A 57,017-nucleotide genomic window follows, 5' to 3' on the forward strand; every position below is an offset into this window, starting at 1 on the left:
ATAAGCCATAGCTGCAGTCCTGATAGGGAATGATGGTGCTCCCCGGATTTCATCCGGGCTACCGGCTTTTCGTAGGAGCGAGCTCTGCTCGCGAACGAAGCTTCGTTGCGCGGCGATTCGCGAGCAGAGCTCGCTCCCACAGAGTGCACCTGCCCGCTCGCGGGCAGGTCGTTACATCAAGCCACCGCGCCTTCGAGGAAGTCCTTGGCGAAGCGCTGCAGCACGCCGCCGGCCTTGTACACGTTGACATCCGCCGCCGTATCCAGGCGGCAGGTCACCGGCACCCGGACCACCTCGCCGTTGCGGCGATTGACCACCAGGGTCAGGTCGCAGCGCGGCGAAATGTCGCCTTCCACGTCATAGGTCTCGGTGCCGTCCAGGCCCAGGGTCAGGCGGGTGGTGCCCGGCTTGAACTCCACCGGCAGCACGCCCATGCCCACCAGGTTGGTGCGGTGGATGCGCTCGAAGCCTTCGGCCACGATCACTTCCACCCCCGCCAGGCGCACGCCCTTGGCCGCCCAGTCCCGCGATGACCCTTGGCCATAGTCGGCACCGGCAATGATGATCAGGTTCTGCTTGCGGTTCATGTAGGTTTCGATGGCTTCCCACATGCGCATCACCTGGCCCTCGGGTTCCACGCGCGCCAGCGAACCCTTCTTCACCTGCCCGTCGACCACGGCCATTTCGTTGACCAGTTGCGGGTTGGCGAAGGTGGCGCGCTGGGCGGTCAGGTGATCGCCGCGGTGGGTGGCGTAGGAGTTGAAGTCCTCTTCCGGCAGGCCCATTTTCGCCAGGTACTCACCGGCAGCCGAGTCCGCCAGAATGGCGTTGGACGGCGACAGGTGATCGGTGGTGATGTTGTCCGGCAGGATCGCCAGCGGCCGCATGCCCTTGAGCGTACGCTCGCCGGCCAGCGCGCCTTCCCAGTAGGGCGGGCGGCGGATATAGGTGGACATCGGCCGCCAGTCGTACAGCGGACTCTCGGCCTCCTTCACCGTCCCGAGGTCGAACATCGGGATGTAGATCTGCTTGAACTGCTCGGGCTTGACGCTGGAGGCGACTATGGCGTCGATTTCCTCGTCGCTCGGCCAGAGGTCCTTGAGCGTCACGGGATTGCCAGCCGCATCATGGCCGAGCACATCCTGCTCGATATCGAAGCGCACGGTACCGGCGATGGCGTAGGCCACCACCAGCGGCGGCGAAGCGAGGAAGGCCTGCTTGGCGTACGGGTGGATGCGCCCGTCGAAGTTGCGGTTGCCCGAGAGCACGGCGGTGGCGTACAGGTCGCGCTCGATGATTTCCTTCTGGATCGCAGGATCCAGCGCGCCGGACATGCCGTTGCAGGTGGTGCAGGCGTAGGCGACGATGCCGAAGCCGAGCTTCTCCAGCTCCGGCAGCAGGCCGGCCTCTTCCAGATACAGCTTGGCGACCTTCGAGCCCGGTGCGAACGACGTCTTCACCCAGGGCTTGCGCACCAGGCCCAGCTCGTTGGCCTTTTTCGCCAGCAGACCGGCAGCGACCACGTTGCGCGGGTTGGAGGTGTTGGTGCAGCTGGTGATGGCAGCGATGATCACCGCACCGTCAGGCATCAGGCCCTCAGCCTCTTCGGCCCTGCCTGCCGCCAGCTTGGCCTCGTCGGCGATGCCGCGCTCGTGCAACGCCGAGGTCGGCAGCCGCCTGTGCGGGTTGGACGGCCCGGCCAGGTTACGCACCACGGTGGACAGATCGAAACTCAGCACCCGCTCGTACTCGGCGCCCTGCAGGGCGTTGGCCCACAGACCGGTGGTCCTGGCGTAGTTTTCCACCAGCGCCACCTGCTCCGGCTCGCGGCCGGTGAGCTTGAGGTAGTCGATGGTCTGGCCGTCGATATAGAACATCGCGGCGGTGGCGCCGTACTCCGGGCACATGTTGGAGATGGTGGCGCGGTCGCCGATGGACAGGCTGTCGGCACCCTCGCCGAAGAACTCGACCCAGGCACCAACCACGCGCTCCTTGCGCAGGAACTCGGTCAGCGCCAGGACGATATCGGTGGCGGTGATGCCCGGCTGACGCTTGCCGGTCAGCTCGACGCCGACGATATCGGGCAGACGCATCATCGACGGATGGCCGAGCATCACGGTCTCGGCCTCCAGGCCGCCGACACCTATGGCGATCACGCCCAGGGCATCGACGTGCGGGGTATGCGAGTCGGTGCCGACGCAGGTATCGGGGAAGGCGATGCCGCCGCGCGCCTGGATCACCGGGCTCATCTTCTCCAGGTTGATCTGGTGCATGATGCCGTTGCCGGCCGGGATCACGTCGACGTTTTTGAACGCGGTCTTGGTCCAGTCGATGAAGTGGAAGCGATCCTCGTTGCGGCGATCTTCGATGGCGCGGTTCTTCTCGAAGGCGTCCGGGTCGAAGCCGGGCGCCTCGACGGCCAGCGAGTGATCGACGATCAGCTGGGTCGGCACCACCGGGTTGACCTTGGACGGGTCACCGCCCTGCTCGGCGATGGCATCGCGCAGGCCGGCCAGGTCGACCAGCGCGGTCTGGCCGAGGATGTCGTGGCAGACCACGCGCGCCGGGTACCAGGGAAAGTCCAGGTCGCGCTTGCGATAGACCAGTTGTTCCAGCGAGGCAGTCAGATCCTGCGGATCGCAGCGGCGCACCAGCTGCTCGGCGAGCACGCGCGAGGTGTAGGGCAGCTTGTCCCAGGCGCCGGCCTGGATCGCCTCGACCGCCTCACGGGCATCGAAGTAATCCAGCGCGGTGCCGGGCAGGCGCTTGCGGTATTGGCTATTCACGGTGTCATTCATCTTATTTACGGTCCTTGAGCGGCACGAACTTCAGGTCTTCTGGGCCTGTGTAGTTGGCGCTCGGGCGGATGATCTTGCCGTCGATACGTTGCTCGATGACGTGGGCGGACCAGCCGGCGGTGCGGGCGATGACGAACAGCGGGGTGAACATGGCGGTGGGCACACCCATCATGTGGTAGCTCACGGCGCTGAACCAGTCGAGGTTGGGGAACATCTTCTTGATCTCCCACATCACGCTTTCCAGACGCTCGGCGATGTCATACATCTTGGTGTTGCCCTGCTCTAGGGACAGCTCGCGGGCCACTTCCTTGATCACCTTGTTGCGTGGATCGCTGACGGTGTAGACCGGGTGACCGAAGCCGATCACCACTTCCTTGCGCCCTACCCGCTCGCGGATGTCGGCCTCGGCTTCGTCCGGGCTGTCGTAGCGCTTCTGCACCTCGAAGGCCACCTCGTTGGCGCCGCCGTGCTTGGGCCCGCGCAGCGCGCCGATGGCGCCGGCGATGCAGCTGAACAGGTCGGAGCCGGTGCCGGCGATCACCCGCGAAGTGAAGGTGGAGGCGTTGAACTCGTGCTCGGCATACAGGTTGAGCGAGGTGTGCATGGCGCGCACCCAGGACTCGCGCGGCTTCTCGCCGTGCAGCAGGTGCAGGAAATGTCCGCCGATGGAGTCGTCGTCAGTTTCCACGTCGATGCGCTTGCCGTTGTGGCTGTAGTGATACCAGTACAACAGCGCCGACCCCAGAGAGGCCATCAGCTTGTCGGCAATGTCGCGGGCGCCGGGGTGGTTATGGTCGTCCTTCTCCGGGGCCAGACAGCCGAGTACGGACACGGCGGTGCGCATCACGTCCATCGGGTGCGCCGAGGGCGGCAGTTGTTCCAGCGCGGCCTTGACCCCGGCCGGCAGGCCGCGCAGGGCCTTGAGCTTGGCCCTGTAGCCGGCCAGTTCGGCGACGTTGGGCAGTTTGCCGTGCACCAGCAGGTGGGCGATTTCCTCGAACTCGCAGCGATTGGCAAAATCGAGCACGTCATAGCCGCGGTAGTGCAGGTCGTTACCGGTGCGGCCAACGGTGCACAGCGCGGTGTTGCCGGCGGCGGTGCCGCTCAGGGCGACGGATTTCTTCGGCTTGAAGCCTGGAGTGGTTTCAGTCGAGCTCATGGTCATCTCCTTATCTCTTGTTCTAGGTGCGTGGCCAGACAGCAATCCGGCAACCACGCCAACCAACCGCCGGATTGCATCCGGGCTACAGCCTTATTTCTTGCCGGCGGCAAACAGCGCGTCGAGCTTCTGCTCGAAGGCGTGGTAGCCGATACGGTCGTACAGCTCGGCGCGGGTCTGCATCAGCTCGATCACGTCCTTCTGGTGGCCGTTCTGGCGGATCGAGGTGTAGACACTTTCTGCCGCCTTGTTCGCCGCGCGGAACGCCGACAGCGGGTAAAGCTGGATGGCCACCCCGACCGAAGCCAGCTCCTCGCGGGTGAACAGCGGCGTGGCACCGAATTCGGTGATATTGGCCAGCACCGGCACCTTCAACGCCTCGACGAAGCGCTTGTAAGTGGGCAGATCGTAGGCCGCCTCGGCGAAGATGCCATCGGCACCGGCCTCGACGTAGGCCTGGCAACGCTCGATGGCGGCGTCCACACCCTCGGCCTGGATCGCATCGGTGCGGGCGATGAGGAAGAAGTCCGGGTCGGTCTTGGCGTCAGCAGCAGCGCGCACGCGATCGCACATTTCCTCGGTGGAAACGATTTCCTTGCCCGGACGGTGACCGCAACGCTTGGCACCGACCTGGTCTTCGATATGCGCAGCGGCGGCGCCAGCCTTGATCAGGTTCTTGACGGTGCGCTCGATGTTGAAGGCCGAAGGTCCGAAGCCGGTGTCGATGTCTACCAGCAGCGGCAGGTCGCAGACATCGGTAATGCGGCGTACGTCGGTGAGCACGTCATCGAGGGTATTGATACCCAGGTCCGGCAGCCCGAGCGAGCCGGCCGCGACACCACCACCGGACAGGTAGATGGCACGAAAGCCTGCGCGCTTGGCCAGCAGCGCATGGTTGGCGTTGATCGCGCCGATTACCTGCAGCGGTTGCTCTTCGGCGAGGGCCTGGCGGAAGCGCTGGCCGGCGGAAAGCTGAGTCATGTATCACCTCGGGGCTTGGATGAAGTGGCGAGCGCTTCCTTGTAGTGGCGCTCGATATTGCGCTTGGAGGCGCCGATGTGGCGGCGCATCAGCAGTTCGGCCAGTTCGCCGTCACGTTCGGCGATGGCATCGAGAATGCGGTGATGTTCGGCGAAGGCCTGGTGCGGCCGATTGGGCGTGGCGGAGAACTGCAGACGGTACATGCGCACCAGCTGGTAGAGCTCGTCACACAGCAGTTTGGCCAGGGTGCGGTTACCGCTGCCCTGGATGATCCGGTAGTGGAAGTCGAAGTCGCCTTCCTGCTGGTAGTAGCCGACGCCCGCCTTGAAGGCGGCGTCCTGCTCGTGCAACTCCAGCACCCGGCGCAGCTCGTCGATCTCCTGCTGGGTCATGCGTTCGGCGGCCAGACGACAGGCCATGCCTTCGAGGGATTCGCGGATCTCGTACAGCTCTACCAGTTCGGCATGGCTGAGCGATACAACGCGCGCGCCCACATGCGGCACGCGCACCAGCAGCTTCTGCCCTTCCAGGCGATGGATCGCCTCACGCAACGGGCCGCGGCTGATGCCGTAGGTACGCGCCAACTCAGGCTCGGAGATCTTGCTGCCGGGGGCGATATCACCTTTGACGATGGCAGCCTGGATCAGGCGGAAAACATGTTCGGAAAGTGTTTCCGAATCCACCTGAGGCGATGTGGGCGCTTCCGATTCAAGCAGCATGATTGTCGACACCAAGAGCTTTCAGTGGCAACAAAACTACGCCACAAAGCCAAAATCGTCAAAGCCGACCAAAGTATTGTCGACAATATTTTATGAATGTCGAGCCAGTCGAGCCTTGACCTTACTTGCAGAAAGCTACATAACCTGCTGTTAGCACGGAAAATCCCCATGTTAGAATCCGCGCACTTACGCCCGGCTAACGCCTTCTGCCATGCCTGCTAGACTTCCCGGCAGATAGTTATATGGCAGTCTGCCGCCAGACACTGTTGCTCACCCGCCCCTGGCAATACCTTCTCAAGGACACATGAGACTGAAACCCTTCTCCTTGTTGCTCTGCCTGCTGACCTTGTCCTGCCCGGCTCTGGCCATGGGCAAGTCGATCTATGGCCTGAACGAATACATTCACATAGAGGAACTGGACCTGCAGGTAGCCGCCAAGCTCGACACCGGCGCCAAGACGGCGTCCCTCAGCGCCCGCGACATCAAACGCTTCAAGCGTGACGGAGAAACCTGGGTGCGTTTCGTGCTGGCCATCGATGACGCTCACGAGCGAACCATCGAGCGTCCGCTGGCGCGCATCAGCAAGATCAAACGCCGGGCAGGCGACTTCGATCCCGAAGAAGACAAGACTTATACGGCACGCCCGGTAATCGACCTTGAACTGTGCATGGGGCAAACCCTGCGCACGATCGAAGTGAACTTGACCGACCGAAGCGCATTCCAATACCCGCTTTTGATCGGCTCCGAAGCGCTCAAGCACTTCGAAGCCATGGTCGATCCAAGCCTTAAATACGCGGCCGGCAAACCCGACTGCACCGACGACGCAACCCCTGGCGAGTAATTCCCATGCGCTCTCTGAACCTGCATCTGAAAGTCCTGATCACCCTGCTGGTGACTCTGGGCGTTCTGATTACGGCATACCAAATCTTCATCCTCGGCATCCCGGTGACCGAAGACGAGACCGACGATCTGTGGAACATCGACGCCAAGGTCGAATTTCAGGCGACCCCGCGCGAGCCGGTGAAACTGCAGATGTTCGTGCCGCCGCTGAACCAGGATTACGTGAGCCTCAACGAGAGCTTCATCTCCAACAACTATGGCGTCAGCGTCAACCGTGTCGACGGCAACCGCCGCGTCACCTGGTCGGCCCGTCGCGCCAGCGGCAAGCAGACCCTCTACTATCGCCTGGTCCTGACCAAGCGTTACAGCGGTGAGCAGCCACCCGCCAAAGGCCCGATCTTCCGTGACAGCCTGCCGGTAGAAGGCCCCGAGAAAATTGCCGCAGAAGCATTGCTCGCGCCGATCCGCCAGCACTCGGCGGATGTCGAGACCTTCATCAGCGAAACCATCAAGCGCGCCAACAACGTCAACGACGACAACGTCAAGCTGCTGCTGGGCGGCGACGCATCCACCGCCAACAAGGCCAAGGTAGTCGACCTGTTGCTGTCCATCGCCCACGTACCGATGGAGCGCGTGCACACCATTCGCCTGCAGGCCGAGGTCGCGCAGTCGCCCGAGCTGTGGCTGCGCAGCTTCAACGGCCAGAAATGGCTCTACTTCAACCCGGAGACCGGCGAGCAAGGGCTGCCGGCCGATCGTCTGGTGTGGTGGATAGGTGACGAAGAGCTGGTCAGCCTCGAGGGCGGGCGCCAGGCACAAGTCAGCTTCAGCCTGAACAACAGCGAGATGAACGCCATCCGCCTGGCCAAGCTGACCGACGAGAACACCGACGCCAGCTTCCTCGAATACTCGCTGTACGGCCTGCCGCTGCAGACCCAGCAGACCTTCATGATCATGGTCATGATCCCGATCGGCGTGCTGGTCATCCTCATCCTGCGCAACCTCGGCGGCCTGCAGACCCTGGGCACTTTCACCCCGGTACTGATCGCCCTGGCCTTCCGCGAAACCCAGCTGGGCTTCGGCATCTTCCTGTTCACCGTGATCACCACGCTCGGCCTCTCGCTACGCTCCTATCTGGAGCACCTGAAGCTGCAGATGCTGCCGCGCCTGTCGGTGGTGCTGACCTTCGTCGTGGTGCTGATCGCCGCCATCAGCCTGTTCAGCCACAAGCTGGGCCTGGAGCGCGGTCTGTCGGTAGCGCTGTTCCCGATGGTGATTTTGACCATGACCATCGAACGCCTGTCGATCACCTGGGAAGAACGCGGCGGCAGCCATGCCTTCAAGGTCGCCATCGGCACCCTGTTCGCCGCCACCATCGCGCACCTGCTGATGATGGTTCCGGAGCTGGTGTACTTCGTGTTCACCTTCCCGGCGGTCCTGCTGATCCTGGTGGGTTTCATGCTGGCGATGGGTCGTTACCGCGGCTACCGCCTGACCGAGCTGTTCCGCTTCAAAGCCTTCCTCAAGGACTAAGACCATGTTCGGCCTGATCAAGACGTGGAAGGCCCTTGAAGCCAAAGGCATCATGGGCATCAACCGACGCAACGCGGACTACGTGCTGAAGTACAACAAACGGCACCTGTACCCGATCGTCGACGACAAGATCATCACCAAGGAGCGGGCCATCGAGGCCGGCATCGATGTGCCGGAACTGTACGGCATCATCGAAACCGAGAAGGAGATCGACAAGCTCGACGAGATCATCGCCGGGCGCACTGACTTCGTCATCAAGCCGGCGCAGGGCGCCGGTGGCGACGGCATCATGGTCGTCGCCGACCGTTTCGAGGATCGCTTCAAGACGGTTTCCGGCAAGATCGTCAGCCATGAGGAGCTGGAGCAGCAGATTTCCAGCATCCTTTCCGGCCTGTACTCACTCGGTGGCCACCGTGACCGCGCGCTGATCGAGTACCGCGTGACACCGGATACCATCTTCAAGAGCATCAGTTACGAAGGCGTGCCGGATATCCGCATCATCGTGCTGATGGGTTACCCGGTGATGGCCATGCTACGTCTGCCGACGCGCCAGTCCAACGGCAAGGCCAACCTGCACCAGGGCGCCATCGGCGTGGGTGTGGATCTGGCCACCGGCGTAACCCTGCGCGGCACCTGGCTGAACAACAAGATCAGCAAGCACCCGGACACCACCAACGCGGTGGACGGTGTGCAACTGCCGAACTGGGACGGCTTCATGAAACTCGCCGCCGGCTGTTACGAGTTGTGCGGCCTGGGTTACATCGGTGTGGACATGGTGCTGGACCAGGACAAGGGCCCGCTGATTCTTGAGCTCAACGCCCGCCCCGGCCTGAATATCCAGATCGCCAACGACTGCGGTCTGACCCATCGCGCCCACGCCGTGGAAGCCCGCCTGGAAGAACTGAAAGCCAAGGGCATTCAGGAAGACGCCGAGGAGCGCGTGCGTTTCTCGCAGGAGCTGTTTGGCCATATCGTCAGCAAGGAAGTCTGACACTCGGCTACCGTTAGCGTCGCGCCAGGTCGCCCCGACCTGGCGCGCCCAAGACTGGCTCAACGCACGATCGCCAGCTCGAACGCCCCTTCGTCCGCATGCGCATGCCGCTGCATGCCCGCCGCATCCACTGCCAGATCCTGCAACGGCCGCTTGAACGGTTTGTTGTCCAGCGTCTGCAGGCTTCGATCCTCATCAGTAGTGATCAGCAGTACATAGCGCTCGCCACGTTCAGCGCGCACCTGCACCGTGCCCTCGATGAAGGCGTAGCGGTACCAGGTTTCCGGGTGCAGCTGATACACCGCGTCGCTGACCAGGCGCGTTGGCCGCTTGGCCTCATCGAGAAACAGCAGCGACGGATAGACCACCTGGCGGTTGGCGAAACTGCGCACACGCAATCCATAGCTTTGCCGCGACGCCGGCAGTTTCAATGCTGCGTAGTAACTGCGCCCCATGGGAAAGTCGAAGCTGGGCGAGAAACGATCCAGCTCTTCGTAGCGTGGCTCCTGTGCCGACAGCACGCTGAAGTCACTATCGCGCAACTGCCCGCAGCAGCGGAGCGACAACTCGCTATACAGGTTGTCGCCGCGCGCCTGGCTGCCCTCGAGCAGCGCCTGCATGGCTGCCGTTGGCTGGCCATCGAGCATCGGCAACGACGGCCTGCTGCCTTCGAATTCGATCTGCCGGCCCTCGCTGTAGCGCACCGATGAGGCCGTCTTGCTGGAAGCAGCTGCCCGCGGCTGGGCGGGTACCGGCGAATTGTGCGTCCTTCCCTGTTCGTCGACCCAGGTGTAATACGGGCTGTCGTAACTGGCGCGGGCAAATCCTCGCCCCTCCAGCACCGCCGAGTCGATGTACTCCCCTGCCCGCTCGCCGCTGGCCAGTACCTGATCGCGACCCGACGCACCGGCGACCTGAGCGCCGGCATAGAAACTGTTCTGCAGTTGGCCATTACCATCGACCCAGGTGAAATAGCGGCGCTTGCTCTCCCCCGTGCTTGGCGCACTGCCCGGCCAGGCACCACCATCACCGAGCCGGGCCTGATCGCTTTGTTCGGCGCGGCGCTTGGCCTGGCTCTGCTGCTCGGCGAAACGGCTATCGACGAAGGTGTTGTGCACCCGTCCCAGATCATCGACCCAGGTCAGGTAACGGCTGCTGGCAGTGGCCTGTGCCAGGGGCAACAAGGCCAGGATGATCATCAGACTGCGCATCGCCTCAGAACCTCGAGGTGTAGGTCATGGCGAAGATATAGGCCTTGACCGTGGTTTCGATATTGAGCCCGGCGTAGGGGTTGTAGACCAGGTTATCCAGCCCTTCGCAACTGACGTTGCAGCTGCTGCCGGCGGGAATGCTCTGCTTGGAAACGAAGTAGTTGAAGCCGACATCGATGGTGGTGTCCTTGTCCCAGCGATAACCCAGGCCGAGACCATAGAGATCGGCATCGCCCACTGGTGCGAGCACGTCGGCCTTGTCCTTGGGAATGGCCGAGGGGCGGTACTCGTAGCCGGCACGCAGGGCCAGGCGATCATTGACGTCGTATTGCACGCCCACACCCCAGCTCCAGGTATCACGATACCCACGGTCGAGAATGATGCTGCGATCGGTGGCGTTGCCGCCGCCGAAGGTCTTGGCGATACGCAGCAGGTCGAGTTCGCGATCGAACTCGATCTCGAAGTTGTTCCAGTCGCTGTAGCCGACCCAGCGCAGATCCAGATTGAACTGCCATTTATCGAAGGGACGAACCTTGATGCCGGTACTGAAAGCATCCGGATAGGTCAGTTTGAGCGAGGCGTTGCCGCTTTCCTCGTCTGCGCCATAGGGAAAGATCGGGCTGAGAATCTGACCGAACAGCGAGCCTTGCAGGCCGGACCAGAAGCCCGCCCAGTCCTCGGTATAGTCGACGCGGTACTTGCCCTTGAGATTCATGCGCGCCTCGCTCTGGTAGGTCGCACCCCAGGCGAACCAGTCGGTCGGTTCCCAGAGAATGCCCAGGTTGTAGGTCGGCGACAGGCTCTGCTGCAGATCCAGGTCGAGGTTGGCCAGCGAGTCGAACGGGCCGATCTTGCCGCTGCAGACATTGATGAACGGCCCCGTGATCTCTTCCAGCCCCGGCAGGCAAAGTGCCTCGTTGAGAATACGGGTCAAACCAGTGAGCATGCCGGGGTTACGAAAGTCCTGGTTGAGCGCCACCGCCTGATGGGAAAACCCGATGGACAAGCCTACCGACAGCTCGTCATTGACCTGATAGGCCAGCGACGGTGAGAAATAGGTGATGCGCTGCAGCGATACCTGGCGCCCCTGAAAACGCCCTGGGTCGTCGTCGGAATCGCGCGAATAGCCCAGCGCCATGGGCGCGTATACGTTGGTAGCGAAGGTGAATTTCGAGCCTGGCGGGTTGATCGACAGGCCCGCCAGCGGCGCTACCAGAACCGGCAATTCAGTCATGCCGCCGACACCCGGCAGGTACATGGTCGGCGTCAGGGTGCGGCTGCTGGAGTTCTTGAAGGGGTCGTCGTCGAACCCCATGAAGCCGTAGTCCTGCTTGGCGTCGAACTTGGCGCGGATGTCCATCACGCCGCTGAGCAGCTTGACCGTGGTCTGCCGCCCCTTGAGTTTGCTCAGCGCCGCCGGGTTGTAGTGCACGGCATCGATGCCGGTGAAATCGGCGGTGACGGCGTTGCCCATGGCCATGGCCTTGGGGTTGCCAATGGTCAGGTTGTTGGCCAGTTGCGCATGGACGGGCAGGACGCAGGCCGCGCCGAGCCCCACCAGCAGCAGAGCCTGCAGCTTGGCAAGATGAGTCATATCAGGTTCGCTCGCTGCTTACTCGGCCTTGAGGCCCTTGATATCGAGGGGCATGGAGATCCCGAGCAGGACATCGGGCGAATCTTCGGTCATGCCGAACCCGGCATTGACGTTGACGATGGTATTGGGTGCGGTGCGCAGGCCCAGGGAGAAGTTCATCACCGCACTGGTCTGCTCGTTACCCTCGAAGGTGGCATCGCTGAACTTGAATTTCGGCGCCAGGTTGTGGGCCATCTGGAATGAGGTGGCCAGGGACACGTCATAGGACAATGCATAGGCAAAGCCCATGCTCAGCGACAGGCTCGAGCCTGGGTCAACTTCTTCCAGCAAGCGCCCGCCGCGGACCTGATCGGCATCGCGGATGGGCAGGTTGTAGGTGTAACCAAGCGAGCCGAACAGCACCACGGGGTCGATCACGTAGGACAGGTTGGCGCCGACGCCCAGGCTGTAGTAACCGTTGCCCGAGGCCAGGCCATTGTCCAGGCTGACGTCATAGGGGCTGTCCCCGGTCGGCAAGCCCAGGGTGGCGAACAGCGTAGTAACCGGCCGACCGCGTGCCGACGACCACGGCTGCCAGCGCAAACTGGCGGAGATATCGCCAAGGCTGTAGGTACTGAGGTCGCGCTCGGTGTCGTACTTGGCCAGAAACGGCACACGCATGCTGAAGGTAAGGTTGTCCCACACCCCGTAATCGAAGGTGAAGGAATTGGTGAAGGTGTGTTGCGCCTCGCTCTGACCGATCACGCTGTACACGTTCTGCCCGGTACGCACGGTCTGGATCTGCGTGTCGCGCAGCAGTGAGTAGTCGAAGCCGTAGGTCAGGGTACGCTCGCCCTTCTTGAGCAAGGTGTAGCTCTTCTCGGCTGCCTGGAAAACCTCCTCAAGCGCCTTGGCACTGTCGGCGTCGTCCTCCTTCTTGCTCAGCGCATCGCGCGCATCGTCGACCGTAGCCTCTTCGGCCATCAACGGCTGCGCCGCCACCAGCGTCAGCATGGCCAGCCATGCATACCCCCAAACTCCCATGACGCTATCCCCAGATCGTTATTGTTATGCCGGGCAAATCACTTGCGGCGAATGTATTGGATGTCGCCCCCCGACCCCAGTTGGTCGGCCTGATTCGTGGTGAACTTGGCCATCTGCGGAAATTCGCGGAAAGCCAACATGCTGATGGTGCGGTCGTCGATGATGCGCAAGTCGCGATCGGTCAATGCCATGGCATTGGGCGGTTCGTTGCCACTGGGGAAGATCACGAACAGCACGTTCTGATCCCAGATTTCTTCGAAGCGCACACGGGTGAAGCTGATGTTGCCCAGTGCCGGGTCGGCGACGAATACGTGTTCGTTGTAGACGTCGCGCACCACCACGAAATGTTTGAAGCCGGCGTACTCGATGGGCACGATTGCCGGGTGTTCGAGCTGCGCCAGGTCATCGAAACCAGCGCGGAAGCCGCCGCTCTTGTAGCCCAGAGCTGTGACGAAGCGCTTCATGTCGAGCAGGGAAAAACCACGACGCTCGACGATCTTCTCGGCCTCGCCGAAACGCAGCAGCCCTTCCATCACCTGGCGCTCTTCCAGGTTGCGCCCGAGGTAATAGTCGAGCAGCGTGGTCAACGCCGCAGAGCCGCAGCTGTAGTCGTAGGCCTGGCGAATGACGTTGCGAAACTGCAACTGACTCATCGGCTCGAGCACCACCGACTCACGCAGCGGGCCGTTGGGCACCAGCGGCTGGGTGATGTTCACGGTGCCGGTGGGCTGAGGCTTGATGTCGACAGCTTCGGTAAACCCGTACAAACCGATCAGGCTGCCCACGAGAATTTCGATCATTGGTCAATCCGCAACTGCATACAACGAGGCAGGAGCCCGGCCGCGCGCGACAGAGCTCCTGTGGAACGGATCAGGCGGGGATCAGTGGCCCCAGACCTTGACGGTGGAGCCGGCCATGTCCAGACCGTTGATGGCCACGCCACCAATGCTGTTGTTGCCGATTTTCACCGAGTCGACTGAAACACCACCGTTGATGCCCGGCAGGCCGATTTCCAGTTTGTTGTCCTTGACGTCGATGGTCAGCGGATTGGTTTCATCGATATTGAAGCCCGACAGGCTGACGGTGTTCAGGCTCAGAGTGTTGCTGCCATCGCTGATGCCGCTCTCGGTGTCGGTGTAGACGATGGAACCGATGGTGGCATCGAAGTTACCGGCGATGCTGATACCAGCCTGACCGGTGACGCTGGCCAGATCGGAATCATCCAGGGCCTTCAGATCGGCCTGGGCCATGAACGGGACTGCCATGACGGCGGCGGCAAGAGCGAATTTCTTCAGGGTCATCATTGTTGTTATCTCCACAGTTCAAATGGGGGTTCCCCGGCTCTGCCGGTGACGTCCTGTCACGAGCAGCCTGATCGGCCCATGCCGATCACCAGACCTGCCGCGGCTTCCTTAGGTACGCCAGGTTTGGTTTCGCGAAACGCAGCGCGCTTCGCTATGGCTACAAGCTACTAACCCACCATTGAACTGCCAGCCCATCCAAGGGATGGAGCGAACTGCTGACTTGCCGTTCTACTTCTTTATGCCTCGCTCAACAGTCCCAGGCTCTTGCCCTTGAGTACCGCCTGGGTACGACTGCGCACACCCAGCTTGGAAAACAGATTGTGCAGATGCCATTTGATGGTGGCCTCGGACAGATGCACTGCCTGGGCGATATCACGGTTCGAAAGTCCGGCCGCCACGAGTCGCAAAATCTCCCGCTCCCGAGAGCTAACATCTTGATTTTCATCGAAACTTTCTGGATCGATGGACAGCCGTCGGCATTGTTCGCGCAGTGTTTCGGCAACACCTTGCCAGGCTGCGGCGCGTTTCGGCTCGGCGCTTTTCCAGGCATCCCACAGCGGCAGCAACCATAGCGCGTCGTCCTGGAACAGACGGCGGTAACCGCATTGCCAGGCCTCCTCCAACGTCGCATGCAACAGTGCGAAGGCTTTTTCGCTGTTACCTTTGCGCCAGTACGCCACAGAAAGTAACAGGCTCAGGCGCAGGCGCCGGTCACGCTGGTGCTCCGCGCCCTGCTTGGCCAGGCATGCCTCCAGGCTGGCCTGGGCTTTTTCCAGCCTGCGCTCGCTCAGCGCCAGACGCGCCTCACTCAATGCCAGCGCCGTATGGGCATCGCCATAACGCTCGACAGGCAGGGCTGCGAGATGGCGTTCCAGCTGCAGATAGATGCGTTGTGCCTCGTTGGGCCTGCGCAGCCACAGCAGGAACTGCACCTTGCAGCCCATAGCGATGGCGAACACCCGCTCGTAGCCGGGCCCCTGCAAACCCGCCAGCCACTCATCGAGTTCCTCCAGGCCCTGCTCTGCGGCACCAGCGAAGAAACGCGCGCGCGCCATGACCAGCCTGCCGCGGCTGATCAACTCCACCGGCGTGGCAACATCGCGCCAGGTGGTGGCCAGCGGCAGCTCGGCAAGGATGGCGCCATGTCGATCCTGCTCGTACAGTAAATCGGCATAGGCCAGGCCCAGCGGGCCGCCGACCCGGCTACGCCGTCCGAACACCTGCTCGACGCGTGCCCGCGCCGACTCGGCCAGTGCGCGGCCGCGCTCCAGCTCGCCGTATTCCTTGCAGATCAACGCCTCGATAAGGCTGGCCATCACGTGCAGGTATTCGCTCTCGCACTGGCGCAGGTTCTCCCGCGCCACGGCTATCGCCTTGGCCGCCTCGCCGAACTCGCCGAGCAGGGCGAACGCTGCGGCCTGAACGCAGGCCAGGCTGGCGCGGAACACCGGCTGGTTCTGTGGCACCAGGGCCAGCCAGTGACCGGCGACCTTGAGACAGGCCTCGAGCTTGTCCTGATAGAGCAGTACCAGCGCCTTGAGCACCTGGGCGGCCGCCAGCAGTTCGATCAGGCCGAAATGCATGCCCTTGCCGCGCCCCTGGGTCAGGCGGGTGCTGACTTCCTCGATCAAGGCTTCGGACTCGGCGAACTTCTGCTCGAAGGCCAGTTGCCAGGCATAGAAGATCTGGAACACCGGCTGCTCGGTGATCACCAGCGGCGGGATGTCCTTGAGAATGGCGAGAATGCCGTAGACCCGGTTGCCGGCGATCAGCCTGGCGCCCTGGCGCTCCAGCAGCTCGGCGGCGAACGCGTAATCGCGTGCACGCAAGGCATATTTGATCGACTTGTCCGCCAGATCGTGGCCTTCACACCAACGCGCGGCGGCATGCAACAAATGAGCGCTGTCGCCACGTCTGGCCAGGCGCCCCTGAAGAAACTCGGCGAACAGATGGTGATAGCGGAACCATTCGCCCTGCTCGTCCAGCGGAATCACGAACAGTTGCTCGCCCTTCAGGCGCCGCAGCATCTCGTGCCCGTCCTGGCGTCCAGTCAGGGCGTTGCACAGTTCAGCATTGAATTCATCGAGCACCGAGGTCTGGTCGAGAAACAGCTGCACGGCTTCGGGCAGGCTGGCCACCACGTCTTCGGCCAGGTAATCGGCGATGTTGCGCTCGGCGCCTGACAAGCCTGCAAGAAAAGCCGCGCGATTGTGCTGACGCGGCAAGGCCAGCGCAGCCAGATGCAAGGCAGTGATCCAGCCCTCAGTGCGTGCATACAGCTGGTCGAGCTCGCCTTCCTCCAGAGCGAGCCCCTTGATATCGCGCAAATAGGCGGCAGTCTCGGCACGGGTCAGACGCAGGTCTTCGGCCTTGAGCCAGAAAGCCCAGGCGCCCAGAGCAGGCAGCTCGTCGAGAAAGCGCGGCTGATAACGCGTGCTGACCACCAGCCTTACCTGGCTGGGCAGGCGTTCAACCAGATAACGCGAACACTGGCCCAGAGAGGGGTGGCGGATACGGTGGAAGTCGTCGAGCATCAGATAGAGGTCTTCAGACAGGCCTTTGAGGTCGTCGAGAAACGCGTCTATGACGGTCTCCAGCGGCCAGCTGACCTCGCCTTGCAGCAGGGCCGTGGTGCTGGCGCCGAAGCCGGGGCAGACCGCACCTATTGCCGCCACCAGATATTGCAGAAGACGCGCCGGCTCGCCGTCGCCCTCATCGCAGGACAACCAGGCGACACGCGCCCCCTGCCCCTGCAGACGACTGCGCAACTGGCTGAGGACGGTGCTCTTGCCAAAGCCTGCAGGAGCACTGAGCACGATCAGGCGCTGCTCGCGGGCCTCCAGCAAACGCTTGAGCAAAGCCGAACGTTGCAGTAAGGGAGCGCCCTCGGCATGGGCGGGATACAACTTGGTGCGCAACAGCGGCGCGGCGGCTTGGCTGGATGGATTCTGACTGTTCATGATTCGAGTAGGCTCAGCTCGCGGGCACGGCGGATGGCTTGAGTGCGATTACGCACCTTGAGCTTTTCGTAGATGTTGTGCAGGTGCCATTTGACGGTCCCCAGTGCCAGCGCCAGCTGCTGGCCGATCTCCTCGTTGGACATGCCCTTGGCAGCCAGACAGACCACCTCGCGCTCGCGCTCGGTCAGCCCCTCCTCCAGCGTGTCCTGCGGCTGCCGAGAATCCTGCCCGGACCAGGCACTCAGCAGGCTGCGGATGAAGGCCTGCAATGCCGGCTGACGCTCGGCGGATTCCAGTTGGAGCAGTAACTGACGGATGGCCTCGCCCTCCTCGATGAACAGGCTGCGCGCCTCCTCCCGCTCAGCATCGATCAGGCACTGCACCAGCAGACTCTGCGCCCGTTCCTGGTAGCCCAGGCGCTGGTAGCTAAGCGCCGCGAGCAGATCCAGGCGCAGGCGATGCAGCCCGTGCCAACCGTTCTGCAACTGGCCGCGCAGTTGGGTGATCTCGTGCAGTGCTTCGCTGTAATGCCCTCGCGTCTGTTGCAGGCGAATGCGGGTCAGGCCAAGCACCCACGACACCGGATTGAAGCTGCGCTGCTTGTAATGGCCAGCCAGCTTGGCCCAGTCCACCGACTTCAGGCGCTGCTCCGCGCGCTTGCTGCGGTCGGCTACCGGTTCCTGAAGCATCAGCGTGATCTCTTCACCTACCGCCTGCACATAAAAGCGCCAGGAATGGGTGCGCGCCGCCAGGTTCTGCATCAGTACCAGAGTCGCGAGCGCCTCTTTCGGGGCGCCCTGCAGACGTTGAACTCGTGCCAGACAGAGCATTGCCTGAGCGTAGAGATCGATCGGGTTGATCACATCGACCTTGGCCAGGGCCCAGCGCAGACGGTCCTGCAGGCCATCGATGCGCCCCTGGTGATAGGCGATCAGCGAGTCGGTGATGGCCGGCAAGACCAGCGCGCGGGACTCTTCGCCAAACCAGGGCATCGTCCGCGCGCGCAGTTGTTCGAACAACAGTTGCGCCTGTTTTATCCGCCCCTGCTCCAGACACAGGAGCACCTCGACGTTGGCCAACTGCATGTCCAGATAGCGGCCTTCAAGAAAGTGATTGCGCTGCTGCGCCAGCGCCAGCAGCTTGCGCGCCTGCTCACCCTGGCCCAGCATGACGTTGGCCAGAGCGCCAACGGCAAGGATCGCGACCTCGAGAAACGCGGTGTGCTGCCCGAGCTGCACCTCGATACGCCGGGCGAGGTTGACGCAGCTATCCAGGTCGTCCTTCTGCAAGGCGATTACCGCCTTGATCGCCAGGGTCGCCAGAACCTTGTCACTCAACGGACCACCGCTACGCGACTCGCTCCAGCGCTGCAGCAGCTCGTCGAGCATGCGGTTGGCTTCGCTCAGCCCCATTTCCGTTGCCCGGGTCCAGACGTCGGCGAGCACCAGCACCGGGAAGCGGCCAGCGATCTCGTCCGGCACGTGCTGGCGCCACTTGTAGATCAGGTTGAGCTGCCCGCGGTTGATCAGCTCAAGACCGCAGCCGTCGATCAGCGCGGCGAGCATCTCGGTGTCTTCGGCGAGGCAGGCGTGCTCGATGGCCAGGTTCTGCATGTGGTGATTGGTGAACCACAGGCTGGCGTTGAAGTGCAGCTGCTTGAAGCGCTCCGGGTCGCGTTCCTTGAGACGGCCACGGAGAAACTCGGCGAACAGGTTATGAAAGCGATACCACTGCCGCTCGCGGTCCATCGGCAGGAGAAACAACTGCATCGCCTCCAACTCTTCCAGCAGCTGCTGGCCATCCTGGCGCCCGGTCAGCGCGTTGGCCAGATCGCCACTGAGCTGCTGCGCCACACCCAGCGCCAGCAACTGCTCCTGGCGCTCGGCCGGCAACTGCTCGAACACCGAGCGCAGCAGGTAATCACCCACCGCATGCTTGTCGGCGCCCAGTTCGGCCATGCGCTCCGTCGGTTGGGGATGATTGCGCAGCCATAAACTGGCCAGGTGCACTCCGACCAGCCAACCCTCGGTATGGCTGTAGAGGGCACCGAATGCCTCGGGGTTAAGCTGCAGACCGCTGCGTTCCAGATAACTGCGCGTCTCTTGCGGATTGAGCCTGAGTTCATCGCTGCCGAGTTCCAGCAGCAGCCCCTTGGCTCGTAACGTAGCCAAGCCCAAGGCAGGTTGCGAGCGGCTACCGATCGCCAGGGTGAAATTGGGTGGTGCCAGCTTGACCAGGCGGCTGAGCGCCGCGAGCAGCTCGCCATCCTGGATCAGGTGCAGATCATCGAGTACCAGCAGCAAGGGCTCGGACCGTTGCGACAGGTCCGCCAGCAGGCTTTCCATCATCGCCTCGACCGGTACGAGCATGGTATTGCGCAGATAACCCAGCGCATCGCTCCCAAGGCCGGGCAGTGCCTGACCCAATGCTTCGATCAGCTGCTGGAAGAAACGGACCGGCTCATCGTCATCGGAACCGAGCGAAAGCCACGCAACCGTGCTGCCCGCCTGGCGACGCTGCTCGGCAAGCATCGCCAAAGCGGTGGTCTTGCCGAAGCCGGCTGGCGCGCAAAACAGCACGAGGCGGGCATGGGGATAGGCCGAAAGCGCGGCTTCGACCTGGGGTCTTGCCAAATAGTCCGCAGATGCCTGGGGCGGCGACAATTTCGAACGCAGCAGGCTTCCAGCGGCTGGACCTGTCACAACATCCATGGCCTGGATCCCTTATAAATTATTGTTCTGGTATTGGCCGCTCCCGTTTTAGCGGGAACAGCTCTACATTCAACATCCTGGCACCGCGCCATACTAATCAGGCGGACGCGGCCGAGTAAACCCGGCGCAAGCTCTAGGATGAATGTTAGCGGCGGACTACAATCGCCCTTTCATCTCTTCCGGCTACCGTGCATGCCCAGCTGCTCTCTACACCCGCTTCCCTACCGGACAGACCCCAGCGACTACTTTCAGCGCATTCGCCAGGCCCCAGGTGCCGTATTGCTGGATGCCGGGCGCCCGAATGCCGAGCGTGGACGCTATGACCTTATGAGCGCCTGGCCATTGGCAGAACTGGCGCCAGTGGCCGACGAATCGGCCAACGATTTCCTGCAGCGCCTGCGCGACGCGCTGCAGAGCCTTGGCCATGCGGAGGCGCCAGCGCAGCAGCCATTGCCATTTGTCGGCGGCCTGATCGGTTACCTGGCCTACGACTTCGGCCGTCGCCTGGAAGCGCTGCCCGAACAGAGCGCCGACGACCTTGGTCTGGAAGATGCGCGGTTCGGCCTGTACGCCTGGGCGCTGATCAGCGATCACCAGCGCGGTACCAGTGCGCTGCTGTTTCATCCGAAGCTGCCGGAAACAGAGCGCCTGCGTCTGCAGGCGTTGTTCGAAGCCCCCTGCAACGAGGACCTTGCGCCCTTCCGACTGAGCCAGCCGTTCAAGGCCGATATCGACCAGTCCCGCTATCGCCAGGCTATCGGACGCGTTCAGGAGTACATCCTGGCGGGCGACTGTTATCAGGTGAATTTCGCCCAGCGTTTTCAGGCCCCCTGTGCGGGCGATCCCTGGACTGCATACCTGGCGCTGCGCCAGGCCTGCCCTACTCCGTTCTCGGGGTTTCAGAGCCTGGGCGGCGCTGACGCTATTCTCAGCCTGTCGCCCGAGCGTTTTCTCAAGGTCAGTGCAGGTCAGGTGGAAACACGCCCGATCAAGGGTACCCGGCGCCGCGGCGATAATGCCGAGGACGACCAGGCGCAGGCACAAGACCTGCTGGCCAGTCGCAAGGATCGCGCCGAGAATCTGATGATCGTCGACCTGCTGCGCAACGATCTCGGCCGCAGCTGCCGCACCGGCTCGGTCAAGGTACCGGAGCTGTTCGTCCTGGAAAGCTATCCGAATGTGCACCATTTGGTCAGTTGCGTGACCGCCGAGCTGGCGCCCAACAAGGATGCGCTGGACCTGATCGCCGGTAGTTTCCCCGGTGGCTCCATCACCGGCGCACCGAAGATCCGCGCCATGCAGATCATCGACGAGCTGGAACCGACCCGGCGCGGACTCTACTGCGGCTCCTTGCTGTATCTCGACGTGCGCGGTGAGATGGACAGCTCCATCGCCATCCGCAGTCTCTTGGTCAAGAATGGCCAGGTCAGTTGCTGGGGCGGTGGCGCCATCGTCGCCGACTCCGACTGGCAGGCCGAGTATCAGGAGTCGATCACCAAGGTGAAGGTGCTGCTGGAAACGCTGGAGCGCCTGTAGGCCGAAGCCGAATAAGCACCCCAAACGAAAAACGCCGCGAAATCGCGGCGTTTTTCATGCATCGGTCTTACACACTCAACTTGCGGTTCGACGCCTTGAGGAATTCCTGCTTGAGGTCCTCATAAGTGTGCACCGCCGGAAACTGCGGGAACTCGCGGATCACATTATCCGGCGCATGGAACAGGATGCCGGCATGGGCTTCGCTGAGCATGGTGGTGTCGTTGTACGAGTCGCCCGCTGCGATCACCCGATAGTAGAGGCTCTTGAAGGCGATGACCGACTGGCGCTTGGGGTCCTTCTGGCGCAGCTGGTAGCTGACCACGCGATCGTTCTCGTCGGTGATCAGGCGGTGGCACAGCAGGGTCGGGAAACCGAGCTGACGCATCAGCGGCTGGGAAAACTCGTAAAAGGTGTCGGAAAGGATCACCACCTGGAAGCGCTCACGCAGCCAGTCAACGAACTCCACCGCGCCGTCGAGCGGTTTGAGCGTGGCGATCACGTCCTGGATGTCCCTGAGCTTGAGGCCATGCTCGTCGAGGATGCGCAGGCGCTGCTGCATGAGCACATCGTAATCGGGGATGTCGCGGGTGGTCGCCTTGAGCGACTCGATGCCGGTTTTTTCCGCGAAGGCGATCCAGATTTCCGGGACCAGTACGCCTTCCAGGTCGAGACACGCGATTTCCACAGGCCGCTCCTTGGTTGAGCCAAAAAGGAGCCGGCACTCTAGCCGCTGGGCTTGGTGCGCGCAATGCAGCATGCTTATAACCGAAACAAAGGACACCAAGCGCCTTAGTTATTTAGCCGCATAACCGGCCTTTGTTACCATCGCGCCCTCACGCACACGATCTGGAGTCCTCAACATGGAACTCGACCTGGACGCGCTCAACGCCGAACTCGGCAACCAGCCAGAAAAGCTGGTGCAGTGGGCCATCGGACTGGGCAAAACCGCCATCTGCACCACCAACTTCCGCCCGTTCGAAGCGGTGATCCTGCACATGGTCAGCCAGGTCAAACCGGATATCCCGGTGGTCTGGATGGACAATGGTTACAACACCGAAGCCACCTACCGCTTCGCCGACGAGGTGACGCGCAAGCTGAACCTGAATCTGATCACCTACCTGCCCAAGCGCTCGCGTGCGCATCGCGAAGCCATCGACGGCCCGGTGCCCGGCCTGGATGATCCGCGCCATGCCGCCTTCACCGAAGAGGTCAAGCTCGAGCCCTTTGCCCGCGCCCTGCGCGAGATGGCACCGGGTGTCTGGTTCACCGCCCTGCGCGCCACCGATACGGCCGTACGCGCGCAGATGGACCCGATCAGCATCAACCCGGATGGCCTGATCAAGGTCGCTCCGCTGCTGCACTGGACGTCCAAGGATCTCTACCAGTATCTGGTCGCCCACGACCTGCCGAACGAGTTCGATTACTTCGACCCGACCAAGGGTGAAGACAATCGCGAGTGCGGTCTGCACCTGAGCCACTGATCGGCACGGGTTGGAACGAAACATGGCGCCCTTGGGCGCCATGTTCGTTTCAGCCTCTGCCTCAGTGCATGGGCAATTCGACGTCCGCGAACAGCTCTTCGAGCTCGGACTTGTTATGGCACTGCACGGCTTTGGCCAGCATGTCGCGGGTCAGGTGCGGGGCGAAACGCTCGATGAAGTCGCACATGAAGCCACGCAGGAAAGTACCGCGACGGAAGCCGATCTTGGTCACGCTGGGCTCGAACAGCCCATCGGCGTCGAGCACCACCAGGTCCGGGTCGAGCTTGGGGTCGACAGCCATCTTGGCCACGATGCCGACACCCAGGTTCAGGCGCACGTAGGTCTTGATCACGTCGGCGTCGGCGGCAGTGAACACCACCTTGGGCGTCAGGCCGCGATGACTGAAGGCCTCGTCCAGTTTCGAGCGCCCGGTAAAGCCGAATACGTAGGTGACGATGGGATGCTCGGCCAGCGCTTCGAGGGTCAGCTTCGGCAGCTTGGTCAATGGATGCCCCTGCGGCACCACCACACAGCGGTTCCAGCGGTAGCAGGGCATCATGATCAGATCGTTGAACAGCTCCAGCCCTTCGGTGGCGATGGCGAAGTCGACGCTGCCATCGGCGGCCATCTCGGCGATCTGCGTCGGCGTACCCTGATGCATGTGCAGCGACACGTCCGGGTATTGCTTGATGAAAGCGCTGATCACCGGTGGTAGCGCATACCGGGCCTGGGTGTGGGTCGTGGCGATGGACAGCGTGCCCTTCTTCTCGTTGGAAAATTCCTGGGCGATCTGCTTGATGCTTTCGACCTTGCGCAGAATTTCGCCGGCCGTGGTGATGATGCGCTCTCCGGCCGGGGTCACGCGGGTCAGGTGCTTGCCGCTGCGGGCGAAAACTTCCACGCCCAGCTCGTCCTCGAGCAAGCGAATCTGCTTGCTGATCCCTGGTTGAGAGGTGTACAGGCTCTGAGCGGTAGCCGATACGTTGAGGTCGTGGTGCGCAACTTCCCAGATGTAGCGCAATTGCTGAAGCTTCATATGTTTCCCTCAGAGCGGTAAGGCAGCAGTAGCCGCCAATGCCGTATATAACCATATTATTGGTTTAGTAGCACAGCCTAGAACTTTTTATTAAATACCTCCCTTTACAGATCCCCGTGCCCACGATGCTGCAGCATGGGCACCAGATATACCGGCACCTCCGACAACTGCACGATCCGCGCTGCCGTACGCCCCAGCGGTATGGTCAGGTCCGTACCATGGCTGTGACTGCCTACGACCAGCAGATCCACTCCAAGTTTCTGCGCCTCCCCCAGAATCACCGCTGGCGGATCGCCTTGCAGCACCCGCACGGCACGTATCAGCTGAAGATCCTGCTGACCATCTCCAACTTCGTCACGAAAGCCTTCAAGTACACGTTGCTCGATGCTGGCCATCACGGTGTTCAAACCATTGCGACGCAGCTCCGCCAGAGTGTCTTCATCCAGGTAGGTCTGCAGCACGGACTCGGCGAACAGGCCCATGGGTTCCACCGCGTGAACCACGTATAAATCAGCCTTGAAGCTGCGGCTCATAGCGAGGGCGTGCTGCAGCACGTAGGAGGCATAAAGCCCCAGATCGGTGGCATAAAGTATCGAGCGGATCACGCGGCCTCCTCGACTGCTGGCGCAGGCCTCTGATTGAGCTTAGCAGCGCATCAGACAAAGCAAGAACCGCAACGTCATTTAGGACGAATGGCTATATACGCGCACGTGATTGCCGCCGGGATCAGGGCAACAATTCGTTGCTCACGCCATGGGGGACATGCCCGGTCGCCACTACCTGACGAGCTTTTTCGCAGTGACCGGTCTGGTCGTCGAAGAAAACGTCGGCCGCGAAGGCCTCCAGCACCGCGGACTTGTCCAGCCCACCCAGAAAGAAGGATTCGTCCAGGCGGATGTTCCATTCGCGCAGCGTGCGGATCACGCGCTCGTGCGCCGGGGCCGAGCGCGCGGTGACCAGCGCCGTACGAATCGGGCATTCGGCTTCGGGAAACTCCTGCTGCAACGCGTGCAATGCGGCGAGAAATGGCTTGAACGGCCCACCTGGCAGAGCCTGCCGAGCGGACTCGCGCTCGTGATCCTGAAAGGCATTGAGACCGCCGCTTTGATAGACGCGCTCGGAGTCATCGGAAAACAGCACGGCATCACCATCGAAGGCAATACGCAATTCATTGCTGTTGGCCCGCCGGGTGCCGCCGGAAAGGAGCGTGGCCGCACCGAAACCGGCTTTCAGCGCATTGCGCACATCCTCGGCATGGGTAGAGAGAAAAAGATGGCAGCCGAAGGCCGCCAGATAAGGATCGGGGCTGCGGCCGCCGACGAAGGCAGCGCGGGAAATGCCAAGGCCGTAATGCTGGATCGAATTGAACGCACGCAGGCCGGTATCGGCGCTGTTGCGCGACACCAGAATGACTTCGACGCGCTGTTCGCTGAGGCGTGTATTCAACCCCAGCAGCTTCTCCACCAGCGGGAAGGCGTCACCCGGCATCAGTACCTCATCTTCATGCTCGATCTGATAGCGACGGTAGGCTTCAACACCCTCGCTCTCGTAGATCTGATGACTCTCGCTCAGATCGAACAGCGCCCGCGAAGAAATCGCCAGCACCAGCTTGTCCCCCAGCCCCTTGCCCATGATTAGGCCTCCCGGCGAGCCTGAATGAAACGCAGCGCCTGATACAGCGCGCGCACCTTGGGCATATCGAAACCCGCGGCATCCGCAACCGCCAGAGGTGCTTCATAGATGGCATGCAGCTCGGCCGGCCGGCGCTGGGCAAAGTCGTGGTACATGCTCGGCAGATAATCGGGCATGCGCTGCGTCGCCGCGAGCAGTTTGTCCGCATAGTTCTCAGGCATCGCATACCCCAGCGCCTGAGCGGCCCGTACCACTTCCTGCATCATGTCGGCGATCAGCGCGCGGCTATCGGCATTTCCCATCATGCGCCGCGTATCGGCATCGAGCAGTACCGACAGGCCGTTATAAGGGATGTTCCACACCAGTTTCTGCCAGCGCGTCTGTGCCAGGTCACGCATCGCTGCCGAATCCAGGCCGGTGCTGCGCAGCAGACCCGCGCCCTCCTCGACCAGCGCCAGGCGCGACTCGTCGCCATCCAGCGGCCCAGAATGATAGGCCAGATTGATCGCCCCCAGCGCCTGATGCTCGATCACCCCCGGAGCGCGGCGGTGAACGCAGATGTAGCAGAGCCCACCGAGCAGGTGCAGATCGTCGCTCAGCAGCGGGCGCAGCTCGTCCTCCACCGCCAGACCGTTCTGCAACAGCACCACCTTGGCTCCTGGCGCCGCGGCCTTGGCGATCAGGGGCGCAAGCTCGGCGTTGGCCGTAGTCTTGGCCCCCACCAGCAGCCAGTCGCATTGCGGCATGTCCTCGATATTGCGATAGGCCTGTACCGCTGGCAGGTGCAGGGCGCCGTGCACACTGCTGTTCAGCTGCAGGCCTCGCTCGACGACGGCAGCGTATTCGCTACGCAGCAGAAAGTGCACGTCGTGCCCGGCGCGCGCCAGCAGCATGCCGTAAAAGCCGCCGATGGCACCGGTGCCGATGATGCCGACGCGCGGCGCGGGGGATTGAGACATCAGGGAAGCTCCTCAGCCGGGCGAAGCAACGCCTCGCCCATGGCGGTTAGCAGATCGGAATGGGCAAGGCGCGCTTGCAACGCGCCAAAGAAATGACCGTCCTTAACCAGAAACAATGAAGGCAGATGAAAGACCTCGTAGCGCGCCACCAAACCGGCGTTACGCCCGGCATCGATCCAGCACAGCCGCTCGACCGGAAGCGCCATGCCTGGCAGCGCCTGGCGCGCCCAACGACAGCTGGCACAGCCCGTGCTAGTGAACACCAGCAGCGAGGTACCGGGAAGGTCGAGCAGGCGGCGGTCAGCATCCAGATCGGTCAATTCCAGTTGCGTCGCTATACTGAATCCAGTGATATCAGTTTGCCTGCACTCGAGGTCGGTATTCATGCGTAAGTTTCTGCGTCATCCAAGCGACATGCCGGTGGAACTGGTGTTGCGCAGACAGGCCTGCATTCCCCGGCAACGGCTGAACAATATCAGCCTGGGCGGGGTCGCATGCAACTCGTTACGCGGCTTTCGTCGCGGTACCTCGGTCGAACTGCGCATCCCGCTGCTCGGCGATCAGGCGCGCTATCCCGGGGTCGTGGCCTGGTGTCGACGACAGGAAAACGACTACCTGGTAGGCATCGCGTTCATCGATGAGGACACTCTGTTCCGCGCGCGCATGGTCGAACAGGTCTGCCAGATCCAGCACTACCGCCAGCAGCTGGAACAGGAATCAGGTCAGCCCATGGCGATCGAGCAATGCGCCCAGGACTGGATCGCCAAGCATGCCGCTGAGTTTCCCTATCTCGCGTAGTGAGCCCTCGCCACCCTCCGCAAGGCAATCAGTCCCTCATACTGCCAATCTATGAGGCCATTGAACTTAACGCCCATTGTCGTGCAGCCCCTTACGCGCTAAGGTTCGGCTCCCCCTGCACCAACTAGCTGTGCACCGCCATAGGGGATCGCTGGCGGCCGGCACCCGTGACCTGACGACCTGACCCGATGAATAGCACCATGGCTGATTTACCGATCGACGACCTCAACGTCGCTTCCAATGAAACTCTGATCACCCCCGATCAGCTCAAACGCGAAATCCCCCTGACCGATGCGGCACTGAAGACCGTCGCCCATGGTCGTCAAGTGGTGCGCGACATTCTCGACGGCAAGGATCATCGCCTGTTCGTGGTCGTCGGCCCCTGCTCCATTCACGACATCAAGGCCGCTCACGAGTACGCCGAGCGCCTCAAGGTGCTGGCTGCCGAGCTGTCCGACAGCCTGTTTCTGGTCATGCGCGTATACTTCGAGAAGCCGCGCACCACGGTCGGCTGGAAAGGTCTGATCAACGATCCGTATCTGGACGACTCGTTCAAGATTCAGGACGGCCTGCACATTGGCCGTCAACTGCTGCGCGACCTGGCCGAAATGGGCCTGCCCACCGCCACCGAAGCGCTCGATCCGATCTCCCCGCAATACCTGCAGGACCTGATCAGCTGGTCGGCCATCGGCGCCCGCACCACCGAATCCCAAACCCACCGCGAAATGGCTTCAGGCCTGTCCTCGGCGGTCGGTTTCAAGAACGGCACCGACGGTGGTCTGACAGTGGCGATCAACGCACTGCAATCGGTTTCCAGCCCGCACCGCTTCCTCGGCATCAACCAGCAAGGCGGCGTGTCCATCGTCACCACCAAGGGCAATGCCTACGGTCACGTGGTGCTGCGCGGTGGCAACGGCAAGCCCAACTACGACTCGGTCAGCGTCGCCATTTGTGAGCAGGAACTGACCAAAGCCGGCATCCGGCCGAACATCATGGTCGACTGCAGCCACGCCAACTCGAACAAGGACCCGGCCCTGCAGCCGCTGGTACTGGAGAACGTCGCCAACCAGATCCTCGAAGGCAACAATTCCATTGTCGGCCTGATGGTCGAGAGTCATCTGGGCTGGGGCAATCAGTCGATCCCGAAGAACCTGTGCGACCTCAAGTACGGTGTATCCATCACCGACGCCTGTATCGACTGGGACACCACCGAGAAGAGCCTGCGCAGCATGCATGCCAAGCTCAAGGATGTACTGCCCAAGCGCCCTCGCGGCTGAGGGTTGTGCAGCCAAAAGAAAACGCCGGGCTATGCCCGGCGTTTTCGTATTCCTTCGTCAGGCGGGATCGTTTCACCCGCCCTGGAGAGCTGCGCCTATTGATGGCGCGAACGGCGCTCCATGTAGCGTTCGACGTAGGAGCAGGATGGAATCACCGTATACCCCTGTCCTTCGGCATATTGCAGGGCATGTTCGGTAAGCGCTGCGGCAATGCCGCGGCCACGCAGGGCGTTGGGTACGAAGGTCCGGTAGATGTCCAGCGTCTGCTTACCCAGATCCATGTAGGCCAGATAGGCGCGATCACCATCGACGGTCGTCACGAACTGGTGACTCGCCTGGTCATGGTGGATGGACAACCCCTCGCTCATCTTCTCTCCTCTAGCCGCAACCGTTAGCGGCGCATTTACTTTTACTTCATACCGGTGCTTTGGCAAAAGCGCAAACCCTGATCCTGCTTCTGCAGGTGAGATCGGCCAAGCTTATCAGGCGCAGAACCGCCCAGCCATGAGCAATCAGAGGCTCAACAGCGCGATGCAGAGCAAGGCTGCAATCACCGGGATCAGCACCGTAATGACGAAGATGTCCTTGTACGCCTGCTTGTGCGTCAAGCCCATGATCATCAGCATCGCGATCACAGCGCCGCAATGCGGCAAAGAATCCAGCCCCCCGGCGGTGATGTTGGCGATACGGTGCAGCACCTCGGGCTCCACTCCCATCTCCAGGTACCGCGGCGCCAGGGTCTGCATGAAGATCTGCAAACCACCGGAAGACGAACCGACGATCCCCGAAACCACGCTGACCGAGGCGAACACCGACAGCAGCGGCGGCAGTTCCACCGCAAGAATCCATTGGGCGAATTGGGCAAAACCCGCAGTCTGAGTTACGACGCCGCCAAAACCGATCACTGCCGCCGTGTTCAAGAGCGGCATAATCGCATCATCCGCTCCCTGCCCCAGCAAACCCAGGGTATTGCGGCGCAGGCTTTGAAACATCAGCACAGCGACGCAGGTGGCGATTACCAGTGCCAAGCTGGGCCAGAGAATCGGCTGCGCCTGACTGAAGGCCAGCAGCCCGCCCAACGCACCTTCACCCGGCACGACCGCACCAGACAGGGCGAACAGGCGCGGCAGCAAAATGATCCCCAGCACCACGATGATCGGCACCAGCGCCAGCCCCCAGTGCGGCCCACTACCTGGCGCGCCGGCCAGCTGCTGCATGCGCTCGTCCTGCGCGTTGGGTTCGAAGCCTTCACCTCGCTCACGCGCCAGGCGCCATTCCCGCTGCAGGTAAGCCATCCCCAGAACGATCATCACCAGCGAGGCGAACAGCCCGATCCAGGCGCCAGCGAACAGGTCAGTGCCCAGCGCACTGGCAGCGATCACGTTGTGAATCGATGGCGACCCGGGCAACGCCGTCATGGTGAAGGTGCCGGCGCCGAGCGCCGTGGCAGCACAGAACAGGCGCTTGGGCAGATTCGCTTCGCGCATCAGCGTGATACCCAGCGGATACATGGTGAAGATCACCACGAAGACCACCACGCCACCGTAGGTCAGCACGGCACACACCAGCATCGCCACCCACAGCGTGCGTTGTGTCCCCAGGCCGCGGGTAATGGCCTGAGCGATACTGCCTGCGGCCTGACTCGCCGCCATGACCTTGCCGAAGATCGCGCCGCAGAGAAACAGCACGAAGAACTTGCCGGCGAAGGTGAATGCGCCCAACGGGCCGAATGGAAAGTGTTCGAGCAATGCCCGAGGTACGGCGACGCCATTGCTGAGCGCCACCAGAATCGAGCACAGCAACGCCGCGATGAAAATGTTTACCCCACGCAGCGCCATGTAGATAAGTAGCGCCAAGCCCAGCAAGAGCCCCAAATTCCCAAGCATCCGCATTCCCCCTCTTTATTGTTTTAGTTCCAACTGGGGACAGTTATAACAGTTCGTACAACCCGCACACTGTTTGGATTGCGTAACTGACTGTTTTTTAGCCAGCCCCCGTATGCCGTACGCTGCAGCGCTCCGCCCGAAGAAAAAAATTTCCAACTCTTGCCTTGGCTCCGTTTACTTACTAAAAGTAATAGGTAGTATGTACGCCGGCTAATTTCCCGCAGTTGGGGAATTGCTTTTTATGGAAAACTCCACCTTAAGGGGAACACGATGAACAACGTTCTGAAATTCTCTGCTCTGGCTCTGGCCGCAGTTCTGGCTACCGGTTGCAGCAGCATGTCCAAAGAAACCGAAGCTCGCCTGACTGCTACCGAAGACGCAGCTGCTCGCGCTCAAGCCCGTGCCGACGAAGCCTTCCGCAAGGCTGATGAAGCTCTGGCTGCTGCTCAGAAGGCTCAGCAGACCGCTGACGAAGCCAATGAGCGCGCTCTGCGCATGCTGGAAAAAGCCAGCCGCAAGTAATTTGCGACTCGTTTTTTCGAAAGCCGCCCCAGGCAACTGGTGCGGCTTTTTTATTGCCTGCGCCAGACGCTGAACATGTCGCGCCAGCCGTCAGGCAATAAAAAGCCCGCCGGCGCGAACGCGGGCGGGCTTGTTCATGGTTTTAAGGTCAGAACGGATTGTCGCTAGTGGCTACCACGCTCTCGGTTTGCGTGGCGATGGGCACTGGCATCCCGTCTTCTGAAGCTACCACTTCGCGCACCATTTCCCAGTCGAGACGCAGGCCGCTGAGTTCGTCACGCTTGAGCAGTGCATTGATCACCGCCGTATGTTTGTCGACAACGGACGGATCGCCCTCGTCATCCAGCGGCGCGTGCGCCTCCAGGTAGATCTTGCCGCCGCTGACGCCGAATTTGTATGGCTCATTGATGATACGAACCGGAGTACCGACCGGCACCATGTCCGCGAGCTCGAGCACGTTGTGGTTGAGCATGCGGAAACAGCCGTGACTGACGCGCATGCCGATACCGAACTTCTTGTTCGAGCCATGAATCAGGTACCCGGGAAACGACAGCGTCATCTTGTACGGGCCCAACGGGTTGTCCGGGCCGGGCGGCACCACCGTGGGCAGGATGTCGCCGTCGGCAGCGTGCTCCTCACGGATCGACTTGGGCGGATACCAGGCCGGGTTCGGCGTCTTCACCGTCACTCGGCCGACACCCAGCGGCGAACCCCAGCCTTCGCGGCCGATGCCCAATGGGAAGGTATGCACAACGTTCTGCCCTTTCGGGAAGTAGTACAGACGATACTCGGCCAGGTTGATCACGATGCCCTCACGCGGGCCAGGGGGCAGCACATAACGCGTCGGCAGGATGACCTCAGTGCCCTCGCCAGGCAGCCAGGGGTCGACGCCCGGGTTGGCCGCGACCATTTCCAGATAACCGAGATCGTTCGCCGTTCCCAGATCGGCGAAGGTGTCCTCGTACTTGGCCCTGATCACCTGTACCTGGCCCACCACGTCCTCGCCTGGTGGCGGCAGTGGAAATTCGAGCGCCTGCACCGCGGCACTGCAGCATAGTGCGACCAGAGTCAGGCAGCGGTTGACCGCAGAAAAGCGCGACAACATCCGGGAATCCCTTGAGAAGAGTTGAGTGATATTACGGCGATTGTACACCGCCGTTCGAAAGCCTGGCAGACGTCAGCCATCCGCCCAGTTAGAGCAAAGACCCTGACGCTGCGCCTCGAAGGTAGCCAAGCAGGCCGGGCAGAGTCGGCGATCGCGCAGCCAGACCTTTTCCAGCGCTCGCCAACGCGGCTGCGCTGGTAACAAACCGCCACACAATGTGCGATCGGCATGCCCACCCAGGCGCAACTGACGAGCCACCAGATGCACACGCACCTCGCGACAGGCGAACAGGTCCAGCTGCTCATCCGGCTCGATCAGTTGATAGGCATAAAGGGACCAGGCGGGACGCGGCATCTGGGGCTCCGTGACAGGTCGGCCACATTAGCCGAAAGGCTTGAGACGGAAAAGCCTCTGCCTGTGCAGTTTTCCCGCAGCAAAGCGGTGTTCACAGCATGGGTTTGAGCGTCGGCCAGACATTCTCCAGCAGCACCGCCTGCGCCGCCTGGGTCGGATGAATGCCATCGGCCTGCATCATCCCCGGCACGCCACCGACGCCCTCGAGGAAGAATGGCACCAGCGGCACCTTTTTCGCCTCAGCAACATCGGCGAACACCTGGGCGAAGGCTGTGGTGTAACGCTGACCATAGTTAGGGGGCAGGCGCATGCCCAGAATGAGCACCTTGGCCCCTGCCTGCTGTGACCTCTCGACCATGGACGCAAGATTCTGTTGCAATTGCGCTGGAGGCTGGCCGCGCAGGCCATCGTTGCCGCCCAGCTCGATGATCACCAGCTCCGGCTTGTGCTCGGCGAGCAGCGCAGAGAGCCGCGCGGCGCCGCCTGCGCTGGTATCACCGCTGATCGAGGCATTGACCACCGAGTGCTCGAAACCCTCCTCGCGAAGGCGTTCTTGCAGCATTGCGACCCATCCCTGGCGGCTATCCAGGCCAAAAGCGGCGCTGATACTATCGCCGACCACAAGCAGGGTGCCTGCAACCGCTCCCTGAGCCCAGAACATCAGGGCCAAGGCACCACTGAGCCACCATGCACGCATTTGGAATCTCCATGACTTCGAGCATTCTCGCTGCGCGGAACCTTAGCAAAGTGGTCGAGAGCGCGGAAGGCGAGCTGACTATCCTTCACGATCTCGACCTGGAACTGAGCAAAGGCGACAGCCTGGCCATCGTCGGCAGCTCGGGCTCCGGCAAATCCACCCTGCTCGGCTTGCTCGCCGGCCTCGACCTGCCCAGCGCCGGCGCCGTGCTGCTGGCCGGCAACAACCTCAGCGAACTCGATGAAGACCAGCGGGCGCGTCTGCGTGCCGAGCATGTCGGCTTCGTCTTCCAGTCGTTTCAGTTGCTCGACAGCCTCAATGCGCTGGAGAACGTGATGCTGCCGCTGGAGCTGGAAGGTCATGCCGATGCCCGTCAACGTGCGCGCGCATTGCTCGAACGCGTCGGCCTCGGCCAGCGCCTGACGCACTACCCACGCCAACTCTCCGGTGGCGAGCAACAGCGCGTAGCCATCGCCCGCGCCTTTGCCGCCGAGCCGGACGTGCTGTTCGCCGACGAACCCACCGGCAACCTCGACAGCCATACCGGCGAGCGCATCAGTGACCTGCTGTTTCAGCTCAACCAGGAGCGTGGCACCACCCTGGTGCTGGTCACCCATGACGAGCGCCTGGCGCACCGCTGCCAGCGTCTGATCCGCCTGGAAGCCGGACATCTGATCGACCGCGTGGAGCCCTGATGAAACGCGTGCCCCTCGCCCGCCTGTTTTCGCTCGCAGCCCGCCAACTACTGCGCGACGCCCGCGCCGGCGAGTTGCGCGTGCTGTTCTTCGCCTTGCTGGTGGCGGTGGCGGCCAGCAGCGCCATCGGCTACTTCAGCGCGCGCCTGAACGACGCCATGCTGCTGCGCGCCAGCGAATTCCTCGCCGCCGACCTGCGCCTGAGCGGCAGCACGCCGGCCAGTCACGAACAGATCGATGCGGGACTCAAGCTGGGCCTCGATCACGCCCAGGCCGTGGAGTTCTCCAGCGTCGTTGCGGCACAGGATGGTATTCAGCTGGCCAGCGTCAAGGCCGCCAATAGCCTTTATCCGCTGCGCGGTGAACTGAGAAGCGCAGCCGAACCCTATGCCCGCGAAGAGGTGGGGCCAGGGCCTCGGCCGGGGGAAGTCTGGGCCGAAGCGCGCCTGATGGTGGCGCTGAACCTGAAGATCGGCGATGAGCTGGAGATAGGCGCCAAGACCTTGCGCCTGAGCCGTGTGCTGACCTACGACCCGGACACCGCTGGCGATTTCTACAGCCTGACGCCCAGGGTGTTGATGCATCTGGACGACCTGGCTGCGACCGAGGTGGTGCAACCTGGCAGCCGTGTACGCTTCCGCGAACTCTGGCGCGGCGATGCCGACGCGTTGGCGGCCTACCGTCAGGCCGTCGAAGCCGGCCTGGAACCCAATCAGCGGCTGGAGGATGCCCGCGACGGTAATCGACAGGTCGGTGGCGCACTTGGCCGTGCCGAGCGTTACCTGAATCTGGCCAGCCTGGCGGCGGTGCTGCTCGCTGGCGTGGCAGTGGCGCTGTCGGCGGCACGCTTCGCCGCACGGCGCTTCGACGCCAGCGCCCTGCTGCGCTGCCTCGGCTTGTCACGACGCGAAGCGCTGGCCCTTTTCGGCCTGCAACTGGCCCTGCTCGGGCTGCTCGCCAGCGTGCTCGGCGCGCTGCTCGGCTGGGCCGGCCAGCACGTGCTGTTCCATCTGTTGCGCGGCCTGATCCCCGATGATCTGCCGCCCGCCGATCTGTGGCCTGCTCTGGCCGGGATGGCCACCGGCCTGGTGGCGCTGGCCGGCTTTGCCCTGCCGCCGCTGGCAGCTCTCGGCCGCGTGCCGCCGCTGCGTGTGCTGCGTCGCGACATGCTGCCGGTGCCGGCCAGCTCCTGGCTGGTGTATGGCGCGGCGCTGGTTGCGCTGGGCCTGATCATGTGGCGCCTGAGTCTGGATTTGAAACTGACGCTGGCGCTACTCGGCGGCGGCCTGCTGGCGGCGCTGGCGCTAGGCGGCTTACTCCTGATAGGTCTGCAGAGCCTGCGCCGCCTGCTGCAGCGCGCCGCCCTGCCCTGGCGCCTGGGGCTGGGCCAACTGCTGCGCCATCCACTGGCGGCGGCCGGTCAATCGCTGGCGTTCGGCCTGATTCTGTTGGCCATGGCGCTGATCGCCCTGCTGCGCGGCGAGCTGCTCGACACCTGGCAGGACCAGTTGCCGGACGATGCGCCCAATCACTTCGCCCTCAACGTGCTGCCGGCCGAGCGTGATGCCTTCGCCGCCCGCCTGGCCGAACTCTCGCCTCATCCTGCGCCACTGTATCCGGTGGTGCCGGGCCGGCTGATCATGATCAACGATGAGCCGGTGCGCCAGTTGGTGACCAAGGAAAGCCGCGGCGAGCGCGCCATCCAGCGCGACCTGAGCCTGACCTGGGCCGAGGATCTGCCGTCCGACAACCTGATCACCGCCGGCAGTTGGTGGGGTAATGCGCCGGCCGGCGAGCTGCCTGGCGTGTCCGTGGAGGCCGAGCTGGCCGAAAGTCTGCAACTGCAGCTGGGCGATCGCCTGCGCTTCAACGTCGGCGGCATCGAACGCGAAGCGCAGGTGACCAGCCTGCGCCAGGTGGACTGGGACAGCTTCCAGCCCAACTTCTACATGATCTTCGAGCCACAGACCCTGCAGGATCTGCCCGCCACCTACCTGACCAGCTTCTACCTGCCGCCCGGCCAGGATGCAGAGCTGATCAAGCTCAGCCGCGCCTTCCCCAGCGTCACCCTGTTGCAGGTCGACGCGCTGCTGGCGCAGCTGCGCAGCATCCTCGCCCAGGTCACCCTGGCCATCGAATACGTGCTGCTGTTCGTGCTCGCCGCCGGCATCACCGTGCTGCTGGCGGGGCTGCAGGCAACGCTGGACGAGCGCATTCGCCAGGGCGCGCTGCTGCGCGCCTTGGGCGCCGAGCGCAGGTTGCTGATCAGCGCCCGCCGTGCCGAGTTCGGCCTGCTCGGCGCGGCCGCCGGCCTGCTCGCTGCATTGGGCTGTGAGCTGGTGAGTTTCCTGCTCTATCGCTATGCCTTCGACATGAGCTGGCAGCCTCACCCATGGCTCCTGCTGCTGCCGCTGATTGGCGCGCTGCTGATCGGCCTGGCCGGCGTGCTGGGCACACGCCGCGCACTTAATGCCAGCCCCTTGAGCGTGCTGCGCGAAGGCTGAGAACCTGGAGAGGGGTTTGCTAGACTTGGCGTCCCCTCTCACATCCGAGACACCATGAGCCGCTATCGCCCCCCTCGCCCCGCCGGCACTCCCCTGATCACGCCTGAAGGCGAAGCGCGCCTGCGCGCCGAGCTCCACGAGCTGTGGCATGTGCGCAGGCCCCAGGTGACACAGTCGGTGAGCGAAGCGGCAGCCCAGGGCGACCGCTCGGAAAACGCCGAGTACACCTACGGCAAGAAGATGCTGCGCGAAATCGACAGCCGCGTGCGCTTTCTCACCAAACGCCTGGAAAAGCTCAAGGTCGTCAGCGAAAAACCATCCGATCCGAACAAGGTGTACTTCGGCGCCTGGGTCACCATCGAGGACGAGGAGGGTGAGCAGTCGCGCTACCGCATCGTCGGCCCGGATGAGCTGGATCTGAAGCAGGGGCTGATCAGCATCGATTCGCCACTGGCCCGCGCTCTGGTCGGCAAGGAGCTGGATGCGGAGGTTCGGGTGCACAGCCCCAGTGGTGAAAAGACCTGCTATATCGTCGAGATCGAATATCCCTAGACTCCAGGAGCGGGCCCGGTTCACGAGCCTCCCACCCTGTAGGAGCGAGCTCTGCTCGCGAAGCTTCATGAGCGCCAATGTTCGCGAGCAGAGCTCGCTCCTACACGAAGGGTAAGGATCAGCGCCGGGTAATCAGCCCCTGGCGCGCCACACGCACCAGCTCACCTACGGTTTGCGCCAGATCCTCGGCGCTCGGAGCCTGGATTACGGCCAGGTCGAAGCTGTCGCGCGCGAAACGACTCAGGGACTCGCCGTTCTGCACGAACTGGATGCGAAAGGCACGCGATCCGGCCCAGCGTTTGGGCCAGCCTTCGAGATAACGCAGCAAGGTGGGCTGGTGGCTACCGCCAAGCAGTACGCGCGGATTGCGCAGCAGCAGGCCCGAAGTGATGGGCGCCAGGCGAATATGCGGTTGGGGACAGATCATGGTCGAGTCTCCGCCTCGAGAATCCCGCTGGGCAGCGGTGAGAGGCGACACCGAACCAGCGCTTTAGCGGAATTTCAGGCGCTGATGACAACACCCTGTGGCGCCCCGCAAGTAGCTGTTTAAATCGGCGCAGGGCGCATCCTAGAGAAGCCCACGGCAAACTGTCAAGGCGCGCCCGGGCAGCACCCCAACCTTTGATTGGGTGACGACCGGTCCACTGCGCGCGAGCGCCAATCGCCTCATCACCAGCTGCGCTGATGTGGGCCTCGGGCGGGCCATCCTGCGGGTTCTGGTGTTTCGACACGTAACAGATAAAACCCTGCCAAATCGATACATGATCGTCCCAATATCAATCAAAGTGCCGAGTTAGAGGCGTTACCTGCAAACCAGAGGCAATGGCATGTTTCCTGCCGTCGTCCCAGGGCCGTACGTGCCACGGGATGGGCGCGATTTTCTTGCAGGGAGCTTCCCAAAAAAACCATCGAGAGCGCCCATGAAGAACAATAAAACCCTGCTCGCCCTCTGCCTCGGTGCCGGCCTGCTCGCCAGCGGCCAGACCCAGGCTGCCTGGTTCGGCTCCTCCGGCTATACCCAGACCAAGTACCCCATCGTCCTCGGCCACGGCATGCTCGGCTTCGACAGCATCCTCGGCGTCGATTACTGGTATGGCATTCCGGCCGCCCTGCGCCGCGACGGTGCCAGTGTTTATGTGACCGAGGTCAGTCAGCTCGATACCTCCGAAGCGCGCGGCGAGCAGTTGCTGCAGCAGGTCGAGGACATCGTCGCCATCAGTGGCAAGGGCAAGGTCAATCTGATCGGCCACAGCCATGGCGGCCCCACCACGCGCTACGTTGCCGCCGTGCGGCCGGACCTGGTCGCCTCGGTCACCAGCGTCGGCGCACCGCACAAGGGCTCGGCCGCTGCCGACTTCCTCAAGGGCATCAGCGACGGCCCGGCGGGCCCGGTCGCCACACCGCTGCTGGCGGGCATCGTCAACGGCCTGGGTACGCTGATCAACTTCCTCTCCGGCAGTTCCAGCACCACCCCGCAGAACGCCCTGGGTTCGCTGGAGTCGCTCAACAGCGAAGGCGCCGCACGCTTCAATGCCAAGTTCCCGCAGGGCATTCCCACCAGCGCCTGTGGCGAAGGGGCCTACAGCGTGAACGGCGTGCGCTATTACTCCTGGAGCGGCACCAGCCCGCTGACCAACGTGCTCGACCCCAGCGACCTGCTGATGGGTGCCTCCTCGCTGACCTTCGGCTCCGAGGCCAACGACGGCCTGGTCGGCCGCTGCAGTTCGCGCATGGGCCAGGTGATCCGCGACAACTACCGGATGAACCACCTCGACGAGGTCAACCAGACCCTGGGGCTGACCAGCCTGTTCGAGACCGATCCGGTGACCGTCTACCGTCAGCACGCCAACCGCCTGAAGAACGCCGGGCTATAAGCGCCACGCGTATCTGCGCCTCGCTACGCCGGCATCTCGCTGCGCACCGCGCGCTGGCCGGCGTCAGCGCTGAGTCCCTGTTCGGATCGGGGCAACCCGATCCGACGCATTACTGGAAGCTGCCGTGAAGAAAGCCCTGTTCGCCCTGCCTCTACTGATCGCCGTCGGCCTGGCGTCGATGCTTTACCTGCAACCCGGACATCGCCCCACCCACCTCAATGCCCCTGTCGCCGCTACGCTCATGCAGCCCGAGCCGGCACCGATCGCCCAGACCATCATGCCGACCAGCGAGGCCTCGCAGAAGCAGGCTGGCAAGCTTGCCCTGCCCGGCTCCTTCGTCGGCACCGAAGTCGATGGCAGCTTTCGCGTCGATGCTGCCGGCAATCTGGTCGTCAGCGAGGATATTCGACGAATCTTCGATTACTTCCTCGCCAGCATCGGCGAAGAAAGTCTGGATGCCAGCGTGTCGCGGCTGCGCAGTTACATCGACAGCCAGCTTCAGGAGCCGGCGCGAGCCCGTGCCCGGACGCTGCTGGAGCAGTACCTGAGCTACAAGCGTGAACTGATCCTGCTGGAGCGCGACCTGCCTCAGATGGCCAATCTGGATGCCATGCGCCAGCGCGAGAGCGCGGTGCAGGCACTGCGCGCCCGGCTATTCGACAGCGAGACGCACCAGGCCTTTTTCGCCCGCGAGGAAGGCTACAACCGCTTCACGCTGGAGCGCCTGGCCATTCAGCACGACGCCCGTATGAGCGCCGAAGAAAAAGGCGTCGCCGTCGACCGCCTGCGCGCATCCCTGCCCGAGGAAATGCAGGACATGGTCCTGCCGCAACTGCAACAGGAACTGCGGCACAACACGGCACGGCTGCAGGCCGAAGGCGCCAGCGCGGCGCAGATCCGCCAGATGCGCCAGCAACTGGTCGGTGCCGAAGCCACCACGCGCCTGGAGGCGCTGGATGGCCAGCGGGAACAGTGGCAGAAGCGCCTGGAGGACTACCTCGCCGCCAAGGCGAAGATTCAGGCGAGCGAGGGGCTCAGCAGCAGCGACAAGCGTGCGGCGATCGAGGCACTGGCTACCGAGCGTTTCGATGAGCGCGAGCGCCTGCGCCTGGATGCCGCCGAGCAAGTGGCGACCGCCAGCAAGAAGCCGTAGCGTCACGTGCTGTCGCGCATCACCAGTTCGAAGCCGACGTCGATGCAATGCTGTTCCGGTGTTTCACCGCGCATCAGAGCCAGCAGCATGTTCGCTGCCAATTCGCCGATGCGGCCGCGGGTAGTGCGTACCGTGCTCAGCGCCGGATGCATCCAGGCCGCTGCCGGCAGGTCGTTGAAGCCGGCGATGGCCAGCCGCCCCGGCACCTCCAGCCCCAACTGACGGGCGCGAAACAGAGCGCCCATGGCCAGGTCGTCGTTGTTGAAGAACACTGCATCGATCTGCGGCTGCTGCGCCAGCAGACGATCGAGCAACTCGGCCCCCAGGCCGATGGACGACAGCTGCGGCGTGAGCAGTTCCAGCGCCGGATCATGGCGATTGAGGTACTGCATCACCTGGCGATAACCCTCGGCGCGCTGCAAGGTACGCGGGTCGAGCTGCGCCGCGGCGAAGGCGATATGGCGATAACCGCGCTGCACCAGGGCTCGGGTCATGGCGGCACCGGCCTCGACCTGCGAGAAGCCGACGCAGTAGTCCTCAGGCTCTTCGCTCAGCTCCATCAGGGTTACCAGCGGGCAGGTGCTGGCACCGAGGATTTCCCGCGCCGCGTCGCTACGCTCGAACCCCGTGACCAGCAGGCCCGCCGGCTGGTGCGCCAGGTAGGAACGCAGCAGGCGCTCGTCTTCCTCGACCCGATAATGACTGACGCCGATCATCATCTCGAAACCGGCCGGCATCAGCACACGCTGGATGGCTTCGACGGTATCGACGAACACCGAGTTCGACAGTGAAGGAATCACCACCGCCACCAGATTGGAACGCGAACTGGCCAATGCCCGCGCCGCCGGGTTGGGCACGTAGCCAAGCGCCTGCGCAGCGCGCATCACCTGCTCGCGCAGCGCATCGGAGACCCGTCCCGGCTGCGACAGCGCACGCGAAGCGGACATCAGCGAACAGCCTGCGGCCTTGGCCACATCGGACAGGGTGACGCGTTCGGCAGACCGGCGACGGCGTTGAGTCATAGCGCCTCCATTGTTTGACAGCGGGCGATTCTACCAGCCCCGCTGGCGAATAAAGCGCGGGACACGCCGCCCGGGGTAACGCCACCATGCAAGGAGCGTTACCGCCTGCGTGTCCCGCGAAACTTAAAGAGCGGCCTTTTCGGCTTCGGCCTGCACCTGATCGAACAGCTGCTGGCCGACCGTATCGACGACCTTCTGGATCGCCGGCGCAGCCTGCTCGCGCATGCGCTGCACTTCGGCGGGGTCCACTTCGTTGATCTGCATGCCCTTGTCCTTCAGCTCGGCCAGGGCGCGAGCGGCCTCCTCGCGGGTGTCCTGGCGCTCGAAGTCACGCGCCTTCTTCGCGGCCTCCATGAGAATGTTCTGCTCGGTCTGCGACAGGCCGTCCCACCAGCGCTTGGACACGGTGACGATCCATGGGCTGTACACATGGTTTGTCACGGTCAGGTACTTCTGCACTTCGTAGAACTTCGAGGAAAGGATGGTGTTGAACGGGTTTTCCTGGCCATCGACCGCCTTGGTCTCCAGCGCCGTGAACAGCTCGGAGAACGGCAGCGGCACGGCGTTGGCGCCCATCAGCTTGAAGGTTTCGAGGAACACCGGGTTGGGCATCACGCGCAGCTTGACCCCGGAGAAGTCCTCCAGCTTGCTGATCGGCCGGGTGTTGTTGGTCAGGTTGCGGAAACCGTTCTCCCAGTACACCAGGCCGACCAGGCCCTTCTCCTCCAGCTTGTCCATCACCTGGCGGCCGACCGGGCCGTCCAGTACGGCATCGGCCTGCTCGGCGCTGCTGAACAGGAACGGCGTGTCCCACACCGCCATTTCCTTGGTGATGCCCACTAGCGTCGCGGTGGAGCCGACCATCATTTCCTGCGCGCCACCGATCAGCGCGCTCTGCATCTGGTCATCGGAACCCAGGCTGGCGGCGCCGAAGGTACGCACCTTGAGTTTGCCGTCTGAGGCCTTGGCCACTTCCTCGGCGAACAGCTTGGCCGCGCGGCCCTGGTTGCTGTTCTCGTTGAGGCCGTAACCGAAGCGGATCATGCGCGAGCGCACATCATCGGCGTGAGCGGTGAAACTGGCGAGCGGGCTGCACAGCATGGCAGCGGTGAGGATGGCGAGCAGCGGACGTTTCATTGGGTCTACCTCTTATTGTTGTGAATGTTGCCGGCGCGCAGGCGCCGGTGGGTCAACTCAGCGCAACCAGGCCAGCGGCACGGTAACGATGGCCGGGAAAGCCACCAGCGCGACGACGATGGCCAGATAGATCAGGAAGAACGGCATGACACCGCGCACCAGCACCTCCATGCGCAACTTGCCGATACCGCCGACGACATTGAGCACCGTGCCGACTGGCGGGGTGATCAGTCCGATGGAGCCGATCAGCACGAACATCACGCCGAAGTACACCGGATCGACGCCGGCCTTGATCGCGATGGGCGCGAGCACCGGCGCCAGAATCAGGATGGTCGGGGTCAGGTCCAGCACCATGCCCACTGCGATCATCAGCAGCATGATCGCCAGAACCAGCAGCCGCGGATGCTCGGCCAGCGGCCCGAGCATGGCGCCGATCTCATCCGGCAGCTGCGCCAGGGTGATCATGTACGCCGATACCGTGGCAGCGGCGCAGAGAAACATCACCGATGCCGTGGTGCGACTGGCGCGGGTCAGGGTTTCCATCAGGTCGCTCCAGCTCAGCTCGCGATAGAGCAAGGTGGACACCGCCAGCGCATAGACCGCTGCAACCACGGCTGCCTCGGTGGGCGTGAAGATGCCGAAGCGCAGGCCGCCGACGATGATCACCGGCAACATCAGCGCCGCCGCACCGTCGATCAGTACCCGGCGCCGCTCGGCGGCACTGGCCTTGGGTGGCGTCGGCTCGGTGAAGCCACGGGCGATCAGGGTCCAGGCAATGATCAGCCCCGCGCCCATGATCAGCCCCGGCACCAGGCCGGCCATGAACAGCTGACTGATGGAGGTGTTGGTGACTACGCCATAGATCACGAAAGGCATCGACGGCGGGATGATCGGCGCGATGATGCCACCTGCGGCCACCAGGCCAGCCGAGGAATGCAGCGGGTAACCGCGCTGGCGCATCATCGGCAGCAGCAAGGTGGCCAGCGCCGCGGTATCGGCCAGGGCCGAGCCGGACATGCTGGCCAGCAGCACGGCGGCAGCGATGGCAACGTAGCCCAGACCGCCACGCAGGTGGCCGAAATAGGCCTGAGCCATGGCGATGATGCGTCGGGAAATACCGCCGGCGTTCATCAACTCACCGGCCAGGATGAAGAAAGGCACCGCCAGCAGCGGGAAGCTGTCGGCGCCAGCGAGCAGATTCTGCGCCAGCAGTTGCACGTCCCAGAAATCCAGGTACCACATCAGCACGGCGGCCGTGAGGATCAGGGCGAAGGCGATGGGCATGCCGAAGGCCATGAACCCCAGTAGGGAGGAAAGAAATACCGCGACAGTCATCGGCAGGTCCTCGGTGGGCAGTGCCCGTCTTGTTGGAATTGGGGCTGCATCATTCGGCGTGAGCCTGGGTTAGCGTCACCTGCGGCGTACGCCGCCAGAGGTTGACCAACTGCACCACCGCCAGAATCGCCAGCACCAGCATGCTCGCCAGCACCGGCAGCATGGCCAGCACCACGGGGTATCCGACCACCGTACTGACGTTGCCCCAGCCGAACTGCACCTGATTCCAGGCGCCCCAGGCCGAGAGCAGGCTGGCGCCGGCAACCAGCACCCAACTCAGCGAATCCACCAGACGTTGTGCCAGCAGCGGGAAGCGATCGCGAATCATGCGGAAGGTCATCAGCTCGCCGCGGCGCATGCCGGAGGCCACGCCGACGAACACCAGCCAGACGAAGGCCAGCCGGGATAGCTCCTCGGCGCCCGGCCAGCCAGTGCCAAATACGTAACGCAGCACCACGTTGGCGAACACGGCCACCACCATGAACGCCATCAGAACCGCCATCAGGCCGTCTGTCAGGCGATCGAACAGCCGCGCGATGCGCCCCTCGTAGATTGGCTCGGCACCCAGCCGGGCCGCTTGGTTAGCGCTATCAATTTCGCTATCGAGAACATCCTGAGCTTCGCTGGAAACCGCCTCCGTGGCATCGCGGCGCACCCAGGCCTGGATTTCGGCCACCACAGCTTGCCGTGGCTGCTGCGCGTTCACGACGCGTACATGCGGCTCACCCGCCGGGCTTTCGAGAGTGGCGAACTGGCTATCGACCAGGGAGATCGGCATGAAATGTCCGGGCCGGGCACCGACACGCTGCACCGCAGTGGCGTGGTCGATATTCAGGTGAACGAACTGCAGGCCGGGAATCGCCTGGCGCAGGCGTTCACGGTAGGCACGCTTGAGCGCCGAACAGGCCAGCACGAAGCACTCGCCGGCGGCCTGCGCTGCCAGCATCTGCTCGCACAACGCATCGAGCCAGTGGCGACGATCCTCGTCGCTCAGCGGGATACCCGCACGCATGCGCTCGACGTTTTCGGCAGGATGGAAATGATCGGCTTCGATATGGCGCCAGCCCAGGGCAGCAGCAACCGCCTGGCTGATCTCGCTCTTGCCGGAACCACTGACCCCCATGACCACGAGCGTGGTACGGGCAGGCAATGCGGAAGGCTGCTGTTGCATGGGAACTCCAGGGCGCCATCGAGGTGGGCCGCTCATTGTTTGAGGCGGATGTTAGCGCTATCCAAAACGTTCGACAAGCCTACCCCGGCAACATTTGGTAGAGCATTTCTCCTGATGATCAGCACCCGGTACTGGTCCCAATGCGCGTGACACGGTCAAGATCGCGTTCCTGCCACGAGGGAGACATTTCGCTTATGCACCGGCTGAGACACTGCGTCTGGCTGCCCACGCTGTTCCTGCCACTGGCCGCACAGGCCGAGAACGCCACGTACCAGGCCGAGCCGCTGGTGGTTACCGGCAGCCGCTACCAAGCCAGTGGCTGGCGACTGCCCTTCTCGGTCAACCGCGTCGACGCCGAGCAGGCCAGGCTGGGCAAGCCGGGCGTCAACCTGTCCGAAGCGCTCGGCAGCGTGCCGGGCCTGGTGGTGCAGAACCGGCAGAATTATGCGCAGGACCTGCAGATTTCCTCACGCGGCTTCGGTGCCCGCTCGGCCTTCGGCATCCGGGGCATCAAGCTGCTGGCCGATGGTGTGCCGCTGTCCAATCCCGATGGTCAGGGCCAGGCGGCGACCTTTGACCTCGACACCCTGGAGCGCATCGAAGTCCTGCGCGGCCCCTTCGCCAGCGTCTACGGCAGCAACTCCGGCGGGGTGATCCAGCTGTTCTCGCGCGACGGTCAGGGTGCGCCCAAGGTTTCCGTCGACACCTCCCAGGCCGCCTACGGCAGCAGCCGTACCCGCGTCGCAGCCGAGGGCGGCAACGACAAGGCGAGCTTCATCGTCAACCGCTCGCACTTCGAGACCGACGGCTACCGCGACCACAGCGGCGCCATTCTCGACAAGACCTTCGCCAAACTGACCCTGTACCCGGACGATGTCAGCAAGCTCAGCCTGAGCTTTAGCGAACTGGATCAGAACGACACCCAGGACCCGCAGGGCCTGACCTGGCAGCAGGTGCAGAACGACCGCCGCGCGGCAGCGCCCAGTGCGCTGCAGTTCGACACGCGCAAGACCGTCGATCATCGCCAGTTCGCGCTCAACTACGAACGCAGCTTCACCGCCGGGACCTGGCAGAGCACGGTCTACAGCGGCACAAGACGGGTGATTCAGTTCCAGTCGATTCCGGTCGCCGTACAAGCGCCAGCATCTCAATCCGGCGGCGTGATCGACTTCGAGCGCCGCTTCCACGGCATCGGCAACCGCTGGATTCAGTCGTTCGACCTCGGCAGCAGCCTGCTGACCGTCACCACCGGCCTGGACCACGACCATTCGCGTGACGACCGCCAGGGCTATGAGAACTTCGCCGGGGACACCCTCGGTGTCAAAGGCAATCTGCGCCGTGACGAGCGCAACGAGGTCACCAGCCTGTCGCCTTATGTACAGGCAGCCTGGCAGCTGGGCGAGCTGGAGCTGCAGGCCGGGCTGCGCCATAGCGAGGTAGCGTTCGAAGTGGATGACCGCTTCCTGAGCAACGGCGACGACAGTGGCTCGGTGACCTACCGCGAGCTGACGCCGACTCTGGGTGCCAGCTATGCCCTGTTGCCCGACCTGAACGTCTACGCCAGCTGGGGCAAGGGCCTGGAGACACCGACGCTCAACGAGCTGTCCTATTCAGGGCCTGACAACAGCTTCGGCTTCGACCTGAAACCTGCCACCAGCGAGCAGATCGAAGTGGGTCTCAAGGCGCGCCTGGCCGATGCGACCAGTCTGCAACTGGCTCTATTCCAGATCGATACCGACGACGAGCTGGTGGTCGAATCGGCCAGTGGCGGTCGTTCACGTTTCCAGAACGCTGCGCAAACCCGCCGCCGCGGCGTCGAGCTGGCCCTGGAAAGCCAGCTGAGCGATACCCTGCGCAGCAGCCTCGCCTATACCCGGATCGATGCCACCTACAGCAAGGACTTCACCAGCAATGGCCGGCTGATCGATTCGGGCAATCGTCTGCCGGGCATTCCGGCGCGCACCTTGTATGGCGAACTGGCCTGGCAGCCGCTGGACGGGTTCAGCACTGCAATCGAAGGCCTGTATCGCAGCAAGCTGTATGTCGAGGACAGCAACACCGCCAAGGCGGCCCCCAGCTATGCCCTGTTCAACTGGCAGGCACGCTTCGAGCAGAAAGTCGGTGCAATGACCTTCAACCAGGTACTGCGGATCGACAACCTGCTGGACCGTGAATATGTCGGCTCGGTGATCGTCGGCGATGGCAACGGCCGCTATTACGAACCCGGCCCTGAACGCGCCTGGTACGTCGGCGCGGGCGTGCAGTATCAGTTCGATTGAGGCAGCGCCAGCCAAGCTGTAGGAGCGAATTTATTCGCGATGCGGGCAGCGCTGATCGCGGATAAATCCGCTCCTACAAGAATGCCCCCTGAAGGAACGGTCTCAACCGCGATACCTTCTACAACCACCATCACAGGCTCCGCGCGATCACCATCCGTTGCACATCACTGGTGCCTTCGTAGATCTGGCATACGCGCACGTCGCGGTAGATGCGCTCGACCGGAAAGTCCTTGAGATAGCCGTAGCCACCCAGTGTCTGGATCGCCGCCGAGCACACCCGCTCGGCCATCTCCGAGGCGAACAGCTTGGCCATCGAAGCCTCGGTCAGGCACGGCTGGCCTGCCGCACGCAGGCTGGCGGCGTGGTGCACCATCTGCCGCGCCACGGCGATCTGCGTGGCCATGTCGGCGAGGCGAAACGCCACCGCCTGGTGCTCGATGATCGGTTTGCCGAAGGTCACCCGCTCGTGGGCGTAATCACGCGCCGCCTCGAACGCGGCGCGCGCCATGCCTACGGATTGCGCGGCGATACCGATGCGCCCGCCTTCGAGGTTGGCCAGGGCGATGCGATAGCCCTCGCCCTCCTCGCCCAGGCGTAGGTTGGCCGGGACGCGCAGCGCATCGAGCTGAATCTGGCAGGTATCGGAGGCATGCTGGCCGAGCTTGTCCTCCACCCGCACCACCGAGAAACCGGGCGTATCGGTGGGCACGATAAAGGCGCTGATGCCCTTCTTGCCTGCCTGCGGGTCTGTGACGGCAAAGACGATGACCATGCCGGCGTGGCTGCCAGAGGTGATGAACTGCTTTGCGCCATCGAGCACGTAGTGATCGCCGTCACGCCGCGCGCGGGTGCGCAGGTCGCTGGCGTCGGAGCCGGCCTGCGGCTCGGTCAGGGCGAAGGCACCAAGCATCTCGCCACTGGCCAATGGGCGGAGAAAGCGCTGTTTCTGCTCTTCGCTACCGTATTTCAGAATCGGCATGCAGCCCACCGAGTTATGCACGCTCATGATGGTGGAACAGGCGCCATCGCCGGCAGCGATCTCCTCCAGAGCCATGGCGTAAGCCAGATGACCGGTATCGGCGCCACCCCACGCCTCGGGCACCAGCATGCCCATAAAGCCCAGCTGGCCCATCTCGGCGATGGCCTCGGCGGGGAAACGATGCTCACGATCCCAGTCGGAGGCAAAGGGTTTCAACCGCTCCTGAGCGAATTGGCGGGCCATGTCGCGGATAAGGATTTCTTCTTCAGTGGGCAGCATGGCTGGCTCCGGTAAACGGGTTAATCTCTGTGGGAGGCGCTTCAGCGGCGACAGTCGCGGCTGAAGCCCCTCCCACAGGTCAGGTGCGTAGATAGTCAGTACAACTCGATGGCCACGGCAGTAGCTTCGCCGCCGCCGATGCACACGGAGGCCACACCACGCTTGAGCCCGCGCTGTTGCAACGCCGCCAGCAGGGTCACCAGAATGCGCGCACCGGACGCGCCGATGGGATGCCCCAGGGCGCAGGCGCCACCGTGCACGTTGAGCCTGTCGTGAGCGATGCCCAGTTCGCGCATGGCCACCATCGGCACCACGGCGAACGCCTCGTTGATCTCGAACAGATCGACCGTTTCCAAGGCCCACTCGGCGCGCGCCAGCAAACGCTGTATCGCTGCCACCGGCGCGGTGGTGAACAGGTTCGGCGCCTGCGCGTGGCCGGCATGACCGACGATGCGCGCCAGCGGTTTCAGACCGCGCTCCTGTGCCTCGGACAAACGCATCAGCAATAGCGCGGCAGCGCCATCGGAAATGGAACTGGCATTGGCCGCCGTCACCGTGCCACCCTCGCGAAACGCTGGTTTCAGGCCGGGAATCTTGTCCGGACGGGCCTTGGGCGGCTGCTCGTCGGTATCCACCAGGCGCCGCTCACGCCCCTGTGGCGCTTCCACGGCGACGATCTCGCTGGCGAAACTGCCTTGCTCGATCGCCTGTTGGGCGCGGCGCAGCGACTCCAGTGCGTAGGCATCCTGCTCTTCTCGGCTGAAGCGATACTGCTGCGCGCAGTCCTCGGCGAAAGTGCCCATCAGCCGGCCACGCTCGTAGGCGTCCTCCAGGCCGTCGAGGAACATATGGTCGAGCACCTGACCATGGCCCATGCGATAGCCGCCGCGCGCACGTGCCAACAGGTACGGCGCGTTGGACATGCTCTCCATGCCGCCGGCCACCAGCACATCGGCGCTACCGGCGAGCAACTGGTCATGGCCGAGCATCAGCGCCTGCATGCCCGAGCCGCACATCTTGTTCAGCGTGGTGCACTGCGCTGCCTGGCTAAGGCCCGCGCCCAGCGCAGCCTGACGCGCCGGGGCCTGCCCCTGGCCAGCCTGCAGCACGCAGCCCATCAGCACTGTATCCACCGCCTCGGCGGCGAGGCCGGCACGCTCCAGGCTCGCGCGAATGGCCGCAGCGCCCAGTTCTGCAGCGGTAAGGCCGGCGAGATCACCGAGAAAGCCGCCCATGGGCGTGCGCACTGCGCTGACGATGACGACGGGGTCGAATTGGTGATTCATGTTTCACCTTCAATTTCGTAGCCCGGATGCAATCCGGGAAATATGTGGGGCCCCGGATTACATCCGGGCTACCTATCCGTTACTTCGCAGCCATACGCAGCGCGCCATCGAGGCGAATCACCTCGCCATTGAGCATCGGGTTCTCGACGATATGTCGCACCAAGGCAGCGTACTCGTCGGGTCGCCCCAGGCGCGGCGGAAACGGCACATTGGCCGCCAGCGAGTCGCGTACCTCCTGCGGCATGCCGGCCATCATCGGCGTCTCGAACACGCCAGGCGCGACGCACATCACGCGGATACCCGAGCGCGCCAGATCGCGCGCCGCCGGCAATGTCAGCGCTGCAACCCCGCCCTTGGAGGCGGCATAGGCCACCTGCCCCATCTGCCCGTCGAACGCAGCCACCGAGGCGGTGTTGATGATGACTCCACGTTCACCTTCGGCATTCGGTGTGTTCCTCGCCATGGCCTCGGCGGCCAGGCGCAGCAGGTTGAAGCTGCCGATCAGGTTGATCTCGACGGTGCGGCGAAAGCTGTCCAAACCATGGGCGCCGTTGCGCCCCAGCACCTTCTCGGCCGGAGCGATACCGGCGCAGTTGACCAAGCCATGCAACGCGCCGAAGGCATCCAGCGCCTGCACCACGGCTGCTTTGCCATCCTCTTCGCGAGTGATATCGGCGCGCACGAAACGCGCGGCATCGCCCAGTTCGGCAATGGCCTGCTGACCGGCCTGCTCGTTGATATCCAGCAGCACAACCTTGCCGCCTTGTCCGACCAGTTCACGGGCCGTGGCCAACCCCAGGCCCGAGGCGCCACCGCTGATCAGGAATACGGATTCGTCGATACGCATGCTCAACCTCTGTGATTGTTGTGCGGTGAGATTGACAGCCAGATTTGCACATGTTTACGTTAACGTAAAGGTAAACGAGCGATCACTCATGGCAACCACCTACTCCATCTCCGACCTGGCCCGCGAACTGGACGTGACCCCACGCGCCATCCGCTTCTACGAGGAACAGGGCATGCTCGCCCCCGAACGCCGTGGCCAGGAGCGCATCTATCAGCCCAAGGATCTGGTGACCCTGAAGCTCATTCTGCGCGGCAAGCGCATCGGCTTCTCCCTGGCCGAATGCAAGGAGCTGATCGACCTCTACGACCCCAGCAGCGGCAATCACAAGCAGCTCAATACCTTCCTCGCCAAGATCGCCGAACGCCGCCAGCAGCTTGAACAACAGCTGCTGGATATCCAGCAGATGCAGCTGGAACTGGATACCGCCGAGGAACGCTGCCTGGCCGCCCTGGCTGAAACGACCACCTAATCGCCCCCACTACAAGAACAATTGCAGGTGACCCCATGAGCTATCCCACCCTCAACTTCGGCCTCGGCGAAACCCTCGACATGCTGCGCGACTCGGTGCACCAGTTCGCCCAGGCCGAGCTGGCGCCGCGCGCCGCGCAGATCGACCGCGACAACGAATTCCCCATGGACATGTGGCGCAAGTTCGGCGACATGGGCCTGCTCGGCATGACGGTCAAGGAAGAGTACGGTGGCACCGACATGGGCTACCTGGCGCATGTGCTGGCCATGGAGGAAATCAGCCGTGCCTCGGCCTCGGTGGGCCTGTCCTACGGCGCGCATTCGAATCTGTGCGTCAACCAGATCCACAAGAACGGCAGCGAGGCGCAGAAGCAGAAATACCTGCCCAAGCTGTGCTCCGGCGAGCACATTGGCGCCCTGGCCATGAGCGAGCCCAATGCCGGCTCCGACGTGGTGTCGATGAAGCTGCGCGCCGAGAAGCGCGGCGACCGCTACGTGCTCAACGGCAACAAGATGTGGATCACCAACGGCCCGGACGCCCACACCTACGTGATCTACGCCAAGACCGACATCAACGCCGGCTCGCGCGGCATGACCGCCTTTATCGTCGAGCGCGACTTCAAGGGCTTCTCCCGCCACCAGAAGCTGGACAAGCTGGGTATGCGCGGCTCCAACACCTGCGAGCTGGTGTTCGAGGACTGCGAAGTACCGGAAGAGAACATCTTGGGCGTCGAGGGCGGCGGCGTGCGCGTGCTGATGAGCGGCCTGGACTACGAGCGCACCGTGCTCTCCGGCGGCCCAACCGGGATCATGAGCGCCTGCATGGACGTGGTGCTGCCCTACGTGCACGAGCGTCAGCAGTTCAAGCAGTCCATCGGCGAATTCCAGCTGGTGCAAGGCAAGCTGGCCGACATGTACGCCGGCATGAACGCCTCCAAGTCCTACCTGTACAACGTCGCCAAGGCTTGTGATCGCGGCGAGGAATCGCGCAAGGACGCCGCGGCGGTGATCCTCTATACCGCCGAAATGGCCACCAAGATGGCCCTGGACACCATCCAGCTGCTGGGCGGCAACGGCTACACCAACGAATACCCGGCCGGGCGCCTGCTGCGCGACGCCAAGCTCTACGAAATCGGCGCCGGCACCAGCGAGATCCGCCGCATGCTGATCGGCCGCGAGCTGTTCAACGAAACCAAATAAGCCTGCGTAGCCCGGATGCAATCCGGGGAAATCCTGTCCCGGATTGCATCCGGGCTACGAAATGGAGCGCCACCGATGGCCATCCTGCATACCCAGATCAACACCCGCTCACCGGAGTTCGCCGCCAACAGCGCGGCCATGCTCGCTCAGGTGGACGAGCTGCGCGCCCTGCTCGCCCGTGTCCATGAAGGCGGTGGCGCCAAGGCGCAGGAGCGCCATACCTCGCGCGGCAAGCTGCTGCCGCGCGAACGCATCAACCGCCTGCTCGATGCCGGCTCGCCCTTTCTCGAGATCGGCCAGCTCGCCGCCCATGAGGTGTACGGCGAGGACGTACCGGCCGCCGGAGTGATCGCCGGCATCGGTCGTGTGGAAGGTGTCGAGTGCATGATCGTGGCCAACGACGCCACAGTAAAAGGTGGCAGCTACTACCCGCTGACGGTGAAGAAGCACCTGCGTGCCCAAGCCATCGCCCGCGAAAACCGCCTGCCGTGCATCTACCTGGTGGACTCCGGCGGCGCCAACCTGCCGCGTCAGGATGAGGTATTTCCGGATCGCGAGCACTTCGGCCGCATCTTCTTCAACCAGGCCAATATGAGCGCCATAGGCATTCCGCAGATCGCCGTAGTCATGGGCTCCTGCACCGCAGGTGGCGCCTATGTGCCGGCCATGAGTGACGAAACCATCATGGTGCGCGAGCAGGCCACCATCTTCCTCGCCGGCCCGCCGCTGGTGAAGGCGGCTACCGGCGAAGTGGTGACCGCCGAAGAACTGGGCGGCGCCGAGGTGCACTGCAAGACCAGTGGCGTGGCCGACCACTACGCAGAGGACGACGAGCATGCCCTGGCCCTGGCCCGGCGCTGCATCAGCAATTTGAACTGGCGCAAGCTGGGCCAGCTCGACTGCCGCGCGCCCATCGCCCCGCGCTACCCGGCCGAGGAGCTGTACGGGGTGATCCCGGCCGATGCCAAGCAGCCGTTCGACGTGCGCGAGGTGATCGCGCGCATCGTCGACGACTCGCAACTGGATGAATTCAAGGCGCTGTTCGGCACTACCCTGGTATGCGGCTTCGCCCGTATCAACGGTTACCCGGTGGCGATCCTGGCGAACAACGGCATCCTCTTCGCCGAGTCGGCGCAAAAAGGCGCGCACTTCGTCGAACTGGCCTGCCAGCGCGGCATTCCGCTGCTGTTTTTGCAGAACATCACCGGTTTCATGGTGGGCAAGAAGTACGAAGAAGGCGGCATCGCAAAGCACGGCGCCAAGCTGGTCACCGCCGTGGCCTGCGCTCAGGTACCGAAATTCACCGTGATCATCGGCGGCAGCTTCGGCGCCGGTAACTACGGCATGTGTGGCCGCGCCTACGATCCGCGCTTTCTGTGGATGTGGCCCAACGCGTGCATCGGCGTGATGGGCGCGCAGCAGGCCGCGGGCGTACTGGTGCAGGTCAAGCGTGAACAGGCCGCACGCGCCGGCCAGCACTATTCGGACGAGGACGAACAGCGCCTCAGGCAGCCCATCGTCGAGCAGTACGAGAAGCAGGCGCACGCCTATTACTCCAGCGCCCGGCTGTGGGACGACGGCGTGATCGACCCGGCGCAGACCCGCGAGATATTGGCCTTGGCATTGTCGGCCAGCCTCAACGCGCCGATCGAGCCAACCCGTTTCGGGGTGTTCCGTATGTGACCACCCGTAGGAGCGGCTTCAGCCGCGAATCCTGGCACGCTGATCGCGGCTGAAGCCGCTCCTACCCAGCCCTTCGAGCCTGACACCATGACCGACTTCACTACCGTACAGCTTGAGAAAGACCCGCGCGGCTTCGCCACCCTATGGCTGAACCGCCCGGAAAAGAACAACGCCTTCAATGCCGAGATGATCCGCGAGCTGATCCTCGCCCTCGATGCTGTGGGTGAAGACAAGAGCCTGCGCTTTCTCCTGCTTCGCGGCCGTGGCAAGCACTTCTCCGCTGGCGCCGATCTGGCCTGGATGCAGCACGCCGCCACCCTCGACTACAACGCCAACCTGAGCGACGCCCGCGAACTGGCCGAGCTGATGTACAACCTGCACGGCCTGAAGATCCCCACCCTGGCCGTCGTCCAGGGCGCGGCCTTCGGCGGCGCGGTGGGCCTGGCCAGTTGCTGCGACATGGCCATCGGGGCCGAGGACGCGCTGTTCTCGCTGTCCGAGGTGCGCATCGGCCTCGCCCCGGCCGTGATCAGCCCCTTCGTCGTGCAGGCCATCGGCGAGCGCGCGGCCAAACGCTACGCGCTGACCGCCGAGCGTTTTGACGGCCAGCGTGCCCGCGAACTGGGCCTGCTCGCCGAGTGCTTCCCGGCCAGTGAGCTGGATGCACAAGTCGAAGCCTGGGTCGCCAACCTGCTGCACAACAGCCCACAAGCCATGCGCGCCGGCAAGGATCTGCTGCGCGAAGTCGGCAGCGGTGAGCTGACCCCTGCCCTGCGCCGCTACACCGAGAACGCCATCGCCCGTCTGCGCGTGAGCGCCGAGGGCCAGGAAGGCCTGCGCGCCTTCCTGGAAAAACGCCAACCTTCCTGGCAGGAGCAATGACCATGATCGACACCCTGCTGGTCGCCAACCGTGGCGAGATCGCCTGCCGCGTGATGCGCACGGCCAAGGCCATGGGCATCCGCAGCGTGGCCGTGCACAGCGCCATCGACGCCACGGCGCGCCATGTGCGTGAAGCCGACATGGCGGTGAACCTGGGCGGCGCCAAACCCGGCGAAAGCTACCTGCTGATCGACAGGATCATCGCCGCCGCCAAGGCCAGCGGCGCCCAGGCCATCCACCCGGGCTACGGTTTTCTCTCGGAGAACGCCGGCTTCGCCCGCGCCTGTGAAGAAGCCGGGCTGAGCTTTCTCGGCCCGCCCGCCTCGGCCATCGAAGCCATGGGCAGCAAGTCGGCGGCCAAATCATTGATGGAAGCCGCCGGTGTGCCGCTGGTGCCCGGCTACCACGGCCAAGCGCAGGATTATGAAACCTTCCGCGAGGCAGCCGCGCGCATCGGCTACCCGGTGCTGCTCAAGGCTGCCGCTGGCGGCGGTGGCAAGGGCATGAAGGTGGCCGAGTCCGAAGCGCAGCTCGCCGAGACGCTGGAGTCCGCGCAGCGCGAAGCGCAATCGGCCTTCGGCGACTCGCGCATGCTGGTGGAGAAATACGTACTCAAGCCGCGCCACGTGGAGATCCAGGTGTTCGCCGACCAGCACGGCAACTGCCTGTACCTCAACGAGCGCGACTGCTCCATCCAGCGTCGCCATCAGAAGGTGGTCGAAGAAGCTCCGGCACCAGGCCTGAGCCCCGAGCTGCGCCGCGCCATGGGCGAGGCGGCGGTCAAGGCGGCGCAGGCCATCGGCTATGTCGGTGCCGGTACCGTGGAGTTCCTGCTGGACGAGCGCGGCGACTTCTTCTTCATGGAAATGAATACCCGTCTGCAGGTGGAGCATCCGGTTACCGAGGCTATCACCGGGCTCGATCTGGTGGCCTGGCAGATTCGCGTCGCCCGTGGCGAGCCACTGCCGCTGACCCAACAGCAGGTGCCGCTGATCGGCCACGCCATCGAGGTGCGCCTGTACGCCGAAGACCCGGATCATGACTTCCTGCCAGCCACCGGCAACCTGGCGCTGTACCGCGAAGCCGGCAATGGGGACGGGCGCCGCATCGACAGCGGCGTGGCCGAAGGCGACAGCGTCTCGCCCTTCTACGACCCGATGCTGGGCAAGCTGATCGCCTGGGGCGAGAACCGCGAGCAGGCACGCCTGCGCCTGCTGGCCATGCTCGACGACACCCTGGTCGGTGGCGTGAAGACCAATCTGGCATTCCTGCGCCGCATCCTCGCCCATCCGGCCTTCGCCGCGTGCGAGCTGGATACGGGCTTTATCCCGCGTCATCAGCAGCAGTTGCTGCCCGCTCCGAGCGAGTTGCCGGAGACGTTCTGGCAACTCGCAGCCGATGCCTGGGTGCAGAGCGAGTCGCCGCTAAAGCGCGACGACGACCCGCATTCGCCTTGGGCAGCCCGCGACGGCTGGCGCGCCGGTGGCAAAGCCGAGATCGAGCTTCACCTGAGCTGCCAGGGTGAAAGCCGCAAGGTGCGCGCGGCTGACACAGCCTGCTTGCAAGGCGAAGAGTTACTGGCGGAGACCGACGGCACGCGCCAGCGTCTGCGCGCCATTCGCCGTGGCGACACGCTTTACTTGCAGTGGCACGGCGAACTGCATGCAATAACTCGCTTCGACCCCATCGCCGCCGCCGAGGCCAGCCATGCCCAGCAGGGCGGCCTGAGCGCGCCCATGAACGGCAGCATCGTCCGCGTGCTGGTCGAACCCGGCCAGGCGGTCGAAGCTGGCGCAGCCCTGGTGGTGCTGGAGGCGATGAAGATGGAGCACAGCATCCGTGCGCCCGAAGCCGGCACAGTCAAGGCGCTGTATTGCCACGAAGGGGAAATGGTCAGTGAAGGCGCGGTGCTGGTGGAGCTGGCGCCGTAGGGTGGATCACGCTTTATCGATCCACCGCCTTCGCTGGATAAGGTGGATATGAACAACGATGCCGTTGTGGGAGCGAATTTATTCGCGATATCGGTGGCAGCGTCGCGATCCAATCGCGAATAAGTTCGCTCCTACAGACCTCCCCACGAGGCGCACTACGAATACGAGGTAACACCTATGAACCTGCCCCTATCCGTGCGTCTGGTCGAGGTCGGCCCGCGCGACGGCCTGCAGAACGAGAAACAGCCGATCAGCGTCGCCGACAAGGTGCGTCTGGTCGACGAGCTGAGCGCCGCCGGCCTGCGCTATATCGAAGCAGGCAGCTTCGTCTCGCCCAAGTGGGTGCCGCAGATGGCCGGCAGCGCCGAGGTGTTCGCCGGTATCCAGCGTAAACCGGGCATCACCTACGCGGCACTGACCCCCAACCTGAAAGGCTTCGAGGCTGCGCTCGAGGCCAGGGTAGAGGAAGTGGCGGTGTTCGCCGCTGCCAGCGAGGCCTTTTCGCAGAAGAACATCAACTGTTCCATCGCCGAAAGCCTGCAGCGTTTCGTGCCACTGATGGAGGCGGCCAAGGCCGCGAACGTGCGCGTACGCGGCTACGTGTCCTGCGTGCTCGGCTGCCCCTACGACGGT

51 protein-coding genes (2 of these 51 only partly in view) are annotated in these 57,017 nt (G+C 63.5%); 20 read left to right on the forward strand and 31 right to left on the reverse strand.

What is annotated here, in order from left to right:
* The 5 genes from prpF to GYB81_RS17880 form a co-directional block, all read right to left on the reverse strand.
* Positions 1-9, reverse strand: partial view of a 2-methylaconitate cis-trans isomerase PrpF gene (gene prpF, locus GYB81_RS17860; RefSeq protein ID WP_161867049.1) — the 5' end (the start) only. It extends 1,179 nt beyond the left edge of the window; only the first 9 of its 1,188 coding nucleotides appear in the window; the start codon lies at positions 7-9; its stop codon lies off the left edge, out of view.
* 167 nt (positions 10-176) lie between these two features.
* Positions 177-2,786 carry a Fe/S-dependent 2-methylisocitrate dehydratase AcnD gene (gene acnD / locus GYB81_RS17865; RefSeq protein WP_161867142.1) on the reverse strand — a complete coding sequence of 870 codons (2,610 nt, stop codon included), beginning with the start codon at positions 2,784-2,786 and terminating at the stop codon, positions 177-179.
* 13 nt (positions 2,787-2,799) lie between these two features.
* Positions 2,800-3,957, reverse strand: coding sequence for a bifunctional 2-methylcitrate synthase/citrate synthase (gene prpC, locus GYB81_RS17870; protein ID WP_161867048.1), 1,158 nt, complete (start codon positions 3,955-3,957; stop codon positions 2,800-2,802).
* 93 nt (positions 3,958-4,050) lie between these two features.
* Complete coding sequence (gene prpB, locus GYB81_RS17875; RefSeq protein ID WP_161867047.1) at positions 4,051-4,938, reverse strand: methylisocitrate lyase; 888 nt, start codon at positions 4,936-4,938, stop codon at positions 4,051-4,053.
* The gene (locus GYB81_RS17880) at positions 4,935-5,657 is read right to left on the reverse strand and encodes a GntR family transcriptional regulator (protein ID WP_161867046.1); all 723 of its coding nucleotides are present in this window, start codon (positions 5,655-5,657) and stop codon (positions 4,935-4,937) included. The genes prpB and GYB81_RS17880 overlap by 4 nt, the downstream gene beginning before the upstream one ends.
* Positions 5,658-5,961: 304 nt before the next feature.
* On the opposite strand from GYB81_RS17880, the gene rloA reads away from it, so the two are divergent.
* The 3 genes from rloA to GYB81_RS17895 are packed head-to-tail and all read left to right on the forward strand — an operon-like array spanning position 5,962 to position 9,021.
* Positions 5,962-6,498: a retropepsin-like aspartic peptidase RloA gene (rloA, locus tag GYB81_RS17885; RefSeq protein ID WP_161867045.1), complete on the forward strand. Its 537-nt coding sequence runs from the start codon at positions 5,962-5,964 to the stop codon at positions 6,496-6,498.
* Positions 6,499-6,503: 5 nt separating this feature from the next.
* Positions 6,504-8,030 (forward strand): osmotic stress tolerance membrane protein RloB, encoded by a 1,527-nt coding sequence (rloB, locus tag GYB81_RS17890; protein ID WP_161867044.1) that lies wholly within the window; start codon positions 6,504-6,506, stop codon positions 8,028-8,030.
* A 4-nt stretch (positions 8,031-8,034) separates the two neighbouring features.
* Positions 8,035-9,021: an alpha-L-glutamate ligase-like protein gene (locus GYB81_RS17895; protein WP_161867043.1), complete on the forward strand. Its 987-nt coding sequence runs from the start codon at positions 8,035-8,037 to the stop codon at positions 9,019-9,021.
* A gap of 59 nt (positions 9,022-9,080) precedes the next feature.
* Here GYB81_RS17895 and GYB81_RS17900 read toward each other — a convergent pair whose 3' ends face one another.
* The 7 genes from GYB81_RS17900 to GYB81_RS17930 form a co-directional block, all read right to left on the reverse strand.
* On the reverse strand, positions 9,081-10,232 hold the full coding sequence (locus tag GYB81_RS17900) for a MalM family protein (protein WP_161867042.1): 1,152 nt from the start codon (positions 10,230-10,232) through the stop codon (positions 9,081-9,083).
* A 4-nt stretch (positions 10,233-10,236) separates the two neighbouring features.
* Positions 10,237-11,826: an outer membrane protein transport protein gene (locus GYB81_RS17905; RefSeq protein WP_161867041.1), complete on the reverse strand. Its 1,590-nt coding sequence runs from the start codon at positions 11,824-11,826 to the stop codon at positions 10,237-10,239.
* Positions 11,827-11,844: 18 nt separating this feature from the next.
* Entirely contained in the window at positions 11,845-12,849 is a 1,005-nt protein-coding gene (locus GYB81_RS17910) for a transporter (RefSeq protein ID WP_161867040.1), read from the reverse strand.
* A gap of 38 nt (positions 12,850-12,887) precedes the next feature.
* Positions 12,888-13,649, reverse strand: a complete 762-nt coding sequence (locus tag GYB81_RS17915) for a C39 family peptidase (RefSeq protein WP_161867039.1) — start codon at positions 13,647-13,649, stop codon at positions 12,888-12,890.
* A gap of 81 nt (positions 13,650-13,730) precedes the next feature.
* Complete coding sequence (locus GYB81_RS17920; protein WP_161867038.1) at positions 13,731-14,153, reverse strand: DUF6160 family protein; 423 nt, start codon at positions 14,151-14,153, stop codon at positions 13,731-13,733.
* 236 nt (positions 14,154-14,389) lie between these two features.
* Positions 14,390-17,113, reverse strand: coding sequence for a helix-turn-helix transcriptional regulator (locus GYB81_RS17925; protein WP_161867037.1), 2,724 nt, complete (start codon positions 17,111-17,113; stop codon positions 14,390-14,392).
* A complete protein-coding gene (locus tag GYB81_RS17930) occupies positions 17,110-19,824 on the reverse strand; it encodes a winged helix-turn-helix domain-containing protein (protein WP_161867036.1) in 2,715 nt (904 codons plus the stop codon). The genes GYB81_RS17925 and GYB81_RS17930 overlap by 4 nt, the downstream gene beginning before the upstream one ends.
* A 192-nt stretch (positions 19,825-20,016) precedes the next feature.
* Here GYB81_RS17930 and pabB point away from each other — a divergent pair, with 192 nt between their 5' ends.
* Positions 20,017-21,360, forward strand: coding sequence for an aminodeoxychorismate synthase component I (gene pabB, locus GYB81_RS17935; RefSeq protein WP_161867035.1), 1,344 nt, complete (start codon positions 20,017-20,019; stop codon positions 21,358-21,360).
* A gap of 67 nt (positions 21,361-21,427) precedes the next feature.
* Here pabB and thrH read toward each other — a convergent pair whose 3' ends face one another.
* Positions 21,428-22,045 carry a bifunctional phosphoserine phosphatase/homoserine phosphotransferase ThrH gene (gene thrH / locus GYB81_RS17940; protein WP_161867034.1) on the reverse strand — a complete coding sequence of 206 codons (618 nt, stop codon included), beginning with the start codon at positions 22,043-22,045 and terminating at the stop codon, positions 21,428-21,430.
* A 175-nt stretch (positions 22,046-22,220) separates the two neighbouring features.
* Between thrH and GYB81_RS17945 the strand changes: the two genes are divergently transcribed.
* Positions 22,221-22,841, forward strand: coding sequence for a phosphoadenosine phosphosulfate reductase domain-containing protein (locus tag GYB81_RS17945; RefSeq protein WP_161867033.1), 621 nt, complete (start codon positions 22,221-22,223; stop codon positions 22,839-22,841).
* 61 nt (positions 22,842-22,902) lie between these two features.
* Here the strand turns inward: GYB81_RS17945 and cysB are convergent, their stop codons facing one another.
* The 5 genes from cysB to GYB81_RS17970 form a co-directional block, all read right to left on the reverse strand.
* Positions 22,903-23,877: an HTH-type transcriptional regulator CysB gene (cysB, locus tag GYB81_RS17950; RefSeq protein WP_161867032.1), complete on the reverse strand. Its 975-nt coding sequence runs from the start codon at positions 23,875-23,877 to the stop codon at positions 22,903-22,905.
* A 104-nt stretch (positions 23,878-23,981) separates the two neighbouring features.
* A complete protein-coding gene (locus tag GYB81_RS17955) occupies positions 23,982-24,482 on the reverse strand; it encodes a universal stress protein (RefSeq protein ID WP_161867031.1) in 501 nt (166 codons plus the stop codon).
* Between the two features lie 121 nt (positions 24,483-24,603).
* On the reverse strand, positions 24,604-25,509 hold the full coding sequence (locus tag GYB81_RS17960; RefSeq protein ID WP_161867030.1) for a 5'-nucleotidase: 906 nt from the start codon (positions 25,507-25,509) through the stop codon (positions 24,604-24,606).
* A gap of 2 nt (positions 25,510-25,511) precedes the next feature.
* Positions 25,512-26,468 carry a putative 2-dehydropantoate 2-reductase gene (locus GYB81_RS17965; protein ID WP_161867029.1) on the reverse strand — a complete coding sequence of 319 codons (957 nt, stop codon included), beginning with the start codon at positions 26,466-26,468 and terminating at the stop codon, positions 25,512-25,514.
* Positions 26,468-26,854 (reverse strand): YbbN family protein, encoded by a 387-nt coding sequence (locus GYB81_RS17970; RefSeq protein ID WP_161867028.1) that lies wholly within the window; start codon positions 26,852-26,854, stop codon positions 26,468-26,470. The genes GYB81_RS17965 and GYB81_RS17970 overlap by 1 nt, the downstream gene beginning before the upstream one ends.
* Between GYB81_RS17970 and GYB81_RS17975 the strand changes: the two genes are divergently transcribed.
* Both GYB81_RS17975 and GYB81_RS17980 read left to right on the forward strand, forming a co-directional pair.
* Positions 26,853-27,266: a PilZ domain-containing protein gene (locus GYB81_RS17975; RefSeq protein ID WP_161867027.1), complete on the forward strand. Its 414-nt coding sequence runs from the start codon at positions 26,853-26,855 to the stop codon at positions 27,264-27,266. The two genes, GYB81_RS17970 and GYB81_RS17975, sit on opposite strands and share 2 nt — an antisense overlap.
* Before the next feature lie 200 nt (positions 27,267-27,466).
* Complete coding sequence (locus tag GYB81_RS17980; protein ID WP_041978939.1) at positions 27,467-28,543, forward strand: 3-deoxy-7-phosphoheptulonate synthase; 1,077 nt, start codon at positions 27,467-27,469, stop codon at positions 28,541-28,543.
* Positions 28,544-28,638: 95 nt separating this feature from the next.
* On the opposite strand, the gene GYB81_RS17985 is transcribed toward GYB81_RS17980, so the two are convergent.
* Positions 28,639-28,911, reverse strand: coding sequence for a GNAT family N-acetyltransferase (locus GYB81_RS17985; protein WP_161867026.1), 273 nt, complete (start codon positions 28,909-28,911; stop codon positions 28,639-28,641).
* A 144-nt stretch (positions 28,912-29,055) separates the two neighbouring features.
* The gene (locus GYB81_RS17990) at positions 29,056-30,429 is read right to left on the reverse strand and encodes a GntP family permease (RefSeq protein ID WP_161867025.1); all 1,374 of its coding nucleotides are present in this window, start codon (positions 30,427-30,429) and stop codon (positions 29,056-29,058) included.
* A 270-nt stretch (positions 30,430-30,699) separates the two neighbouring features.
* Here GYB81_RS17990 and oprI point away from each other — a divergent pair, with 270 nt between their 5' ends.
* Positions 30,700-30,951, forward strand: a complete 252-nt coding sequence (gene oprI / locus GYB81_RS17995; protein WP_161867024.1) for an outer membrane lipoprotei OprI — start codon at positions 30,700-30,702, stop codon at positions 30,949-30,951.
* A 148-nt stretch (positions 30,952-31,099) separates the two neighbouring features.
* Here the strand turns inward: oprI and GYB81_RS18000 are convergent, their stop codons facing one another.
* From GYB81_RS18000 to GYB81_RS18010, 3 genes are all read right to left on the reverse strand, one after another.
* On the reverse strand, positions 31,100-32,056 hold the full coding sequence (locus tag GYB81_RS18000) for a L,D-transpeptidase family protein (RefSeq protein ID WP_161867023.1): 957 nt from the start codon (positions 32,054-32,056) through the stop codon (positions 31,100-31,102).
* Positions 32,057-32,128: 72 nt separating this feature from the next.
* On the reverse strand, positions 32,129-32,410 hold the full coding sequence (locus tag GYB81_RS18005; RefSeq protein ID WP_061237999.1) for a hypothetical protein: 282 nt from the start codon (positions 32,408-32,410) through the stop codon (positions 32,129-32,131).
* A 91-nt stretch (positions 32,411-32,501) separates the two neighbouring features.
* On the reverse strand, positions 32,502-33,107 hold the full coding sequence (locus GYB81_RS18010) for an arylesterase (protein WP_161867022.1): 606 nt from the start codon (positions 33,105-33,107) through the stop codon (positions 32,502-32,504).
* Between the two features lie 11 nt (positions 33,108-33,118).
* Here GYB81_RS18010 and GYB81_RS18015 point away from each other — a divergent pair, with 11 nt between their 5' ends.
* Genes GYB81_RS18015 through greB form a run of 3 tightly spaced genes read left to right on the forward strand, consistent with a single transcriptional unit; the run spans position 33,119 to position 36,858 of the window.
* Complete coding sequence (locus tag GYB81_RS18015) at positions 33,119-33,802, forward strand: ABC transporter ATP-binding protein (RefSeq protein WP_161867021.1); 684 nt, start codon at positions 33,119-33,121, stop codon at positions 33,800-33,802.
* A complete protein-coding gene (locus GYB81_RS18020) occupies positions 33,802-36,306 on the forward strand; it encodes an ABC transporter permease (protein ID WP_161867020.1) in 2,505 nt (834 codons plus the stop codon). The genes GYB81_RS18015 and GYB81_RS18020 overlap by 1 nt, the downstream gene beginning before the upstream one ends.
* Before the next feature lie 54 nt (positions 36,307-36,360).
* A complete protein-coding gene (greB, locus tag GYB81_RS18025; protein ID WP_161867019.1) occupies positions 36,361-36,858 on the forward strand; it encodes a transcription elongation factor GreB in 498 nt (165 codons plus the stop codon).
* A 118-nt stretch (positions 36,859-36,976) separates the two neighbouring features.
* Here the strand turns inward: greB and GYB81_RS18030 are convergent, their stop codons facing one another.
* On the reverse strand, positions 36,977-37,285 hold the full coding sequence (locus GYB81_RS18030) for a hypothetical protein (RefSeq protein WP_024308419.1): 309 nt from the start codon (positions 37,283-37,285) through the stop codon (positions 36,977-36,979).
* 493 nt (positions 37,286-37,778) lie between these two features.
* Here GYB81_RS18030 and GYB81_RS18035 point away from each other — a divergent pair, with 493 nt between their 5' ends.
* Both GYB81_RS18035 and GYB81_RS18040 read left to right on the forward strand, forming a co-directional pair.
* Positions 37,779-38,732, forward strand: a complete 954-nt coding sequence (locus tag GYB81_RS18035) for a triacylglycerol lipase (protein WP_024308420.1) — start codon at positions 37,779-37,781, stop codon at positions 38,730-38,732.
* Positions 38,733-38,856: 124 nt separating this feature from the next.
* On the forward strand, positions 38,857-39,885 hold the full coding sequence (locus tag GYB81_RS18040) for a lipase secretion chaperone (RefSeq protein WP_161867018.1): 1,029 nt from the start codon (positions 38,857-38,859) through the stop codon (positions 39,883-39,885).
* A 2-nt stretch (positions 39,886-39,887) separates the two neighbouring features.
* Here GYB81_RS18040 and gntR read toward each other — a convergent pair whose 3' ends face one another.
* The 4 genes from gntR to GYB81_RS18060 form a co-directional block, all read right to left on the reverse strand.
* Positions 39,888-40,907 (reverse strand): HTH-type transcriptional regulator GntR, encoded by a 1,020-nt coding sequence (gene gntR, locus GYB81_RS18045; RefSeq protein WP_161867017.1) that lies wholly within the window; start codon positions 40,905-40,907, stop codon positions 39,888-39,890.
* A gap of 123 nt (positions 40,908-41,030) precedes the next feature.
* Positions 41,031-42,044, reverse strand: a complete 1,014-nt coding sequence (locus GYB81_RS18050; RefSeq protein WP_161867016.1) for a TRAP transporter substrate-binding protein — start codon at positions 42,042-42,044, stop codon at positions 41,031-41,033.
* Between the two features lie 57 nt (positions 42,045-42,101).
* The gene (locus tag GYB81_RS18055) at positions 42,102-43,379 is read right to left on the reverse strand and encodes a TRAP transporter large permease (RefSeq protein ID WP_161867015.1); all 1,278 of its coding nucleotides are present in this window, start codon (positions 43,377-43,379) and stop codon (positions 42,102-42,104) included.
* Between the two features lie 49 nt (positions 43,380-43,428).
* Positions 43,429-44,550: a gluconokinase, GntK/IdnK-type gene (locus GYB81_RS18060; protein WP_161867014.1), complete on the reverse strand. Its 1,122-nt coding sequence runs from the start codon at positions 44,548-44,550 to the stop codon at positions 43,429-43,431.
* A 194-nt stretch (positions 44,551-44,744) separates the two neighbouring features.
* Here GYB81_RS18060 and GYB81_RS18065 point away from each other — a divergent pair, with 194 nt between their 5' ends.
* Complete coding sequence (locus GYB81_RS18065) at positions 44,745-46,829, forward strand: TonB-dependent receptor family protein (RefSeq protein ID WP_161867013.1); 2,085 nt, start codon at positions 44,745-44,747, stop codon at positions 46,827-46,829.
* 130 nt (positions 46,830-46,959) lie between these two features.
* Here the strand turns inward: GYB81_RS18065 and GYB81_RS18070 are convergent, their stop codons facing one another.
* The 3 genes from GYB81_RS18070 to GYB81_RS18080 all read right to left on the reverse strand — a co-directional run bounded on the left by GYB81_RS18070 (position 46,960) and on the right by GYB81_RS18080 (position 50,220).
* The gene (locus GYB81_RS18070) at positions 46,960-48,087 is read right to left on the reverse strand and encodes an acyl-CoA dehydrogenase family protein (protein WP_161867012.1); all 1,128 of its coding nucleotides are present in this window, start codon (positions 48,085-48,087) and stop codon (positions 46,960-46,962) included.
* A gap of 95 nt (positions 48,088-48,182) precedes the next feature.
* Positions 48,183-49,373: an acetyl-CoA C-acyltransferase gene (locus GYB81_RS18075; protein ID WP_161867011.1), complete on the reverse strand. Its 1,191-nt coding sequence runs from the start codon at positions 49,371-49,373 to the stop codon at positions 48,183-48,185.
* A 79-nt stretch (positions 49,374-49,452) separates the two neighbouring features.
* Positions 49,453-50,220, reverse strand: coding sequence for a 3-hydroxyacyl-CoA dehydrogenase (locus tag GYB81_RS18080; protein ID WP_161867010.1), 768 nt, complete (start codon positions 50,218-50,220; stop codon positions 49,453-49,455).
* A gap of 88 nt (positions 50,221-50,308) precedes the next feature.
* Between GYB81_RS18080 and GYB81_RS18085 the strand changes: the two genes are divergently transcribed.
* The 6 genes from GYB81_RS18085 to GYB81_RS18110 all read left to right on the forward strand — a co-directional run.
* Entirely contained in the window at positions 50,309-50,689 is a 381-nt protein-coding gene (locus GYB81_RS18085) for a MerR family transcriptional regulator (protein WP_161867009.1), read from the forward strand.
* Positions 50,690-50,724: 35 nt separating this feature from the next.
* On the forward strand, positions 50,725-51,888 hold the full coding sequence (locus GYB81_RS18090) for an isovaleryl-CoA dehydrogenase (RefSeq protein ID WP_161867008.1): 1,164 nt from the start codon (positions 50,725-50,727) through the stop codon (positions 51,886-51,888).
* 75 nt (positions 51,889-51,963) lie between these two features.
* Positions 51,964-53,571 (forward strand): carboxyl transferase domain-containing protein, encoded by a 1,608-nt coding sequence (locus tag GYB81_RS18095; RefSeq protein WP_161867007.1) that lies wholly within the window; start codon positions 51,964-51,966, stop codon positions 53,569-53,571.
* Between the two features lie 87 nt (positions 53,572-53,658).
* Entirely contained in the window at positions 53,659-54,453 is a 795-nt protein-coding gene (locus GYB81_RS18100) for a gamma-carboxygeranoyl-CoA hydratase (protein ID WP_161867006.1), read from the forward strand.
* A 2-nt stretch (positions 54,454-54,455) separates the two neighbouring features.
* Positions 54,456-56,384 carry an acetyl-CoA carboxylase biotin carboxylase subunit gene (locus tag GYB81_RS18105; protein ID WP_178101879.1) on the forward strand — a complete coding sequence of 643 codons (1,929 nt, stop codon included), beginning with the start codon at positions 54,456-54,458 and terminating at the stop codon, positions 56,382-56,384.
* A gap of 177 nt (positions 56,385-56,561) precedes the next feature.
* Positions 56,562-57,017, forward strand: the 5' portion of a protein-coding gene (locus GYB81_RS18110) for a hydroxymethylglutaryl-CoA lyase (RefSeq protein WP_161867004.1). 444 nt of this gene lie beyond the right edge of the window; the window shows 456 of its 900 coding nt (coding positions 1-456); the start codon lies at positions 56,562-56,564; its stop codon lies off the right edge, out of view.

Origin of the sequence: Pseudomonas yangonensis (genome assembly GCF_009932725.1) — a bacterium.
Taxonomy (GTDB): Bacteria; Pseudomonadota; Gammaproteobacteria; order Pseudomonadales; family Pseudomonadaceae; genus Aquipseudomonas; species Aquipseudomonas yangonensis.

Coding starts and splice junctions, on each gene's coding strand:
- GYB81_RS17920 (WP_161867038.1), bottom strand. CDS start 14,153: ATGATGACCCTGAAGAAATTCGCTCTTGCCGCCGCCGTCATGGCAGTC.
- GYB81_RS18095 (WP_161867007.1), top strand. CDS start 51,964: ATGGCCATCCTGCATACCCAGATCAACACCCGCTCACCGGAGTTCGCC.
- pabB (WP_161867035.1), top strand. CDS start 20,017: ATGCCCAGCTGCTCTCTACACCCGCTTCCCTACCGGACAGACCCCAGC.
- oprI (WP_161867024.1), top strand. CDS start 30,700: ATGAACAACGTTCTGAAATTCTCTGCTCTGGCTCTGGCCGCAGTTCTG.
- GYB81_RS18030 (WP_024308419.1), bottom strand. CDS start 37,285: ATGATCTGTCCCCAACCGCATATTCGCCTGGCGCCCATCACTTCGGGC.
- GYB81_RS17925 (WP_161867037.1), bottom strand. CDS start 17,113: ATGAACAGTCAGAATCCATCCAGCCAAGCCGCCGCGCCGCTGTTGCGC.
- GYB81_RS17970 (WP_161867028.1), bottom strand. CDS start 26,854: ATGAATACCGACCTCGAGTGCAGGCAAACTGATATCACTGGATTCAGT.
- GYB81_RS17880 (WP_161867046.1), bottom strand. CDS start 5,657: ATGCTGCTTGAATCGGAAGCGCCCACATCGCCTCAGGTGGATTCGGAA.
- GYB81_RS18000 (WP_161867023.1), bottom strand. CDS start 32,056: ATGTTGTCGCGCTTTTCTGCGGTCAACCGCTGCCTGACTCTGGTCGCA.
- GYB81_RS18010 (WP_161867022.1), bottom strand. CDS start 33,107: ATGCGTGCATGGTGGCTCAGTGGTGCCTTGGCCCTGATGTTCTGGGCT.
- GYB81_RS18055 (WP_161867015.1), bottom strand. CDS start 43,379: ATGACTGTCGCGGTATTTCTTTCCTCCCTACTGGGGTTCATGGCCTTC.
- GYB81_RS18050 (WP_161867016.1), bottom strand. CDS start 42,044: ATGAAACGTCCGCTGCTCGCCATCCTCACCGCTGCCATGCTGTGCAGC.
- GYB81_RS17915 (WP_161867039.1), bottom strand. CDS start 13,649: ATGATCGAAATTCTCGTGGGCAGCCTGATCGGTTTGTACGGGTTTACC.
- greB (WP_161867019.1), top strand. CDS start 36,361: ATGAGCCGCTATCGCCCCCCTCGCCCCGCCGGCACTCCCCTGATCACG.
- GYB81_RS17985 (WP_161867026.1), bottom strand. CDS start 28,911: ATGAGCGAGGGGTTGTCCATCCACCATGACCAGGCGAGTCACCAGTTC.
- prpC (WP_161867048.1), bottom strand. CDS start 3,957: ATGAGCTCGACTGAAACCACTCCAGGCTTCAAGCCGAAGAAATCCGTC.
- GYB81_RS17975 (WP_161867027.1), top strand. CDS start 26,853: ATGCGTAAGTTTCTGCGTCATCCAAGCGACATGCCGGTGGAACTGGTG.
- GYB81_RS17930 (WP_161867036.1), bottom strand. CDS start 19,824: ATGGATGTTGTGACAGGTCCAGCCGCTGGAAGCCTGCTGCGTTCGAAA.
- rloA (WP_161867045.1), top strand. CDS start 5,962: ATGAGACTGAAACCCTTCTCCTTGTTGCTCTGCCTGCTGACCTTGTCC.
- GYB81_RS18090 (WP_161867008.1), top strand. CDS start 50,725: ATGAGCTATCCCACCCTCAACTTCGGCCTCGGCGAAACCCTCGACATG.
- GYB81_RS18075 (WP_161867011.1), bottom strand. CDS start 49,373: ATGAATCACCAATTCGACCCCGTCGTCATCGTCAGCGCAGTGCGCACG.
- rloB (WP_161867044.1), top strand. CDS start 6,504: ATGCGCTCTCTGAACCTGCATCTGAAAGTCCTGATCACCCTGCTGGTG.
- GYB81_RS17910 (WP_161867040.1), bottom strand. CDS start 12,849: ATGGGAGTTTGGGGGTATGCATGGCTGGCCATGCTGACGCTGGTGGCG.
- GYB81_RS17990 (WP_161867025.1), bottom strand. CDS start 30,429: ATGCTTGGGAATTTGGGGCTCTTGCTGGGCTTGGCGCTACTTATCTAC.
- GYB81_RS17905 (WP_161867041.1), bottom strand. CDS start 11,826: ATGACTCATCTTGCCAAGCTGCAGGCTCTGCTGCTGGTGGGGCTCGGC.
- GYB81_RS18060 (WP_161867014.1), bottom strand. CDS start 44,550: ATGCAACAGCAGCCTTCCGCATTGCCTGCCCGTACCACGCTCGTGGTC.
- GYB81_RS18105 (WP_178101879.1), top strand. CDS start 54,456: ATGATCGACACCCTGCTGGTCGCCAACCGTGGCGAGATCGCCTGCCGC.
- GYB81_RS18015 (WP_161867021.1), top strand. CDS start 33,119: ATGACTTCGAGCATTCTCGCTGCGCGGAACCTTAGCAAAGTGGTCGAG.
- GYB81_RS18005 (WP_061237999.1), bottom strand. CDS start 32,410: ATGCCGCGTCCCGCCTGGTCCCTTTATGCCTATCAACTGATCGAGCCG.
- prpB (WP_161867047.1), bottom strand. CDS start 4,938: ATGACTCAGCTTTCCGCCGGCCAGCGCTTCCGCCAGGCCCTCGCCGAA.
- GYB81_RS17895 (WP_161867043.1), top strand. CDS start 8,035: ATGTTCGGCCTGATCAAGACGTGGAAGGCCCTTGAAGCCAAAGGCATC.
- GYB81_RS18020 (WP_161867020.1), top strand. CDS start 33,802: ATGAAACGCGTGCCCCTCGCCCGCCTGTTTTCGCTCGCAGCCCGCCAA.
- gntR (WP_161867017.1), bottom strand. CDS start 40,907: ATGACTCAACGCCGTCGCCGGTCTGCCGAACGCGTCACCCTGTCCGAT.
- GYB81_RS18085 (WP_161867009.1), top strand. CDS start 50,309: ATGGCAACCACCTACTCCATCTCCGACCTGGCCCGCGAACTGGACGTG.
- cysB (WP_161867032.1), bottom strand. CDS start 23,877: ATGAAGCTTCAGCAATTGCGCTACATCTGGGAAGTTGCGCACCACGAC.
- GYB81_RS17980 (WP_041978939.1), top strand. CDS start 27,467: ATGGCTGATTTACCGATCGACGACCTCAACGTCGCTTCCAATGAAACT.
- GYB81_RS18100 (WP_161867006.1), top strand. CDS start 53,659: ATGACCGACTTCACTACCGTACAGCTTGAGAAAGACCCGCGCGGCTTC.
- GYB81_RS17945 (WP_161867033.1), top strand. CDS start 22,221: ATGGAACTCGACCTGGACGCGCTCAACGCCGAACTCGGCAACCAGCCA.
- GYB81_RS18080 (WP_161867010.1), bottom strand. CDS start 50,220: ATGCGTATCGACGAATCCGTATTCCTGATCAGCGGTGGCGCCTCGGGC.
- GYB81_RS18035 (WP_024308420.1), top strand. CDS start 37,779: ATGAAGAACAATAAAACCCTGCTCGCCCTCTGCCTCGGTGCCGGCCTG.
- GYB81_RS17960 (WP_161867030.1), bottom strand. CDS start 25,509: ATGGGCAAGGGGCTGGGGGACAAGCTGGTGCTGGCGATTTCTTCGCGG.
- GYB81_RS17900 (WP_161867042.1), bottom strand. CDS start 10,232: ATGCGCAGTCTGATGATCATCCTGGCCTTGTTGCCCCTGGCACAGGCC.
- GYB81_RS18070 (WP_161867012.1), bottom strand. CDS start 48,087: ATGCTGCCCACTGAAGAAGAAATCCTTATCCGCGACATGGCCCGCCAA.
- GYB81_RS17965 (WP_161867029.1), bottom strand. CDS start 26,468: ATGTCTCAATCCCCCGCGCCGCGCGTCGGCATCATCGGCACCGGTGCC.
- GYB81_RS18065 (WP_161867013.1), top strand. CDS start 44,745: ATGCACCGGCTGAGACACTGCGTCTGGCTGCCCACGCTGTTCCTGCCA.